Annotated in this window: 48 protein-coding genes (1 of these 48 only partly in view); 30 read left to right on the forward strand and 18 right to left on the reverse strand. The window is 38.6% G+C overall.

The window, feature by feature from the left end:
• Positions 1-77 precede the first annotated feature (77 nt).
• Positions 78-728 carry a DUF4760 domain-containing protein gene (locus EU510_RS14880; RefSeq protein ID WP_149594136.1) on the forward strand — a complete coding sequence of 217 codons (651 nt, stop codon included), beginning with the start codon at positions 78-80 and terminating at the stop codon, positions 726-728.
• A gap of 199 nt (positions 729-927) precedes the next feature.
• Here the strand turns inward: EU510_RS14880 and EU510_RS14885 are convergent, their stop codons facing one another.
• Genes EU510_RS14885 through EU510_RS14895 form a run of 3 tightly spaced genes read right to left on the reverse strand, consistent with a single transcriptional unit; the run spans position 928 to position 3257 of the window.
• Entirely contained in the window at positions 928-2115 is a 1188-nt protein-coding gene (locus EU510_RS14885; RefSeq protein ID WP_149594137.1) for a vWA domain-containing protein, read from the reverse strand.
• A 1-nt stretch (position 2116) separates the two neighbouring features.
• On the reverse strand, positions 2117-2965 hold the full coding sequence (locus tag EU510_RS14890; RefSeq protein ID WP_008135298.1) for an AAA family ATPase: 849 nt from the start codon (positions 2963-2965) through the stop codon (positions 2117-2119).
• Between the two features lie 52 nt (positions 2966-3017).
• Positions 3018-3257, reverse strand: a complete 240-nt coding sequence (locus tag EU510_RS14895) for a DUF1653 domain-containing protein (protein ID WP_007376065.1) — start codon at positions 3255-3257, stop codon at positions 3018-3020.
• A 60-nt stretch (positions 3258-3317) separates the two neighbouring features.
• On the opposite strand from EU510_RS14895, the gene EU510_RS14900 reads away from it, so the two are divergent.
• The 11 genes from EU510_RS14900 to rpoS all read left to right on the forward strand — a co-directional run bounded on the left by EU510_RS14900 (position 3318) and on the right by rpoS (position 10904).
• Positions 3318-3797: a DUF2947 domain-containing protein gene (locus EU510_RS14900; protein WP_149594138.1), complete on the forward strand. Its 480-nt coding sequence runs from the start codon at positions 3318-3320 to the stop codon at positions 3795-3797.
• A 75-nt stretch (positions 3798-3872) separates the two neighbouring features.
• Positions 3873-4508 carry a hypothetical protein gene (locus tag EU510_RS14905; RefSeq protein WP_149594139.1) on the forward strand — a complete coding sequence of 212 codons (636 nt, stop codon included), beginning with the start codon at positions 3873-3875 and terminating at the stop codon, positions 4506-4508.
• A gap of 37 nt (positions 4509-4545) precedes the next feature.
• Positions 4546-4833 carry a cell division protein FtsB gene (gene ftsB / locus EU510_RS14910; protein ID WP_002958963.1) on the forward strand — a complete coding sequence of 96 codons (288 nt, stop codon included), beginning with the start codon at positions 4546-4548 and terminating at the stop codon, positions 4831-4833.
• Complete coding sequence (ispD, locus tag EU510_RS14915) at positions 4823-5524, forward strand: 2-C-methyl-D-erythritol 4-phosphate cytidylyltransferase (RefSeq protein WP_149594140.1); 702 nt, start codon at positions 4823-4825, stop codon at positions 5522-5524. Before ftsB ends, ispD begins: the two co-directional genes overlap by 11 nt.
• Positions 5521-6018, forward strand: coding sequence for a 2-C-methyl-D-erythritol 2,4-cyclodiphosphate synthase (gene ispF / locus EU510_RS14920; RefSeq protein WP_149594141.1), 498 nt, complete (start codon positions 5521-5523; stop codon positions 6016-6018). Before ispD ends, ispF begins: the two co-directional genes overlap by 4 nt.
• A complete protein-coding gene (truD, locus tag EU510_RS14925; protein ID WP_149594142.1) occupies positions 6015-7067 on the forward strand; it encodes a tRNA pseudouridine(13) synthase TruD in 1053 nt (350 codons plus the stop codon). The genes ispF and truD overlap by 4 nt, the downstream gene beginning before the upstream one ends.
• Positions 7048-7812: a 5'/3'-nucleotidase SurE gene (surE, locus tag EU510_RS14930; protein WP_149594143.1), complete on the forward strand. Its 765-nt coding sequence runs from the start codon at positions 7048-7050 to the stop codon at positions 7810-7812. Before truD ends, surE begins: the two co-directional genes overlap by 20 nt.
• Positions 7802-8440, forward strand: a complete 639-nt coding sequence (locus EU510_RS14935) for a protein-L-isoaspartate(D-aspartate) O-methyltransferase (protein WP_149594144.1) — start codon at positions 7802-7804, stop codon at positions 8438-8440. The genes surE and EU510_RS14935 overlap by 11 nt, the downstream gene beginning before the upstream one ends.
• Before the next feature lie 9 nt (positions 8441-8449).
• The gene (locus EU510_RS14940) at positions 8450-9028 is read left to right on the forward strand and encodes a YqaA family protein (RefSeq protein WP_149594145.1); all 579 of its coding nucleotides are present in this window, start codon (positions 8450-8452) and stop codon (positions 9026-9028) included.
• A 41-nt stretch (positions 9029-9069) separates the two neighbouring features.
• Positions 9070-9894, forward strand: a complete 825-nt coding sequence (locus EU510_RS14945) for a peptidoglycan DD-metalloendopeptidase family protein (protein ID WP_149594146.1) — start codon at positions 9070-9072, stop codon at positions 9892-9894.
• 35 nt (positions 9895-9929) lie between these two features.
• The gene (rpoS, locus tag EU510_RS14950; RefSeq protein ID WP_149594147.1) at positions 9930-10904 is read left to right on the forward strand and encodes an RNA polymerase sigma factor RpoS; all 975 of its coding nucleotides are present in this window, start codon (positions 9930-9932) and stop codon (positions 10902-10904) included.
• Between the two features lie 91 nt (positions 10905-10995).
• Here rpoS and mutS read toward each other — a convergent pair whose 3' ends face one another.
• Positions 10996-13581 carry a DNA mismatch repair protein MutS gene (gene mutS, locus EU510_RS14955; protein ID WP_149594148.1) on the reverse strand — a complete coding sequence of 862 codons (2586 nt, stop codon included), beginning with the start codon at positions 13579-13581 and terminating at the stop codon, positions 10996-10998.
• Between the two features lie 21 nt (positions 13582-13602).
• Between mutS and EU510_RS14960 the strand changes: the two genes are divergently transcribed.
• Both EU510_RS14960 and recA read left to right on the forward strand, forming a co-directional pair.
• Positions 13603-14100 (forward strand): CinA family protein, encoded by a 498-nt coding sequence (locus tag EU510_RS14960; RefSeq protein ID WP_149594149.1) that lies wholly within the window; start codon positions 13603-13605, stop codon positions 14098-14100.
• A 58-nt stretch (positions 14101-14158) separates the two neighbouring features.
• The gene (recA, locus tag EU510_RS14965; RefSeq protein ID WP_149594150.1) at positions 14159-15202 is read left to right on the forward strand and encodes a recombinase RecA; all 1044 of its coding nucleotides are present in this window, start codon (positions 14159-14161) and stop codon (positions 15200-15202) included.
• A gap of 449 nt (positions 15203-15651) precedes the next feature.
• On the opposite strand, the gene EU510_RS14970 is transcribed toward recA, so the two are convergent.
• Together EU510_RS14970 and EU510_RS14975 are read right to left on the reverse strand one after the other, a co-directional pair.
• Positions 15652-17760, reverse strand: a complete 2109-nt coding sequence (locus EU510_RS14970; RefSeq protein WP_149594151.1) for a TonB-dependent siderophore receptor — start codon at positions 17758-17760, stop codon at positions 15652-15654.
• Between the two features lie 265 nt (positions 17761-18025).
• Entirely contained in the window at positions 18026-19192 is a 1167-nt protein-coding gene (locus EU510_RS14975; RefSeq protein WP_149594152.1) for a DcaP family trimeric outer membrane transporter, read from the reverse strand.
• 442 nt (positions 19193-19634) lie between these two features.
• Here EU510_RS14975 and acs point away from each other — a divergent pair, with 442 nt between their 5' ends.
• Both acs and EU510_RS14985 read left to right on the forward strand, forming a co-directional pair.
• The gene (gene acs / locus EU510_RS14980; RefSeq protein WP_149594153.1) at positions 19635-21575 is read left to right on the forward strand and encodes an acetate--CoA ligase; all 1941 of its coding nucleotides are present in this window, start codon (positions 19635-19637) and stop codon (positions 21573-21575) included.
• Between the two features lie 104 nt (positions 21576-21679).
• Positions 21680-22330, forward strand: a complete 651-nt coding sequence (locus EU510_RS14985) for a response regulator transcription factor (protein ID WP_002958948.1) — start codon at positions 21680-21682, stop codon at positions 22328-22330.
• 100 nt (positions 22331-22430) lie between these two features.
• Here EU510_RS14985 and purU read toward each other — a convergent pair whose 3' ends face one another.
• Both purU and EU510_RS14995 read right to left on the reverse strand, forming a co-directional pair.
• Positions 22431-23261: a formyltetrahydrofolate deformylase gene (gene purU / locus EU510_RS14990; protein WP_149594154.1), complete on the reverse strand. Its 831-nt coding sequence runs from the start codon at positions 23259-23261 to the stop codon at positions 22431-22433.
• A gap of 179 nt (positions 23262-23440) precedes the next feature.
• Positions 23441-25327 (reverse strand): hypothetical protein, encoded by a 1887-nt coding sequence (locus EU510_RS14995; protein ID WP_149594155.1) that lies wholly within the window; start codon positions 25325-25327, stop codon positions 23441-23443.
• A gap of 310 nt (positions 25328-25637) precedes the next feature.
• On the opposite strand from EU510_RS14995, the gene EU510_RS15000 reads away from it, so the two are divergent.
• The 3 genes from EU510_RS15000 (at position 25638) to EU510_RS15010 (ending at position 29163) form a co-directional block, all read left to right on the forward strand.
• Positions 25638-26615, forward strand: a complete 978-nt coding sequence (locus EU510_RS15000; protein ID WP_149594156.1) for a DNA topoisomerase IB — start codon at positions 25638-25640, stop codon at positions 26613-26615.
• Between the two features lie 209 nt (positions 26616-26824).
• Complete coding sequence (locus tag EU510_RS15005) at positions 26825-28150, forward strand: murein L,D-transpeptidase (protein WP_149594157.1); 1326 nt, start codon at positions 26825-26827, stop codon at positions 28148-28150.
• Positions 28151-28161: 11 nt separating this feature from the next.
• Positions 28162-29163: a D-Ala-D-Ala carboxypeptidase family metallohydrolase gene (locus tag EU510_RS15010; RefSeq protein ID WP_149594158.1), complete on the forward strand. Its 1002-nt coding sequence runs from the start codon at positions 28162-28164 to the stop codon at positions 29161-29163.
• Between the two features lie 110 nt (positions 29164-29273).
• On the opposite strand, the gene EU510_RS15015 is transcribed toward EU510_RS15010, so the two are convergent.
• The 8 genes from EU510_RS15015 to EU510_RS15050 form a co-directional block, all read right to left on the reverse strand.
• Positions 29274-29591: a hypothetical protein gene (locus EU510_RS15015; protein ID WP_149594159.1), complete on the reverse strand. Its 318-nt coding sequence runs from the start codon at positions 29589-29591 to the stop codon at positions 29274-29276.
• A gap of 87 nt (positions 29592-29678) precedes the next feature.
• Positions 29679-31043: an exopolysaccharide Pel transporter PelG gene (pelG, locus tag EU510_RS15020; RefSeq protein ID WP_149594160.1), complete on the reverse strand. Its 1365-nt coding sequence runs from the start codon at positions 31041-31043 to the stop codon at positions 29679-29681.
• Complete coding sequence (gene pelF / locus EU510_RS15025) at positions 31031-32548, reverse strand: GT4 family glycosyltransferase PelF (protein ID WP_149594161.1); 1518 nt, start codon at positions 32546-32548, stop codon at positions 31031-31033. The genes pelG and pelF overlap by 13 nt, the downstream gene beginning before the upstream one ends.
• Positions 32541-33524 carry a HEAT repeat domain-containing protein gene (locus tag EU510_RS15030; RefSeq protein WP_149594162.1) on the reverse strand — a complete coding sequence of 328 codons (984 nt, stop codon included), beginning with the start codon at positions 33522-33524 and terminating at the stop codon, positions 32541-32543. Before EU510_RS15030 ends, pelF begins: the two co-directional genes overlap by 8 nt.
• Entirely contained in the window at positions 33521-34819 is a 1299-nt protein-coding gene (locus EU510_RS15035) for a PelD GGDEF domain-containing protein (RefSeq protein WP_149594163.1), read from the reverse strand. Before EU510_RS15035 ends, EU510_RS15030 begins: the two co-directional genes overlap by 4 nt.
• Complete coding sequence (locus EU510_RS15040) at positions 34816-35331, reverse strand: protein PelC (RefSeq protein ID WP_149594164.1); 516 nt, start codon at positions 35329-35331, stop codon at positions 34816-34818. Before EU510_RS15040 ends, EU510_RS15035 begins: the two co-directional genes overlap by 4 nt.
• Before the next feature lie 14 nt (positions 35332-35345).
• Complete coding sequence (locus tag EU510_RS15045; RefSeq protein ID WP_149594165.1) at positions 35346-38627, reverse strand: tetratricopeptide repeat protein; 3282 nt, start codon at positions 38625-38627, stop codon at positions 35346-35348.
• Positions 38627-41335 (reverse strand): endo alpha-1,4 polygalactosaminidase, encoded by a 2709-nt coding sequence (locus EU510_RS15050; protein WP_149594166.1) that lies wholly within the window; start codon positions 41333-41335, stop codon positions 38627-38629. Before EU510_RS15050 ends, EU510_RS15045 begins: the two co-directional genes overlap by 1 nt.
• A gap of 487 nt (positions 41336-41822) precedes the next feature.
• Between EU510_RS15050 and EU510_RS15055 the strand changes: the two genes are divergently transcribed.
• From EU510_RS15055 to EU510_RS15075, 5 genes are all read left to right on the forward strand, one after another.
• Positions 41823-43490: a methyl-accepting chemotaxis protein gene (locus EU510_RS15055; RefSeq protein WP_149594167.1), complete on the forward strand. Its 1668-nt coding sequence runs from the start codon at positions 41823-41825 to the stop codon at positions 43488-43490.
• 106 nt (positions 43491-43596) lie between these two features.
• Positions 43597-44112 (forward strand): MarR family winged helix-turn-helix transcriptional regulator, encoded by a 516-nt coding sequence (locus EU510_RS15060; RefSeq protein WP_262501238.1) that lies wholly within the window; start codon positions 43597-43599, stop codon positions 44110-44112.
• Between the two features lie 133 nt (positions 44113-44245).
• Positions 44246-44995, forward strand: coding sequence for an RIO1 family regulatory kinase/ATPase (locus tag EU510_RS15065; protein ID WP_149594168.1), 750 nt, complete (start codon positions 44246-44248; stop codon positions 44993-44995).
• A gap of 312 nt (positions 44996-45307) precedes the next feature.
• A complete protein-coding gene (locus EU510_RS15070) occupies positions 45308-46660 on the forward strand; it encodes a magnesium transporter (RefSeq protein WP_149594169.1) in 1353 nt (450 codons plus the stop codon).
• 55 nt (positions 46661-46715) lie between these two features.
• Positions 46716-47777 carry a DUF21 domain-containing protein gene (locus tag EU510_RS15075; protein WP_149594170.1) on the forward strand — a complete coding sequence of 354 codons (1062 nt, stop codon included), beginning with the start codon at positions 46716-46718 and terminating at the stop codon, positions 47775-47777.
• Between the two features lie 31 nt (positions 47778-47808).
• Here EU510_RS15075 and EU510_RS15080 read toward each other — a convergent pair whose 3' ends face one another.
• Positions 47809-48414 (reverse strand): TIGR04211 family SH3 domain-containing protein, encoded by a 606-nt coding sequence (locus tag EU510_RS15080; protein WP_149594171.1) that lies wholly within the window; start codon positions 48412-48414, stop codon positions 47809-47811.
• Between the two features lie 307 nt (positions 48415-48721).
• On the opposite strand from EU510_RS15080, the gene EU510_RS15085 reads away from it, so the two are divergent.
• The 4 genes from EU510_RS15085 (at position 48722) to EU510_RS15100 (ending at position 54026) form a co-directional block, all read left to right on the forward strand.
• Positions 48722-50245, forward strand: coding sequence for a CYTH and CHAD domain-containing protein (locus EU510_RS15085; protein WP_149594172.1), 1524 nt, complete (start codon positions 48722-48724; stop codon positions 50243-50245).
• The gene (locus EU510_RS15090) at positions 50246-50911 is read left to right on the forward strand and encodes an START domain-containing protein (RefSeq protein ID WP_149594173.1); all 666 of its coding nucleotides are present in this window, start codon (positions 50246-50248) and stop codon (positions 50909-50911) included.
• Between the two features lie 87 nt (positions 50912-50998).
• The gene (locus EU510_RS15095; protein WP_149594174.1) at positions 50999-51808 is read left to right on the forward strand and encodes a phosphate/phosphite/phosphonate ABC transporter substrate-binding protein; all 810 of its coding nucleotides are present in this window, start codon (positions 50999-51001) and stop codon (positions 51806-51808) included.
• The gene (locus EU510_RS15100; RefSeq protein WP_149594175.1) at positions 51795-54026 is read left to right on the forward strand and encodes an ATP-binding protein; all 2232 of its coding nucleotides are present in this window, start codon (positions 51795-51797) and stop codon (positions 54024-54026) included. Before EU510_RS15095 ends, EU510_RS15100 begins: the two co-directional genes overlap by 14 nt.
• 39 nt (positions 54027-54065) lie before the next feature.
• On the opposite strand, the gene EU510_RS15105 is transcribed toward EU510_RS15100, so the two are convergent.
• Positions 54066-55583, reverse strand: coding sequence for a S10 family peptidase (locus EU510_RS15105; RefSeq protein WP_149594176.1), 1518 nt, complete (start codon positions 55581-55583; stop codon positions 54066-54068).
• A gap of 366 nt (positions 55584-55949) precedes the next feature.
• Between EU510_RS15105 and EU510_RS15110 the strand changes: the two genes are divergently transcribed.
• Together EU510_RS15110 and EU510_RS15115 are read left to right on the forward strand one after the other, a co-directional pair.
• A complete protein-coding gene (locus tag EU510_RS15110) occupies positions 55950-57173 on the forward strand; it encodes a response regulator (RefSeq protein ID WP_149594177.1) in 1224 nt (407 codons plus the stop codon).
• 234 nt (positions 57174-57407) lie between these two features.
• Positions 57408-57671, forward strand: the 5' portion of a protein-coding gene (locus EU510_RS15115; RefSeq protein WP_004587162.1) for a P-II family nitrogen regulator. It continues 75 nt past the right edge of the window; 264 of the gene's 339 nt are visible here — the first part of the coding sequence; its start codon is at positions 57408-57410; the stop codon falls past the right edge of the window.

The raw sequence follows: 57671 nt of genomic DNA on the forward strand, positions 1-57671 counted from the left end.
ATTGGCCAATATAGCCCGTCACTAGTTTTAAAGAAAAGAGCCTAAATGGCTCTTTTTTTGTTCTAAGGGATGAATAAGTGAGTAAGCGTGATTCAATGAAAAGTATTTTTATTCTTTGGTTTATAGTGGCTCCTGTTGCAGGAATTTACTTTATATCAAAGATGGACCCTAAACTGTTTCCAAGCGGAGCTGTTTTGCTCTCTGCTCTACTAGCCTTATCCGCAGCTTTAGCTGGAATGTTTTACCAACGCCAAACAGCTAAAGAAAAAAATACATTAGATTTTCAACAAAAACTCAAAGATGATAAAGATTATTTAGCTCATGTGGTTGTGTTAGGAGGAATAATACATAGCCTTGAAAGAAAACAAACACTCTTGGAACTTGCAAAGCCTGAAAACTCTAATGATCCTAGGGTTATGTCTATACGTTACGTTTTAAATACTTGGGAACAAGCGGCAAATGCTATTAAACATAAGTTGTATGATGAAGATTTTTTGTACTCTTCACACAAGTCTTCTGTTATCGATCTTAGTCTACACTTAAGACCATTTATTAGAGCACGGCAAAAGAAAAATATCTCTCTTTATTCTGACTTTAGTCTATTGGCATTAAAGTGGACCATCAAAAGAGATAGTTTTGAATCACAACAAACAAAAAAAGAACTAAAACGTATATTCAAACAACTTGATAAAGTTAAGTCTGGAAAAATAAACCCGACACAAAAATAAACCTGCTTTAGCGAGTTACTTAAGAAACTCGGGAAGTTGGTTTTTTCTAGTTCATTCATTATTTTTTGTCGAGTGGTGTGGCCATTTATCCGACCTACATAACAAGGTAGGTTGGTTAACCCGAAGCGCCACCCAACAAAGTTATATGTTCACGCTTAAAGCTGCGCGGTTGGCACTGAGCTGTCATTGATATTAACTATCAACTCAGCTCTTTTATTGCGCTACTTATCCCATCTAGACTCAACGGGTACATTCTGTTATCCATTAGCTGCTTTATAAAGCCAATCGATTGATAGTACGGCCAGTGTTCAACGGGTTGTGGGTTGAGCCAAGCGACTTTATCAAAGTGGTTTGTTATACGTTGCAACCATGCACTGCCGGGCTCTTCGTTGTGGTGTTCTACGGAGCCGCCAGGGTAGGCTATTTCGTATGGGCCCATAGTGGCATCGCCTACAAATATTACTTTGTAGTCGCTAGTGAACTTGTTTATGAGCGTCATGGTGTCTATTACGTTTGAGTGGCGGCGTGCGTTGTCTTGCCAAACGTGCTCGTATAAACAGTTATGAAAGTAGTAAAACTCTAGGTGTTTAAACTCGCTGTGGGCGGCGCTAAATAATTCTTCGCAGGTATGAATGTAGTCATCCATTGAGCCGCCAATATCAAACAGCATGAGTACTTTTACTGCATTGTGGCGCTCGGGCGCCATTTTTACATCAAGCATGCCGCCTTGTTTTGCAGTAGCGCGAATAGTCTCGTTTAAATCAAGCGTGTCGCTTGCGCCTGTGCGGGCAAACTTACGTAACTTTTTAAGGGCGAGTTTAACTGTTCGCGAACTAATTTCTCTGTCGGTGTCGAGGTTTTTGTATTCTCGTTTATCCCACACTTTTACCGCTTGGCGATTACGGTTGCCGTCTTGCCCTATACGCACGCCTTCGGGGTTATAGCCGTATGCACCAAAAGGTGATGTGCCGCCAGTGCCCACCCATTTATTGCCGCCTGCGTGGCGTTTTTGTTGCTCTTCTAAACGCTCTTTTAGGGTTTTCATAAGCTCGTCGAGTCCACCCATAGCTTTTAGCTGAGCTTTTTCTTCATCGCTTAGGTTTTTTTCAAACTCTTTACGTAGCCAATCTTCAGGTAAGTTGTGCTGTTGCTTTAAACTCTCGAGCAAATCAAGGTCGGCAATACCGCTAAAGTAGTCGCTAAAGGCTTTGTCGAATCGGTCAAAGTGCGTTTCGTCTTTTACCATTATGGTACGAGCTAAATGGTAAAAGGCGTCTACATCGGCAAATATAACGCCTTTTTTTAAGGCATGAATTAAATCGAGTAACTCGCGCAAGCTCACCGGTAAACGGTATTTACGTAGCGTGAAAAAAAACTGTACTAACATGTTAGCGACGGCTCATAAAGGCAAGTTTTTCGATTAGGCTTATATCTTGCTCATTTTTAAGTAATGCGCCAAACATTGGCATTAAACCGCCTTTTTTAGCTTTGTCGTGCAGTGTTTTAGCGTCTATGTCTTCAGCCATTAAAAGCTTTAACCAGTCGAGTAATTCGCTGGTGGAAGGTTTCTTTTTAAGGCCGCTTGCTTCGCGCAGGTTAAAAAACACTTCAAGTGCTTGGCGTACTAAATCCTGTTTAACGTTAGGGTAGTGCACGTCAATAATTTGCTGCATTTCATCGCTGCTAGGAAAATCAATATAGTGAAAAAAGCAGCGGCGTAAAAATGCGTCCGGCAATTCTTTTTCGTTATTTGATGTGATGATTACAATAGGGCGCTCTTTTGCGACAATGCGCTCGTTAGTCTCATAAACATGAAACTCCATTTTATCAAGCTCAAGTAGTAAGTCGTTTGGGAACTCTATATCGGCTTTGTCTATTTCATCAATTAAAAGCACTGGGCGTTTGCCGTTAAGCTCTGCATATGTAAATGCCTGCCAAAGCTTACCTTTAACTATGTAGTTACTAATGTTGTGTACGCGCTCGTCACCTAGTTGGCTGTCGCGCAGGCGCGAAACCGCGTCGTACTCGTATAAACCTTGCTGCGCTTTAGTAGTCGATTTTATATGCCACTGAATAAGTGTGGTATCTAGGCTTTTAGCCAACTCCTCAGCCAGCATAGTTTTACCTGTGCCTGGTTCGCCTTTAATTAAAAGTGGTTTTTCAAGCATAATGGCAGCATTTACAGCTTGTTTAAGCGCGCTACTCGCTATGTAATTGTCAGTTGAATTAAATTGCACGGTGTACCCTTGTCTGGTCTGAGCAGTAAGTTATTTTGTCATAATGCCATAGTTAAGCAGCAGGTCCAATATAAGCAAAACGCGGTATAGTTTTACCGTCTTTTTCTATTGTTTCGTTAAACATGCTTAATGGGCGCGCCCATATACCAAATTCACCATAAAGTGCTTGGTAAATCACAAGTTGTTCCTCGGTTTCGCTATGGGTGGCAACATGAATAACTTTATATTGCGGGCCTTTGTAGTGTTGGTATATGCCTGGTTTTAGGGAAAGTGGTTTTATTGCTGTAGTCATGTTTTGATCTCTTGTATAATTTGGCTTTGCACTTTTAATGTTAACTAATTTGCCAATACTATGAACTATATTTCTTTAGATGATTACAAAAAGGCGTGGGTTTTTCGCCACAAAGATTTACCTGTATCTGATGAAGACGCAGCAAAAATAAAGCCTATGAGCGACGAGCGCGCAGCAGTACTTTGGACAACCATGGTGAGCCGTGAGTTTGATCACCCTGATTTTTTTGAAGACACCGATTGGTGTGGCCAAGAAAAAAACTTTAGCCAAGAAGCAGATTGGCAAGATGCGTGGGAAAATGGTGATGCACTACCACCAGAAGCAATCTTAACGTTTTTAGATTGGGAAGCTAACACCACGGTTTATTTTTGTATGGCGCGCGATAATATTATCGAAACGACGTTTGATGTATTTAAACGCAATTGGCAAAACTTTATGTTTTTAGCTGATGGCAGTTTATTGATTGGTAAAAAGCGTAATACGGTTGTGCAATTTTTAGAATCAGGTAAAGCAAAATTAGGTGAAAAGCCAAGCGCTTAAAATAGTGCGCTGCGCTTAAAAAATATTCAATACTGTGTTATAAAACATTTACCTGGATATTTTTGAGTACAGCTATTGGTCGCTAAAAATCAGTCACTTGGTGCTCAGCAGCAAGTTGAAATTTGGCAAACTGATGCACAAAAAGTGTTGTATGCACAATTGTGTAATGCGTTTTATCAGCGTGAGGTTCAGCGATTAGTTGCAGAGCCTAATACCGATAAACTGCGCCGCCAGTTAAAAAGCCTACCTTATTATATTGAGCGAGCTGCAACGTTAGTTGCCAATGGTGACACGCCTTTTACGCTTGATGCACAAAATGGTACGTGGCTTGAAAAGCAAAAACCGACCCCACCCGATGTGAATGTTCAAGCTAATGAACTTTTTTATCAAACGTATGCCAAAGTGGGGCTTATTGTGCCCGTTATATTGCATGGCTACGATCAGGTGCGTCTTAGAATAGACAGTATCGATCAGTTAGGTGAAAATAAGCTGCATTGTAACGAGCTTGGTTGGTTTGATTTTTTAGGAAATGGGCTAGAGCAGCAAAATGCTCAGCTAATAAAGCCAAGTAAGGTGAGTTTAACCGCTGCATGTTGCGGGCATCAGTGGCAGTTTTCGAAGCGTTGTATGCCACGGGTTTTATCACTACGCGAAATGCTTTTAGCGGGTAGTATTAATTGGCGTAATTTAAAGCGCCCCTTAGCGTATTAAAGTTAAGGTATTTGGAATTTAAAATAAGGAGTGTTAAATGCGTATTTTTCAAGTTGGCTTACTGTGCTTAGCACTGTTTGTACAATACAGGTTATGGTTTGGTCATAATGGTTTACAAGACTACACACGACTAAAAGGTGCAGTAACGTCGCATCATCAAACCAACGAAAAACTCATTAAACGTAATAAAGTACTTAAAGCCGATATTGAAGACTTAAAGCTTGGCCAAGAAGGCATTGAAGAGCGTGCACGCAACGAATTGGGAATGATTAAACCGGACGAAACATTTATTCGTGTTTTACCGGGCAAACAATATGACAAATAAACAGACTATTGCAGCAATTGTACCTGCGGCGGGTGTTGGCAGTAGAATGCAGCACAATGCGCCTAAGCAATATATACAATTAGCCGGTAAAACCATTTTAGAACACACCTTAGCTAAACTTTCTCAATTACCTCAATTACGCACTATTGTTGTTGCCCTTAGCGACAGCGACCCCTATTTTGACGAACTCCCACTGCTTGATAATCGCATTGTGCGAGCCAGTGGCGGTAAAGAGCGAGCCGACTCGGTGCTTAACAGCTTGCTTTTTTTAGCGCCTAACCCACCAACATGGGTGTTGGTGCATGATGCCGCTCGTCCATTAGTTAATATTAGTGATATAGAGCGTCTGATTGACGAATGCATAAACGCTGATGAAGGCGGTATTTTAGCTAGTAAAGTAAAAGACACCATAAAACGTGGCCACACTCATGCCCTACAAACTGTGCCACGAGACGATTTATGGCAAGCCCTTACCCCGCAGTTTTTTAAATATGACGAGCTTAAAAATGCACTGCAAAATGCATTAGCAAGCGGGGCTACTATTACCGATGAAGCCAGTGCAATTGAGTGGGCGGGTAAACCGGTTAAGCTTGTAGCAGGTCGTAGCGATAATATTAAAATAACCACGCCAGAGGATTTAGACCTGGCTGGGTTTTTATTACATAAACAAAAAAACGAGAGTGGATTATGATACGAATTGGCCATGGTTTTGACGTACATAAATTTGGCGGCGAAGGCCCGTTAACTATTTGTGGTGAAAAAATTGATTACCCACAGGGCTTTTTAGCGCACTCAGATGGTGATGTTGCTATTCATGCATTATGCGATGCTATTTTAGGCTCACTTGCAATGGGTGATATTGGTAAGCACTTTCCAGATACGGCAAGCGAGTATGAAAATATCGATAGCCGTATTTTACTTCGCCATGTGGTGGGCTTAGCTAAAAAGCAAGGTTATGTACTTGGCAATGGCGATGTGACTATTGTTGCTCAGGCACCAAAAATGTTGCCTCATATTCAAGCTATGCGCGCTAATTTAGCCAGCGATTTAAATTGCGACCTTAGCCAAATTAACGTTAAAGCCACTACTACCGAAAAGCTAGGCTTTGAAGGGCGCAAAGAAGGTATTTCGAGCCATGCGGTGGTTATTATGAGTAAAGAGCTTGCGAGTACAAAAAACGCATGAGCGATTTAAATTATTTATACGGTGCACCGCTTTCTAAAGCTGATTTTAAAACCACAGCTGAAGACTTTATGGTTGATGAAGACCTAGGTATAGAATTTACCGGCAGTGGCGAACACGTGTGTTTGCAGGTGGTTAAAAAAGGCGAAAACACGCAATACGTTGCAAAGCTAATTGCACAGCGTGCGGGTGTTTCACCGCGCGACGTAAGCTATGCAGGCATGAAAGATCGCCACGGTGTGTGCTCACAGTGGTTTAGTGTAAAAGTACCAATAAAAAAGCCTATCGATTTTAGTGATTTGAATAGTGAGAGTATTTTTATTGTGTCGCAACAGCGCCACGACCGTAAGTTACGTACGGGCTGCCACAAAGGTAATAAATTTACTATTACGCTTCGTAACGTAACCAAGCCTCTTGATATTTTATGCCGTATTAACGCAGTACGCGCAGGTGTGCCTAATTACTTTGGTGAACAGCGCTTTGGTCATGGTGGTCATAACTTAGTTATGGCTGAAAAAATGTTTGCCGGTGAGCGTATTCGCGATAAAAAGTTGCGCGGTATTATTATTTCAGCAGCACGGTCGCATGTATTTAATCAGTTAGTGAGCTTACGTGTAAAAGAGCATGGTTTAGCTAAAACAATGCACCGTGAAGTATTTATGCTCAGCGGCAGTAATGCATTTTTTGAAGATGCAATTAATGACGAAAACATAGAGCGATTAGCCACTGGCGATATTATGATGTCGGCACCTATGGTGGGTAAAAGTGAAAAAGGCTTAACCGAGCAAGAAAAAATTTGGCTCGAACCTTTCCAAACATGGTGTGATGGTTTAGGTGAGTTAGGCCTTAAAAATGAGCGCCGAATGCTGCGCTTAATTCCACAAAACTTAACCGTTGAAACACTTGATGAAACCACACTAAAACTAAGCTTTGGTTTGCCAAAAGGGTGTTTTGCAACCGCATTATTACGTGAGCTGGTGGATTACACTGATGCTAGCCCTCGAGAGCGCAAAGAAAAGGATAATGGCATAAATGAAGATACTGTTAAGTAACGATGATGGCGTAAATGCCAAAGGCATTGCGGTTTTATATCAGGCGCTTATACAAATTGCAGATGTAACCCTTGTTGCACCTGATCGCAACTGTAGTGGCGCAAGTAATTCTTTAACACTTATGAACCCACTACGAGCGACTACACTCGAAAATGGTTTTATGTCAGTTAATGGCACACCTACTGATTGTGTACATTTAGGTGTAAATCAGTTAGCTGATGAAAAGCCAGATCTAGTTGTTGCAGGTATTAATCATGGTGCCAATTTAGGCGATGACACGCTTTATTCCGGTACTGTTGCGGCTGCAACTGAAGGTCGCCATTTAGGTCTGCCTGCAATTGCGGTATCGCTTTGCTCACATAATGGCGATCATTTTGAAACAGCCGCCGCGGTTACCGTAAATATTATTAAAGGCTTGGCTTCGCACCCGCTGCCAAAAGATCAAATAATAAATATTAATGTGCCAGATATTCCATTAAGTGAATTAAAAGGGGTGCAAGTAACACGCCTAGGCACTCGCCATAAAGCCGAAACTATGACTAAACAAACCGATCCTTGGGGTCGTGATATTTATTGGTATGGATCGCTAGGGACTGAAAGCGATGCAGGAGAGGGGACCGATTTTCACGCTATTAACAATGGCTATGCATCGGTGACGCCACTGAGTGTTGATATGACAGCTAAAGATAGCTTAAAAGCAGTAGGAGAGTGGTTAGCCGATTTGGAGATTAATCGTGCTCGCTAATTATACCCGCAGTGCAAAAGCGCTATCTGACTTACTAAAGCGTGAAGGCGTTGAAGATACACAAGTACTCAGTGCTATAGCTGATATTCCGCGCCATATTTTTATAGATGATGTGCTAAAACACAAAGCCTATGAAAATACAGCGCTACCTATTGGACAAGGACAAACAATTTCTCAGCCTTATATAGTAGCGCGTATGACAGAGCTACTTCGCTTAGCTGGTGTGCGCAATAAAGTGCTAGAAATAGGTACCGGCTCTGGATATCAAACTGCAGTATTGGCCAAAACGTTTACGAAGGTTTACTCGGTAGAGCGTATTAAAACACTTCAGTGGCAGGCAAAAAGACGTTTGCAGCAACTCGATTTATATAATGTAACCATGAAGCATGGCGATGGTTGGCAAGGCTGGCAATCACAAGCGCCGTTTGATGGTATTATAGTGACTGCTGCGGCTTCTAAAGTTCCGCAAGATTTACTTGCTCAGTTGGCCGATGGTGGCGTGTTATTAGCGCCAATTGGTGAGAGTGTTCAAAAATTAGTAATGGTTATCCGCAAAGGCGATAATTATAAAGAGCATGTTATTGCTCCTGTTAGATTTGTGCCGCTAGTACCTGGCGATATTGAATAGGAATTCATTTTGAAGTTGTTTACCAAGTTATACGATATGGCCCTAGTGTGGGCAAAACACCGTCATGCGGAACGTTATTTAGCTGCAATGAGCTTTGCAGAGTCTGTTTTTTTTCCAATACCACCCGATGTCATGCTTGCACCTATGTCGCTTGCGCAACCTAAAAAAGCATGGCGCTTTGCGAGCTTTGCCACAATAGCGTCGGTTTGTGGTGGCATAATTGGCTACTTACTCGGTTTTTGGTTATTTGAACCCGTTGTTGAGCCATTAATTGCGCAAATGCATTGGCAAGAAAAGTTTGATATCGCACTCAATTGGTTTAAAGATTACGGTGTTTGGGTTGTGTTTTTAGCTGGTTTTTCGCCGATACCATATAAAGTATTTACGATTGGCGCAGGGGTTTTGCAAATGGCATTTTTGCCATTTTTAATAGCATCAGCCATTGGACGCGGTGCGCGATTCTTTTTAGTTTCAGCCTTAATGAAGTGGGGCGGAGCTCAAATGGAGCGAAAATTACGTCAGTATATTGAAATACTTGGTTGGGGATTAGTGATATTAATTGCGCTAGCTTACTTTTTATTACGTTAAGCGTTAAAAATATCAATTTTCTAATTTAGGGGAAAAATACAATGAATAAACAGTGTTTACTGTATGTAGCTATATTTATTAGTATTTTTCTCTTTGGTTGCTCTTCTCGCCATGTTCCTGCACCTGTTAGTAGCTTAAATAATAATGTTAATGATTTAGGTCATACTATTAACATTAATGGGACTAGCTATAAAGTACAAAAAGGAGATACGCTTTATTCTATTGCCTTTAGTGCTGGGCAAGACTTTAGATTACTTGCAAAAAACAATTCAATTCCATCACCTTACACTATTTTTCCTGGGCAAAATATCTCTTTAATCCCTAAGCCTAAAAAAATTAAAAGGGATGAAAAATATACGAACCCGAGTAAAAAGTCCACAAAAAAAACACAAAAAAATAACATAATATTAAAGAAAGAGCTTGATCCCCCAAAACAACGAGAGTATGTTCAGAAACAAGCCAGTAACAAAGTTAGTAATACTAAACGTTTGTCGAGCAGTAAAGTTAAGTGGTCTTGGCCTGCAAAGGGCAAAATTACCAAACGCTTTTCTAATAAGGAAAACGGTTATAAAGGTTTACAGATTACTAATCGCAAAGGGGCTTCAGTCTTAGCCGCGGCACAAGGAACTGTGGTGTACGCGGGTAACGCTCTTCGAGGGTACGGTAGTTTAATCATATTGAAACATAATGATGATTACCTAAGTGCTTACGCACATAACTCGAAATTACTTGTTAAAGAAAAGCAGAAGGTTAAGGCAGGACAAAAAATAGCAGAAATTGGTAATTCAGAGTCTCCGGTCACCGCGCTTCGTTTTGAAATTCGCTACCGAGGGCAAGCTGTCAATCCTGCTAAATACCTACCCTAATTTTTAGGTATTGATAATTGCTCGGGAGAAGGCTTATGGCTAGCGCAGCAAAACTTGACACACACACTACGACTGACGAAAAATTCGATGACATCGCTGCTGATGAAAGCACAACTCTACTAGATAAAGTAGAAGATGATGAAATTTTTGCTAAAGAAGAAGTCACTAAAAATCTTGATGCAACCCAACTTTATTTAGGCGAAATTGGTTTTTCTCCTTTGCTTAGTGCAGAAGAAGAAGTGTTTTTTTCTCGTAAATCACTTAGAGGTTGTGAAGCCTCACGTAAACGTATGATTGAAAGTAACCTACGTTTAGTTGTTAAAATAGCACGTCGTTACAATAATCGTGGCCTTGCTTTACTCGATTTAATTGAAGAGGGTAACTTAGGTTTAATTCGCGCAGTTGAAAAATTTGACCCTGAACGCGGCTTTAGATTTTCGACTTACGCTACATGGTGGATACGTCAAACAATTGAACGTGCCATTATGAATCAAACTCGCACCATTCGCTTACCTATTCATGTAGTTAAAGAACTTAATGTTTATTTACGTACAGCTCGAGAATTAACTCAAAAACTTGACCATGAGCCAACAGCTGACGAAATTGCAGCTTGCCTAGATAGACCCGTTGAAGACGTAACTAAGATGCTACGTTTAAACGAAAGAATTGCATCAGTAGACATGCCGATTGGTGGTGAAAATGACAGTGTTTTACTTGATATCATTCCTGATGAAAAAAGTGCAGGACCTGAAGGCGAAGTACAAAATAATGATATTAATAAGCACATTGTAGATTGGTTAGGTGAATTAAACCCTAAACAGCGCGAAGTGTTAGCACGTCGATTTGGATTACTTGGCTACGAGCCATCGACACTTGAAGATGTAGGCCGTGAAATAGGCTTAACACGGGAACGTGTAAGACAAATTCAGGTAGAAGCATTACGTCGTCTAAAAGACATTTTACAACAAGAAGGTTTAAGTACAGATAGCTTGTTTAATCAGTTTTCGTAACTGGTAAAATAACTTAAAAGACTATGTGTGTTAAAAAGCCGAAGAATTTATTCTTCGGCTTTTTTTATGCTTGTACATTAGATGATATAAATTACAACAATGCTTTTAGTTTATATAACAAATCGTGCGCTTGGCGTGGCGATAAATTATCAGGGTCAATTGCACTTAACTGCTCATCAACTTCAGAAGGGGCACTTTGTACAATTTCGTTATTAAAAGTAAAGGCTTGTTGCTCTGTATTTGGTGCAGTAACGCTTTGATGATTTTCAAGTAACTTAAGTTTTTGCTTTGCTTGTGCAATCACAGCTTTTGGCACACCCGCAAGGGCAGCTACTTGTAAGCCAAAGCTTTTACTTGCAGCGCCATCAAGTACGGTGTGCATAAAGGCGATTGTATCGTTATGCTCTATTGCATCAAGATGGACGTTTACAAGGCCCGTTGTTTGCTCAGCAAGTTCTGTTAACTCAAAGTAATGCGTAGCAAATAATGTTTTAGCTGATATTTTGGACGCTAAATGATCGGCTGTCGCATATGCAAGCGATAAACCATCGTAGGTACTTGTACCGCGGCCAATTTCATCCATTAATACTAAAGACTGCGCAGTGGCATTATTTAAAATAGTGGCGGTTTCGGTCATTTCTACCATGAAGGTTGAGCGACCTGATGCTAAATCGTCGCTTGCACCAATACGTGTAAATATACGGTCGATATTACCAATTTTAGCGCTGTCTGCGGGCACGTAACTACCAATATGCGCCATGAGAACAATAAGTGCTGTTTGGCGCATATAGGTTGATTTACCGCCCATGTTTGGACCAGTAATAATGAGCATTTTACGTTGGCTGTTTAACTCTACAGGGTTGGCAATAAACGGTTCTTTCATTACTTGCTCAACAACAGGGTGACGACCTTGTTTAATGCTTATATTGTCGTTATCGCACAATTCTGGTTTTGCATAATTGAGTGCAAATGCACGTTCGGCCAGATTATTTAATACGTCTAAATCAGCCAGCGCTGCTGCCATCATTTGTAATTGCTCAATATGCGGAGCAATAAATCTAAATAGCTCTTCATATAATTGCTTTTCAAGCGCGAGAGCTTTTGATTGGCTACCGAGTACTTTATCCTCGTGTTCCTTAAGCTCTGGAATAATGTAACGTTCATTATTTTTAAGCGTTTGGCGACGAATGTAGTCGGCTGGAACCAAGTGCGCATTAGCTCTACTTACTTCAATAAAAAAGCCGTGTACTCGGTTATAGCCAATTTTTAATGTACTAATGCCTGTACGTTCACGCTCGCGTTGTTCAAGCTGCTCAAGTACATCGGTTGCACCTTTGCTTAAGTTACGCCATTCATCAAGTTCACTGTTGTAACCAGGGGCAATAACGCCACCGTCACGAATTAGTACCGGTGGGTTATCGATAACTGCACGTTCTAATAACTCTTGTAAATCAGGGAGCTCAGGCGAGTGCTTGATAATACCCGCTATACGAGGATTGTTAGCGTCAGCTAACAAAGTATGCAGTGGTGCAAGTGCTTGTAATGCACTGCGCAGGCGAGTTAAATCGCGCGGGCGAGCTGTGCATAAAGCTAGGCGTGCAATAACACGCTCTACATCACCAATCTCTTTTAATGATTCGTGTAATTCACCGCAAAGTTGTACGTCTAAAATTGCACTAATTGCATTTAAGCGTGAATTTAGCTCGTCTTTATTACGAATTGGTGTATGAATACGGCGCTTAAGTAAGCGAGATCCCATTGGCGTTGCTGTTTTATCAAGTACTTGAGCAAGTGTATTTTCAAACCCGCCCGATAAATTAACGGTAAGCTCTAAATTTTTACGTGTTGCGGCATCTAAAATAACTGCATGCTCGTTGTGTTCAAGTGTAATTGCACGAATATGCGGCAGTGCAATACGTTGTGTATCTTTTACGTATTGCATTAAACAACCTGCAGCAACAAGTGCGCTGTGGGCTTTATCTACGCCAAACCCCACTAAATCTTTAGTACCAAACTGCTCGCATAATAAGTGCTGAGCCGTATCTAAGTCGAATTCCCACTCTGGGCGACGACGAGCGCCTTTTATATGCTCAATTAAATGAACGTTCTCAAAGCTTTCGCTATACAAAAGTTCTGCTGGCGATAGGCGTTGAATAGTTGAGCTAAAGGCTTCGTCGGTATTTACTTCAACAATGTTAAAGCGACCCGAGTTAATATCAAGGTATGCAATGCCATATAGGCCTTTTTTACTTTGCCAAACGCTAGTAAGTAAGTTGTCTTGTCGTTCTTGTAAAAGCGCTTCGTCAGAAATTGTACCGGGTGTAACTATACGAACAACTTTTCGATCGACAGGGCCTTTACTGGTTGCGGGGTCACCCACTTGTTCACAAATAGCAACTGACTCGCCCATTTGTACCAAACGAGCTAAGTAGTTTTCTACCGCATGATAAGGTACGCCCGCCATAGGGATAGGGTCGCCGCCAGCTTTACCGCGATGAGTTTGCGAAATATCGAGCAGTTGAGCTGCGCGTTTTGCGTCATCAAAAAAGAGTTCGTAAAAATCGCCCATACGATAAAACAATAAAATATCGCGATGCTCTGATTTTATTTTTAGATACTGCTGCATCATAGGGGTTTGTTGTTTTATAGTGTGTGGTGCATAAAGATCAAACGACATGTATTTACCCAAAGGCTGAATATGGAATTACATCAAGAGATTAAAACACTTGCTGCGCAATTAGGCGCTATTTTAACGGATAAATGCTTATGGATCACTACTGCTGAGTCATGTACTGGTGGCGGAGTGAGTTATGCGCTTACCGATACCCCTGGAAGCTCAGCTTATATTGACCGTGCATTTGTCACTTACAGTAACCAAGCAAAGCAAGATTTACTAAATGTGAGTGCAGGCACATTAGCGCAATATGGTGCAGTGAGCGAGCAAACTGTACGTGAAATGGCAATCGGTGCTATTAAGGCAACAAATTCAAATATATCTATAGCTGTATCTGGCATTGCGGGCCCCGGAGGTGCTACTGATGGCAAACCTGTAGGACTCGTGTGGTTTGGCATACAAATTAATGACAAAGTACTGACCTTTAAACAAATATTTACTGGTGATAGAGCTCAAGTTAGGCTGCAAGCTATTGTATTTGCATTGAAAAGTGTAATAGATGAGATAAAATTAAAAAATTAGCTTGATACTGTGATTTCATACAGTATACTTGTCTGCATTAGCTGGATTGGAGAACAAAATGAACGATAACAAACAAAAAGCGTTAGACGCAGCACTATCACAAATTGAACGTCAATTTGGTAAAGGCTCAATCATGAAATTGGGTGATAACAAAGCGTTAAATATTGAATCTGTATCTACAGGCTCATTAGGTATTGATATTGCTTTAGGCATAGGCGGCCTACCTATGGGACGTATTGTTGAAGTATACGGCCCTGAATCGTCTGGTAAAACAACGCTTACTTTACAAGTTATCGCTGCTGCACAAAAAGAAGGCAAAACATGTGCCTTTATCGATGCTGAGCATGCTCTAGATCCAGTGTACGCACAAAAATTAGGCGTAAACATTGACGATCTTTTTGTTTCTCAACCAGACACCGGTGAGCAAGCGCTAGAAATTTGTGACATGTTAGTACGCTCAAGTGCTGTAGACGTAGTTATTATTGACTCGGTTGCTGCGCTTACACCAAAAGCTGAAATTGAAGGCGACATGGGCGACTCGCACATGGGCTTACAAGCACGTTTAATGTCACAAGCATTACGTAAGCTTACGGGTAATATTAAACGCTCTAACACGTTATGTATTTTCATTAACCAAATTCGTATGAAAATAGGTGTAATGTTTGGTAACCCAGAAACAACAACGGGGGGTAACGCACTTAAGTTTTACGCGTCAGTTCGTATAGATATTCGTCGTATTGGTTCTGTAAAAGAAGGCGACGAAGTTGTTGGTAATGAAACCCGCGTAAAAATTGTTAAAAACAAAGTTGCGCCGCCGTTTAAACAAGCTGAATTTATTATCATGTATGGTGAAGGTATTTCTAAGCAAGGTGAGCTAATTGACTTAGGTGTTAAGCACAAAATTGTTGAAAAAGCAGGTGCTTGGTATAGCTACTGTGGTAACAAAGTTGGCCAAGGTAAATCTAACTCAATTAAGTTTTTGAAAGAAAACCCAGAAATTGCAGATGAGATTGAAGGTAAATTACGCGACATGCTTTTACTAAAAGCAACTATTGAACCAGAAGACGGTGAAGATAAGTTAGGCGACGAAGCAGACCTTTAAACTGCATCAAAATGAGTTATTAAGCTTGGTTTGACCCGAGCTTTAAAGAGCGCTAATCAGCAATGGTTAGTGCTTTTTTGTTGTTCAAAACTTAAAGCGGATAAAAATAAAACGACACGCTAAAAGTGTGTCGTTTTTTAATTTAACCTATAAAAATATACGATTACATAGCACATGAGCTATTGCACTGCAATAGTAATTACTACACTAATACCAACCTGCATAAATCTTTGATCAATTTAACGAATTAAATAGCACTATAACGTCGTTAAAAATTTTTTATTTAGAACAACTAGATACAAAAATTTTTGCCTAGTTCTAGCGTAATTTTCTTAACGTTAAATAGACCCCATATATAAGCAGATTGGTATAAGAAGAGCAAAGCAATCATACGCTATACATTTTAATCGGGAGAAGAGCTAAGAATGCGCCCTAATTAAAATAGAACTTTAAAAGCGATAAGTTAAGCTAACTTTACCGCTAATAGGAGAGCCATAAAAACCAACATTGGCTAAGCTAGTAATATGTTTTTCATCTGTGATGTTATCAATGTTAGCTTGAATTGATAAGTCTTCGCTAGCATTCCATCGAGCAAATGCATTCATAAGTAAATAAGAATCCTGCTTAACGTTACTGGCTAAATTCGCGGTTTTCGATTGCCATTTACCCGCTAAACCAACCTGAAACTCAGGTAGTTGGGGGAGCGTATAATCCAATGAAAAATTAACAACATTTTCAGGTTCCCATTCGTGAGAGCTATCGCCTGCGTCATCATTAATATCTAGGTATGTATAAGCAAATACAGCGTTAAGATTATCAGTTATATGTCCGGTTAATTCTAATTCAAAGCCCTGAGTATCTTGATCTGCTCCTTTATAGTAAGTAAACCCAGATGCATTTAGACCAGCATAAGTTGCAATATTATCTTGTTTGGCACTAAATACTGCAAAGGTTGCAAGTAGGCGATCATCAAGCCATTGAGTTTTAACACCTACTTCGTAATTAACACCTTTACTTGGATCTAAAAAGTTACCGTCGTAATCGTATTGCTCTTGTGGTTGATAAATATCGGAGTAGCTTACATATACATTGATATCATCATTAATTGCATACGTTGTTGCAAGGTAAGGGCTTACCTCACTTTCATCATTATCTATATCAACGCCTTGACTAAAACCTGTGCGCTCATAATCGATAGCGTTAAAGCCTGCAATAACAAATAGGTCACTTGTTAGATTTAATTTAGTTGAACCAAAAAAACGCTTCAAAGTAACATCAATATCAGCATATTTAGTTTGCTCGCCCCAAATTGGTTCAGCGATCGCATCTAAAGCATATGGAAAAGCAGGAGCTAAACCATAAGCTTCTGTCGTTGCATCATCGTAAGAGTTAGTAAAAGAGTAGGATGTGCTTTGTGAAATACTTCCACCAAGCATTAACTCATGCTCTTGACCAAACAAGCTGTATTCACCCTTAGCCGTTATATCAAACAAATCAGCTGAGAACTCTGTATCATATCGTCCAGGAAGACTGGCTAAACCTAAATTAGTTTCACTATCAAACATTCCATAAGGGTCATAAAGATAAAGTAATTTGCTTTGATCTTCTGAGTCTTGGTAATTATAAGTTGTTTTAATTTCCCAATTATTATCGAATACATAAGTATATTCAATAAAAGCTGTGGTATTAAGCGTATCCCATTTAGTCCACTCTTGAGTAGTACTAGTACCTACATCCCACTCTGCTTGTGTACCATCGGCATATGAAAGTGGTAATCCTCCCCACATGGTTCCATCTGTATTGGCATCTTGATGTGAAGCACCAAATGAAAGTGTTGAATTACCAGTAAGTTGTCCATCAACTACAGCAGAGAAGTAAGTACGATCGTTTTCTAAACCATCAAGGTATGAATCAGAGCCTTCTGCAGCACCAACAACACGTGCAGCCCAGCTACCAGAATCTGTTAATAAAAATGAATAATCAGCTTGTAAGCGCTTTAAACCATAAGTACCTACAGAAATGCTTACTTCACCTTCATTCTCATTTGTCGGACGCTTTCGAACATAGTTAATTGTACCCGCAGCATTACCAACGCCTGTTAATTGCCCATTAGCACCACGAATAACTTCTATTTTTTCATAACCATAACTTTCCATTGCACCTGTAACAAGGCCCCAGTTATTAGGCAGTCCAACTCCATCAACTTGTGTGCTTTTAATATCAAAACCACGTGATGTATATCGTGTACGGTTAGTTTCACCTTGTTCTACAGTAATACCCGTTGCCATTTTCATTGCGTCATTAATACTGTTTGCTGCAAAGTTTTGAAGTTGCTCTGCGCCTATTACACTAATAGATTGTGGTGTTTCGTTAAGTTCCATAGTTAAACCAGTAGCACCTTGGCTAACTCGGTCTTGACGTACACCAACTATTAATATTTCTTCCATTGTTTCGTTGTTATTTTCAACTGTATTTTTGGTTGATGTTTCTTGTGCTTGAGCTGAAAAGCCCATGGCTAAAACTAATGAAGAAAGTGCAAAAGTGCGATTGAGTTTCATGTTTTCCCTTAATTAATATTTAATATTATTTGTGTTTATTTAAATAATTGGGACATTCTACTATTTAGAATCAACAAACTCAAACAAAAACTATTATCATTTGTAAACGCGTTAACGCTGCTTTAGGGGAAATTACTTAGTCTGTAAATAATATTATGATTAGGATAAACGATACGGCTTATAAAAATATGGTTGTTTTTTTAACTTAAATTGAATTATAAAAAAAGCGGCCTAGGCCGCTTTATAAATTAATTAGGTTTTACTATTAAAAAGAGTACTTAACAGAAAACTGTAAGCGGTCTAAATCTCCATCAACGCCGCTTTCAGTTTCACGCTCAGCATGCTTTAGCTCAGCACCAAAAGTTAGGCGTTTAACCGGTGAGTATAGAATATTTGCGCTGTAGCTTTGGCTCGATTCTGTCGGATCGCCAGAAATAGCTAATAAATCAGTGTTGTTATCAGCGCTAAAGAATGAGTATAAGAACGTTGAGCGCCATTTGCTTGTCCATTTGTGCTGGTAAGCAACAAAACCAGAAGTTGAATCAATCGCATCTAGTTCATCGCCATTAAGTACTGCGCCATGTGCAACGTTTAAGCCTACGTAACGGCCTAAGCCTTTACCTTGAGTAAGCATAAATTTAAGGTTGTCTTCTCCAAGGTTTATTTTACCTGAAGCACTTACACCAAATGATGTTTCATCAGCATCAACACCGCCGACCTTGTAAGTAAGTTGACGTGCCAGCGCTGCAACAACAACATTACCCCAATCTGCTTTGTGAGTATAACGAGCTGTAAAATCAGGTAATGATGCATCATCAGTGACTACCATACCGCTAGTCGTAGAAATTGTACTTTCTGGGTTTTCTAATGAGAAAGACCATGCGCCAGTTGTATATTTAATTTGCGATTGACGCACAAACACAGTGCCCTCAGCTGGACCTACAAAATCAAGTGTTTCAGCAAGTGCGCCTACATTTTGGAAGTTAGACCATGTTTGACCAAATAACCAACCATCGTAAGTAACAAACGCGTGGCGAATACGTGGTGCATAAGAGTTTGACACTCGCTCATTACCACCAGTTGCAGAGGCTAAAAAGTCAATTTCAATTTTAGTTTTTACGGTCTTGCCGTTATCCATTAACGTTGAAGTACCAAAGTTAAAGCGTGACTCACGAGCATGCATATCAAATACAGCATCTGAGCTGTTATCATCGCCCACTGTTAGCGTACTTGGTACGTAAAAGTCACGACCTACGTTTGAGCCTGCAGGCGCACCCGCTGAATAATCACTCCACATAGAGTCGAGTTTAATGTATCCACCGTAAGTAAATTCCGTATCACCAATTTTTGCGGCAGTCGCTGCATAAGCAGTGCTTGATAATGCACATAATACAGCGCTTGCTGCTAATGTTTTTAATGGGGTAAATTTCATTGTGGTGTCCTTTATAGGCTACTTGTTGTTTGTTGCTTTTTTTTTCATGTAAGGCTGTATTACTTGCTACGAGTATTACTTACGAATAAAAAAGGGTGTTAGTTTCGCTTTTCAATACACATATTGTTTTCATTCGTTAAATAAAGCTTTAGCACGTAATACCGCAAATATCTTTATTAAAGTACACAAACACTTTTGAATATGTGCAATATTTACTCAATTACCTATTGGTCTATAAGACTAAGGTTTTAGAGTTGATTAGTTTGCATTTACTTACATTTAACGCGTTGTATTATTTATGTAAAAAAATTGAAAGCAGGTGGATTATAAACTACAAATGAGTAAATTGGAGTAGAGTACAACTAAGGTCTAATACTTAATAAAGTACTGCTGAGTAATCCTTGATAAAAGCTTAAGGCAAGTAATTTAAATGGAGACGAAGATGTCACAAAGTATCTATTCAGTTCCTGCGCATATTAAAGATGCGACTCTCATTGATAAAAATAAATATAATACGCTTTATAAGCAATCTGTTGATGACCCTGAAAGTTTTTGGGGTGAGCATGGCAAACGCCTCGATTGGTCTACTCCTTACACTAAAGTTAAAAATACCTCTTTTGATAAAGGCCACATCAGCATTAAATGGTATGAAGATGGCTATTTAAATGCGTCTTACAACTGTATTGACCGCCACTTAAAAACGAAAGCAGACAAAGTTGCGCTTATTTGGGAAGGTGATGATCCTTCTCAAAGTGAGAACATTACTTATCAGAAACTTCATGATGAAGTGGCTAAATTTGCCAATGGTTTAAAAAAACTGGGTGTACAAAAAGGTGACCGCGTAGCTATTTATATGCCAATGACTCCACAAGCGGTGTATGCAATGCAAGCTTGTGCACGTATTGGTGCTATTCATTCTGTTGTATTTGGCGGTTTTTCACCATCGGCTATTGCTGATCGTATTAGAGATTCTGGCGCTAAGGTTGTTATTACTTCTGATGAAGGACGCAGAGCAGGAAATTGTGTTCCATTAAAAGCAAATGTAGATGAAGCGGTATCGCAAGAAACTGTAACCACAATTGAGCACGTTATTGTACATCAATTAACGGGCGGTGAAGTTGATTGGAATGACCATGATATTTGGTGGCACGAGCTAGTTGCTGACTTACCAGCAAAGTGTGAACCTGAGCCTATGAACGCTGAAGATCCTTTATTTATACTGTATACATCAGGTTCTACGGGTCAGCCTAAAGGTGTTGTACATACCACAGGTGGCTACTTAGTTTACTCATCAATGACACATGAGTACGTATTTGATTTAAAAGAAGACGATGTGTATTGGTGTAGTGCCGATGTAGGTTGGATCACAGGACACAGTTATATTGCGTACGGGCCATTAGTAAACGGATGTACTCAAGTTTTATTTGAAGGTGTACCCACTTATCCAACTGCAGGGCGTATGGGCGAAGTAGTTGATAAACACGGTGTGACTATTTTATATACCGCCCCTACAGCAATTAGAGCACTAATGGCTAAAGGTGATGAGCCTACAGCTTCGTCACATCGCGATAGCTTACGTATTTTAGGTTCAGTAGGTGAGCCAATAAATCCAGAAGCGTGGACGTGGTATTACGAGAGTATTGGTAAATCTAATTGCCCGATTGTTGATACGTGGTGGCAAACAGAAACCGGTGGCATTATGATCACACCACTTCCGGGTGCTACTGATACAAAACCAGGCTCTGCAACACATCCATTTTTTGGTATTGCGCCTGCATTATTTGATGCTGAAGGTAATACACTCGAAGGTGCCGTAGATGGTAATTTAGTTATTTTAGATAGTTGGCCATCGCAAGCGAGAACTGTTTATGGCGACCATGAACGTTTTGAACAAACTTATTTTAGCGCCTACCCAGGAGTTTACTTTACAGGTGATGGTTGTCGTCGTGATGAAGATGGTTATTACTGGATCACAGGTCGAGTAGACGACGTACTTAATGTTTCGGGACATCGATTAGGCACCGCTGAGATAGAAAGCGCGCTAGTTGCGCACGAAGCAGTAGCAGAAGCGGCAGTAGTGGGTTACCCGCATGATATTAAAGGCCAAGGTATTTATGTTTACATTACGCCTAACGAAGGTATAACAGTAAGCGATGAGTTAACTAAAGAGGTACGTAATTGGGTTCGTAAAGAGCTCAGCCCAATCGCTTCTCCAGATATGATTCAATGGTCCCCGGGTTTGCCAAAAACACGTTCAGGCAAGATTATGCGTCGTATTTTACGTAAAATCGCTGCAAATGAGCACCAACAACTCGGTGATACATCAACGCTTGCCGATCCTTCAGTTGTCGATGAACTAATCGAGAACAGATTAAATCGTTAAATGTGCGTTAAAAACTTGATTACAAGTTGATTCTAAACGTAGTATATCGGCTGTCAGTAAAGGTTTTAAACCTAACTGGCAGCCGAATTTATTAGGAGTGAACCATGAGTCAGTTTTTAATAGCGGACGATCATCCGTTATTTCGTGAAGCACTAAAGGGCGCACTGAGCGCAAAATTTGAGGGTTTAGAGGTTTTTGAATCATCCGATTTTGACAGCACACTGCAAGTGTTAAGCGAGCAAGAGGATCTTGATATATTACTGCTAGACCTTCACATGCCAGGTAATGGTGATTTATACGGTCTTATTCGTATTAGAGAAGAATACCCAAGCTTACCTATTGCCGTTGTTTCAGGTAGTGAAGACGTGAATATCGTTTCTAAAGTAATGGGTTATGGCGCTATGGGTTTTATTCCTAAATCATCATCGTCTGATGATATTGCCAGTGCGATTAACCAAATACTTGAAGGCGATACATGGCTACCAAAAGAGCTAAAAAACAAAGTAGCTGAAATTGAAGGTGAAGATAGAGAAATAGCAGCGCAAGTTGCCTCATTAACGCCCCAACAATACCGAGTGCTGCAATATTTGCACGAAGGTTTACTTAATAAGCAAATTGCTTATGAACTACACATATCAGAAGCGACAGTAAAAGCACACATTACAGCCATATTTAGAAAACTCGGCGTGTACAATCGTACTCAAGCCGTTTTAATTGCCGCAAAATTAAAACTAGAACCGATAGAGCAGGCATAATTTATATTTTAAAAGTTACTTGCTTATCTATGAGCAAAAAAATGCCAGCAACAATGCTGGCATTTTTTATATGTAGAATAATTAAGCAGTTGGAATAATGCTAAGAAAACACCACGGTTTTATTACCATTAATAAATAGCTTATGTTCTGAGGCAAGTTGGAGCGCTTTGCTAAATACAGTTTTCTCTACGTCTTTACCCATTTTTGCCATCATTTCTGCAGTATTAGCGTGCGTTACGCTTGTTACGTCTTGAAGAATGATAGGCCCTTCATCCAGCTCATTGTTTACAAAGTGAGCCGTTGCGCCAATAATTTTTACACCGCGCTCAAAAGCCTGGTGATAAGGCTTTGCGCCAATAAAGGCAGGCAAAAATGAATGATGAATATTAATGATTTTATTTTCAAAACGGCCAACAAACTCAGGGCTTAAAATACGCATGTATTTAGCTAAGCCAATAATATCTGGGTTGTAAGAGGCAATAACATCACCTACTTGTTTATCGTGCTCTGCGCGAGTTAAGCCTACATGCGATACAAAATGAAAAGGTACATCAAAACCTTTTGCTAAGGGCTCTAAATCAGGGTAGTTAGCTATTACAGCTAATACTTCAATATTTAATGCTTGCTCAAATTGCTTAAGCAACACAGTGCCTAAACAGTGTGCCTCTTTAGTGGCGAGTAAAACTACTTTTGTTTTAGCGCCATTATGTAAAGTAAGCTGAGCGCCTTTTGGTAATAGTGCTTCTAACTTATCTAAAAAGTCGCTTTGAGGTTCACCAGTTAGTTCTGTACGCATAAAAAAGCGTTTTGCATCTTTATCTACAAATTCGTTATTACGTGTAATGTTTAAATTGTGTTCATGACACAGGCCTGTAATTTTGGCTATTAAGCCTACATCATCGGCACATTGGGTGGTTAGTATATAACTCATTTTCCTCATTCTACCCTGTGGTTTATACGTTATTATTTGGGTTTTAGCGTATAAAGCAAGGGCTTTGTGCACTAATACAGTATTAATCATGTTGTTGAGTATAAAAGAGGTAATAAAGTTAATTGAGGCATAAAAAAATGCCACCTTATTTACAAGGTGGCATTATTTGTAACGTTTACTTAGGCTTTAGGTTCAGGGGATAAGTTTTCTTCTTGTCTTAAATACCCGGCTGCTTCTTCGTCATCTTTAGCTATCGCTTGCTGTGTAGGTATAGCACGCGTTTGCTGGTTTAATTGATGTATTTGCGATGCATTACCTAAATCACGCTCGCTGGTGATTGAGGCGATAGATTCACGGTCTTTCAAAAATGCGATAACGTCTTTTTTGATTGCTTGTAATTGGCCTTCGTCTTTATGCATTTCCATAATATGGCGAGGGTGCTCAAGGTTTTTCATACCCGTTGCTGCAAACGTAGTAGAAATAACACGAGATACAATAATCCAAGGAGTTATGCTACTGCGCACTAACGTATTTTCTGAGCGCGTACTATCATGAATACCCGTACCAGTTGATATTTTAGACTCAGTAAATGTGCCTTCACATTTAAAATATACCAATAGTGATTCAAACTGCATTTCAGCAAAAAATAAATGAGCTGTGTTTGTTAGCAATTGCGCAAATGCTTTAATGAGTATACCAATTAGTAATAAGTGAAAGCTTGTCATTAATAGCTCACTAAATTGAACAACATGTTGGTTATTAAATGCTTGTTCAAAGCTATTAATATTTGCCGCATCAATGTAATGGTAAATATTAATAAACGAATACGCTAAAAATACAGTAAACGCCAACGCAACCATATAAAGTAAGTTACCGCTCACTAAAGAAATTAGTCTTGCTAACGAGAAGTTTTTACCTAAATCCATTGAGTGCAATTTAGGTTGAATTTCTTGAATCATTTCACCTTTAAAACCGCCTTTTCCTTCAATTTGTTCTTGAAGCTTAGGGTCTAATTCTCTATAAACTCTATTCGGCACTTCTTTATAACGACGATTAGCCATTACTAAGTTATCAAGATTTATAAAGATTTCGTCTGGATGAACGGATTCTTGCCAGTTTTCACGTAGCTCTGATACTTCAGCTGAAGGTGTCACTGAATTTAAGCGTGCTTTAATCATAATAAAAGCAAGCGCGCAGCTTAGAGTCGCGAATATAATAATTGCTATTAAGTACATTCCAGCATGAAGGCTCGGCAATTGTTCAAGCCAGCTATCTATTTCTTGTTTACTAATGCGTTGCTCTTTCATTAACCATGACATAGACAGGCCAATAGCGATTGGTAGAATAAAAGATAAAGAAATAATTTTAGCGAGTGTACCAGTGCCAAGTGCTTCAATGTTTTTTTCAGCATTTCTAGAAATAGGTTTACCCGTAGAGCGCCACGAAAAAAGCACGTAAAACATTAATATTGCGCTATATACAGGAAATGCTAATTCGCCAGCTTCACCGGTAAAACCAGATAAAGACACAAATGCCACAAGGCCATAAGCAATAAGGGCAACAAGTGTACTTACCCATGAGCCAAATAAGCGCTGGGCAACATTACGAATCGGATAAGGTAGAAATAATAACTTAGGAATTAAGCTGTGAAGTAAACGTGATAAAAAACCATTAGGTTCTTTGAACGTACTATTTTTACGACCAACCAGCATTTCTTCGAGTGATTGTGCGCTGTAGGCTACTTCTTTTTTCTCTTCTTGGGCAGTTGATGCTTCTGATTTACTGTAGTTATAAGCAAGTGATGTAGGGTGATTTCGACCTACAAAATATTTAAGCGTTGCATAAATACCAGAAGATAATGAGCGAATGCCGAATGCTAAAATAAGCATGCCAAACACCATTAAAATCCATCCAGCTGTTGTATCTTCTTTCACTGAGCCCGCAGCAATAACCAGTAAACTAATACCCGCTATAGACTCAATGAGTCCTCTTAATGCTGTTACTTTACCTTCCAGTTTGAAGGGGTTTTTTAGTCCAAGATCAATCGATCCGTAATCAAAAGCCATTGAATTCTCCATTTAAATAGCACCCCACTTGCGGGGGACAAAGTGTAATTAATCTGAACTTAGGATAATAAATCTATCTCAAGTAGTTATTTTTAGCGCTGAGTCCATCAAGTTTAATCGTAATAGACTCGCTGCTGGCGCGTAAGTTCTACCTACTTTTACAAAAACCTAAATAGAATTATTAATATATTAAGTCGTTATAGTTGTTGTTAGTTTTTATTATATATCAATAATCCTGTTCAGTTTGAGGTTATTTTAAAGTGATACATTTTATATTTAGACGCATGCTTTAAATATAATTGGAGGGTAAATGAAGCTAATTTATGTAGATGATAATTTGCCAGGGATCACTCGTAAACTTAAACATAAAGGTTGGCTTTACTTTGATCCAATCGGTAAGCAAATAAAAGAGCAAAATGTGATTGATCGTTTAAATGGATTGGCATTTCCGCCGGCCTATAAAAACGCCTGGTTTTGCCCAGAAGAAAACGGGCATATTTTAGCGACAGGGTTTGATAGTAAAGGGCGAAAACAATACCGCTATCATCCTGAATTTAGAGCGCAACAAGAGGCTAAAAAATATCAAGCATGTGGAGTGTTTGGTAATAAACTTCCTTTATTAAGAGCACGTTTAGAAACAGATTTACAAGGCGATGAGCTTAATATTGAACGTACTTTAGCGGCAGTTGTAAGGCTTATGGATTTAGGTGCGCTGAGGGTAGGTAATGAACGTAATGTAAAGCAGAATAAAAGTTTTGGTGCTACAACATTACGCACACGCCATGCAAAACTCACGGGTAAAAATATTCAGCTAAAGTATCGGGCTAAATCAGGCAAGGAGCGTGAAGTAAATATAACCGATAGAGTGCTTAGCCATGTAATAAAGGACCTACAAGATTTACCCGGCCAGCATTTATTCCAGTATATAAACGAAGGTGAGCGCACAAATGTTACATCAGGTGAAATAAATCAATACATTCAGCAAATAATGGGTGAGGAGTTTAGTGCAAAACACTTTAGAACTTGGCGAGCAAGCGTTATTGCATTCAAACAATTAGCTAAAGCTAAAGGGGCGCTTACTTTAAAAAGCATGCTTGATAGTGTCTCCGAGCAACTCGGTAATACTCCAGCTATAGCACGCAAATCTTATGTGCATCCCGATTTAATTACGCTGTGTAAAGAAGATGAAGATACTCAAACTACGTGGAGAGAGTCCCTTTCATTACCACGAAAAACGAAGTACTTGAGTCGTTATGAGCGCGGCTTTTTAGCTTTTTTAAACGATTAATTGCCATGGCAACTTTACACACTTGGGCATATTAATTACATATTCACTAATCTAATTTATTTACGTATAAAATACGAGTTTTTAAAAATCATTAAATTTCAAAGGGTTAATCTGAAAATTTAATTTGGCATTACCGTTGCACCTCCAGTGTACTACTTAGTGGTAAGTACATAAGCATTTATCAACGATATTTAGCGAGGAGGTACACAGTGAAGAGGTCATTTTCAAATCAAGCGCTTTCTAAAGCAAAGGGTTTTACATTAAAAACTGCATTGTTTATTGGCATGAGCGGCTTATGCTCAGCACCCACTTTTGCTGCGAATGAGCTTGAGAGTGTAGTACTCGCTAACTCTTCACTAACTACTTACAACTCACAAAAGTACATGCAAGCTGATGACAGCTATTACTTTGACCAATATTCAGCCCAGTTAATTGAGCGCACTGAAAAAGCGATTAATTGGTATCAAGAAATAGTTAACAACGGTGGTTTTACACACTTATATAACGACGAATTGCTTGAACTGGGCAGTAATAATAAGCAGGTGAGCTTACTTGCACAGCGTTTATATCAAGAGCGTGACTTAAAAAGTAATGTATGTGACGAAGCTATATGCACGTTTGATAAAGATATAGAGCAAGCTGTTAAGCAATTTCAAAGCCGCCACGGTTTAAAAGTTGATGGCCGAGTAGGTAAGCGCACCTTTGCAACGCTTAACATTCCCGCAAAAGAAAAACTCGATAAATTAAAACTTAACTTTTATAGAATAACTAACTTTGCTGGCGCAAGTGATGAGCAATATGTGTATGTAAATATTCCTGAGTACAGCTTACGATTTATAAAAACTGGCGATGTAAAATTAAAAAATAACGTAATTGTAGGTAAACCAAATTGGGAAACACCTGCATTCAGCGACGAAATAGAAAAGTTTGTAGTTAACCCTGAGTGGCGTATACCCACTTCAATTGCCACCAAAGAAATTGCTCCAAAGGTAGCCGAGGATCCTGACTATCTTGTAAAAAATAATATTGAAATTAGAAAAAACAGTTACCTAGATTCGCAAACTGTTAATCCTAACAATATTGATTGGGGTTCTATTAAGCCGTACCAATTTGATCACTTTTTAGTAAAACGTGCTGGTGAAGAAAATCCTCTAGGAGAAGTTAAGTATTTATTCCCTAACGCTGAAGCAATTTATGTTCACGATACACCAGCTAAGCAGCGCTTTAGCCAATCAAATCGTGCTTTATCGCATGGCTGTATAAGGATAGAAGAACCCTTTTCGTTAGCGCGTGAGATCATTAAGCACGAAGGAGAGGCACAAACACTCAGTCATATTGATAGCGCACGTGACCAAAATAGTACTCAAACGTTTCATTTAGATGAGCCTCTTCCTATTCATTTAGTCTATTGGACTGCATGGGTTGATGAAAACAAACTGGTTAACTTTAGAGATGATATTTATAAACGTGATAAAAAAGCACTTTTAAACAATAGTAAACAGTCGGTAATTGCTGCTTTGTTAAAAAATAAATAATGAGAGGGGTTATGCAATTTATTCATTATATTTCTATCGCCATATTCACACTTATATTTAGCAACAGTGTATTTGCTGAAGCGCCTGTAAAGGCTGCGCATCAAGTGGTTGATATAAAAAATAAAGCTAACTTTGAAGATGCAGAATTTAGTCTAAAAATTAACGATATAGTTATGCCGTACTCAGTGTTTTCGGTATTCGTAATGCCCCAAGAGCAGGTTGAGTTTGAAGTGCTATTTGCGCAATCAAAAAATTCCTACACGCTAATTAATACCCAAGGGAACTCGAAGCTTACAGACACCAACCGCTGGCAATGGCAAGCTCCCAAAGAGCCTGGTTTAACAACGGTAATTATTGAGTCGCCCGATAAAAAACAGCGTATGAAAATCAACGTTTTTGTAAAAGTACCCGCAAGCTACGTTGAAGGAGGAAAGCTCAAGTATTACCACATTGGCCACTACCCTAAATCTTCACAAATTAAAGACACTTCACACTACATAGTGCCCGATGGCTTTGTTAAGGTGACGCCTGAAAATGAAAACGTAAAAATTTCACCTCACTTTTCACTAAAAGAGTTTGTTAGTAAGCAGCGAAGTAAGCACCCAAAGTATTTATTTTTACAAAATAAGTTGCTACTTAAACTAGAAAAAATACGTAAAGAACTCATTTTAGAAGGTATACCTGTTAGTAACATGGTGGTTATGAGCGGTTATAGAACTCCGTACTACAACAAATCAATTGGCAATGTAAAACTTAGCCGACATGTCTTTGGTGATGCTGCCGATATTTTTATAGATAACGATGGCAACTACCGTATGGATGATATTAATAATGACGGTAAGCATTCAATTGGTGATGCTAAAGCGATGGCCGATATAGTGGAGTCGTTAGCTAGACGTGAATCATTTAAAGGTTTACTAGGTGGTTTGGGTATTTATGGGCCTAAGTCGCACAGAGGCGCATTTATACATGTTGATACGCGTGGTTTTAAAGCGCGTTGGGTGAGTAAATAGTTATATTAATAAATATATTAGCGCAAATATCACCTAGCATATTTAAAAAGTGCTGGTAAAACTCATATTACCAACACTCTTTGAGACAAGCTTATCAAAAGCTAATAGCATTAAGATAACAAGGCCCATGTCATTAAGATGCTAAATGCGTACGATTCGCTAAAGTTAATTTGGCGGACATTAAAAATATCTGAAAATAAACGATTCCAAATTTCGTTAAATAACTTTGATAAAACTAACGTACTAGCGATCCATATCGCTAAAAGTAATGTCGTTTTTACAATCAAAGAGTCAATATACATATCTATAAGGGCATTTGATTCGTGTGTACTTCCTACTTCAAAATTAGTCAATGCAAAAACAAAGCTTATAGCCCATAAGGCTATTGTGGCTAAGATATTAAAACGTGTTGTAATTCCTTTTTCCATTTAAATACTTCCTTTGATAATAAGTTTTTATTACATAGATGTTGTAGTTAATTTAGTCTGTATAGTTCCCATTAAATGCACTACATGCTATTGCAGCATAAACGTTTCGTATTCTAAATCTTCAAACTGTTTTGAAAGCCAAAACAATCCCACTACTGAGGTAATAATAGTTGCTAATGCAAAGCCGTAACCATAAAACTGCGGCCCAAAAGTGATTGATAGCAAAGTTAAAACAACGTTTATTACCAAAAATAGCCCCGCTAAAAACAGGACGGTTGAGCGTTTATCTAAATAAAACAAAATATTTAAAATAGACAAAAATATAACTTGTACACCCACACCAACTACATCAATAAATAAAAGCGTTTTATAGTTTGGATCAATACCAATAAAGGTAAGTATTTGCTCGCCCCATAATAATAAGCAGGCAACGGTAATACCTTGAATTTTAAATATATCGTATAAACCGGCACGTGCAGTTTGGATCATGTTGTCTTTCAATATATAGATCTCCTCAAGAGGTGAGCCTTTACGAATAGCGGTGTAAAAACGGTCGTACTCTTCTACAAAGTCGGTTTCCATTTTTACTAAAAATACTGCCATACCGGGAATAATAGACAAATAGGCTAAAAATATAGGTAAGTCGTAAATTGGGCTAGCTCTTAACGTGCCAATAATTTGAATTGATGTGCTTGGCGAATACCAAAAAATGATTTTATCAGCCCATACACCAATGTTATAAAACAGACCACAAAAGAATAGGCTGTAATACACTTTTTTATTGCTTAAAAAGTCAAAGCTTATAAGTTTTTCACCGGGATAACGGCGAATAATCATAAACAAAAAGCTAAAAAAGAGCAGAGCTTCGCCTGCAAAAAACGCAAAAAATAAGCCATCTAACTGCCAGTCTCTTAATAAGTATGCAAGTAATACCATAAAGGCGTAACCACTTAGCATGGTTATTAAAATTAACCGGTACTCTTTCATACCCGATAGAAAAATAGCGCCAAGCCACTGATTACATAAGCTTACAAAGGCACCTAAAATTATAATCTTAGTAACAACGGGTATAGGGATCATAGGCCAAACCGCTAAGCCGACTAATAGCGCGGCTATTGTTGTTACAAGTTGTGCCCCGAGTAGGTTAGGGAGTACTTTTGCCTCTTCTTTTTGAAAAAGTAAATCGGCAATAAATCGAGTTAATAATAACTGCAAACCCCCCGTTAAAATAAGTGAAGCGGCCATCATGTAGGTAACGAGTGTTAAAAACTGAATGATAAGTACTTTAGGTAATACAATGCCTAAACTTAAAATACCAATGAGCATGAGCGCTACAATAGAAAGCAACCAAGGGCCCGAGCCTATTAAGCCCGCGTAGCCGTATGCTTCAAAAACTGAGAGCAGGGTATTTTTTTTGAGAATTTTTCGTATCTCAAAACCTATTCCGGCCATGCCATTGTATCCTTATAAAGTTTATCGTAACGGGCAAACATGTGGCTCTCGTCATAAAATTTTTGTACGCGGTCTAGGCCGCTTTGTTGATACTCAAGCCAAGTTTGCTCATTTGTTAGCATGTTTGATATTTGCTTTGCTGTTTCGCTCGGAGAAGCTATTGAGACAACTTCACCGGCTTTACCTAACGCCTTATCTTCATCAGTTCCGCCTTCTATTATTTCACGGCAAGAGCCCACATCACTAGCAAGTACAGGAACACCTGCTGCCATGGCTTCTAAAAGCACTAAAGGTTGCGCTTCCGAAATAGAGGTTAAAGCTACAATCCCGAGTTTTGGTAAGATTTTGGTAATATCTTGCATACCTAAAAATTTAACATTATTTTGTAAATCAAGGCTGGCTACAAGTAATTCACATTCATTGTAATATTGTGGATCTTCTTCAAAGGGGCCAATGATCCAGCCTTCTACTTCTGGCAATACCGACTGCGCTTCTTTAATCGCACGTATGAAGGTTTTAATATCTTTTATAGGCACTACGCGTCCAATTAATCCAACAATAGGTGGGATGTGTTTTGGGCGCTGCTCAAGCGCTTCAATAAAACGTACTGTTTTAATGCCGTTAGGAACTACGAATGCTTTTTCTGGTGCGGCACCATCTTTTATTTGGCGTTGCCTATTACCGTCGTATAGCGAAATGATTTTATCGGCTTCTTGATATGTTGTTCGGCCAATTTGCTCAAAAAAGCTGATCCACATTCGGCGAATAAAGCCCATCTCGGTATTTAAGTTTTTACCTAGGGTTTGTTCAGACTCTTTGATCCAACTGGCTTGAATAAGATCTATTTTTCTCTCTTTGGTGTAAATACCATGCTCGGTCAACAAAAAGGGAGTATTACTTATTACACTGGCACCAGATCCTAAAATACCCGCATACCCGGTAGATATTGAGTGAATAAGTTTAACTTTAGGGAGCCCTCGTGCAATTTCGGCTATTTTAAATAACGGTTTATATAAATTGCGGTATGACCAAAAGAAGTCAATAAAAGAGGATTCATCACAAAAAGTTGAATAGTAATTAGTGAGTACTTGCCATGAAGATTCACTATATAAAAAGTCGGCTTCGTTAATGCCATCTTTTTTAGCTAAAGTTTCAAATGCAAACTTTAATAATTCAGTCGGAATTGGCTCGTTACAATCTCTAAAATAATTTTGCAGTTGCTGCCAAAAATCAAAGAGTTCTTTTTTATATTTAACCCCGTGCTTAGCTTTTATTTCAGAAGTGTCATTTTGTACTAAATAATGAACATGCAGCTTGGTAACGTTTTCAGGCAAAGTATATTGAATTTCACCATAATGCTCAGGCGCTCCACCTATAAAAACAAGCTCAAAGTTATAATGAGGTAACCCTTCAATTATTTGATGAACCCAGCTAGATACACCGCCACGCACATAAGGGTAAGTACCTTCTAAAAGCAGTAAAATGTCTGCATTTTTGTTACTCATGCCAATACTCCTGTAAATGACGTAATTCACTGCCCTTAGGTTGTTCTGGGAGTTCTTTTAAGTAGCGTTTACAGTCGTCAAACTTATTCATACAAAAGGCAACTTCGGCTTTATAAGGGAGAACATGACGCCTTGCCATGCCCGACTCAGTTGCTTTGAGTAAATACTCATGGGCTATTTCGTATTTGTTTAAGGCTAAAGATATACGCCCTAAAAATATAAAGGTTGCAGGTGTTTTTACGTGCTCAACACTTTGCTGTGCAAGTGCTTCTGCTTTTTCTAAAACGTATTTTCGAAGCGCACCTTGGGCTAAACCTAAGTAGCTAAGTTCCCAATAAAGTTCGGCTAGTTGTTTTTGTAAATTACTTAACTTTGGTTGCTTAGTCGTAATGGCTATTTCTTGCTGGTACAAACTGATTTTTTCGTTGAGTTTGGCTTCTTTACCATCAAGGGTTGAGTAGGCGAGTAGGCGAATATCATCCTCTAAATCTTTAAGTGCTAGCTTTAAAATAGGAATAGATTGTGAGTCACTCATGTGACGAGCTGCCATTACTGCACTTAAACGTTTATTTGGTTCACTCGCGTGCTTTAAAATAGCTTTTAGCCCGCCCATAGAATAGGTCGGGTTTGCTGATATTGCTTTAGCCTCAAAAGGAAGCTCAGGTATTTTATGCTCTTCAATTTCTATGTCATCGTTTTTGAGAGGTTTACACAGAGCAAATGTAAGCGCTACTACAACGCCAATAATTCCAAGTACAGGTAATGTAAATAATAATAAAAACATGAGCAAAAAAGAGCTATAAGGAGTGGTTTTGTATTTTTTAGGTATAAAAACATAGCTAACAATAGCAAAAAAGATGCTAGCAAAAGCGTGTAATAATATAGCTAAAAACCAGTTAGGTGTTTCCAGTACTTCTATTAGTGCAAAGTACTGACAGATACACCCTAATATAGCTGCTACAATAATTATAATCATGAAAGTGAAACCAATCTCTTTATGTCATCTGAGCTTATAGGCAGAGCGAGTTGCTGTTCAATAACTATATCGATTTCAGCTAAGGTGTTACCTGTACGCTCTTTGCACCAAGTGTTCACTCGGGCAATAAATCCTGCTTTTTCAAGTTCATCAGCCAATGGCATTAATAGCAGTAATATTTGATTTTTATCATCATATAAGTAAATGTCTAAACCACGACGAGCTTCACTTAAATAACTCATAAGTTGAGTTGATTTATCAGTAATATTGTTGGCTTTGATTTTCAGTAACTGCGATGGAATGTTGTATCGTTTGGCTTCTTTATTCGCGCGTTTAATTTGACGAATAAAGTACGGAGATTCCTCATAGGTCATTACTGGATTTGTTATTTCATGGCGCAGCAGGTCGCCAATATGTCCTGCCATTACAGCAAGTAATGTAAGAGTCGTATTTTTGAGCGCAAAAAATTGTATTCTTTCAACCAAAATAACGCCGTAAATAGTATTATTTACGTCGATAAGGGGAATTGCTATATGGTATTTGCTTGTACCCGATGCCGCTTTTTCGTCTTTTACCGATACTAATTCTTTTTCTTCAATCATCGCTAATATAAGAGGATCATCTACAGTTACTTGACTCATGTTGCCGATAGAGGCAAGTGGTGGTTCTAAAACGGTATCGTTTTCAACTTTATATAAACCCGCCCTTTCAAGTGAGCCATACTCAACAAATAAATCGATTATTTTTTGCGCTGCACTATCAAGTCTTCTTTCTTTTAGTCGCCCGATAGTGGTTCTTACTGCTTGTAGTGATTCGCGCAAACTTAAAGTATGGCCCGCTAGCATTTGCTCAATTCTATCGTGAGATGAATTAATTAAATGATATTGACGAGTAAAGGTTTCAAGGCGGTCGGTTACGTATTCGAGCTGAATACTTTGCTGTTGATTAGTACGCTCCCACACATCTCTAAATTCGCCAGTGATCATAATTACAATAATGTAGCCAATCATGGCGTTAATATTAAAGTCGCTTTGCGATGATAAAATATTTGCTTGAAGTAAAAAAAGTTGGCCAACAAGCAAACATAAAATACTAATAAAGCCTTTTGAAAAGCCATAACGTAGAGAAACTAAAAGTGGGCCAAGTACAGGCCACGAGAAACCTCCCTCAGTCCAAAATGGGTCCTCTGCGTTAAATAATACAGGCAGCCCTAAAGCAAGCGCGGTAAATATAAATACCTCAGCCCATATTTGTAGCTCAGGAACGTCTCTTGGTCTAAGGAAATGTGTTTTCACTCACTAACCTCTATATAAGAAATTAAATCGGCAATCACATCTTGTGCTGTTGCTGCAATGCTATCGCGACCCCAACCACTTTTAGCAATAGTTCCCGTCCAAATTGGCGTTGTTTGCCCGTTAACTGTGAGTGATAAGGTCAGTGCTACAACAGGCTCACCATCAAGACCTGCTTTATAGCGCCACTCTTCAATGCTACCTGTTAGTACATAGTCAGCTTGTTGAGTGCTTAACCATTGCATAGCATTGTTTAAACGGTATTGATCGTCCAGTGGTGGAAGCTCTTTAGTGTTTTCGCGAGGAGCGCGTATAAGAGTTGGCAAGTTATTTTGCTGCCAAATACTGGCTAAAATATCTTCAGCACGTTCACCAGCAAGCGGTGTTTGAGCATGATTAACTAGTGGCATAAGTGCCACTGTTTTTGAAGGGCTAAGCTCTACATCATCAGCAACTCTGCTGGTGGTACAAGCAGATAATAGTAATACCAAACACGGTATAATTAAACGAAACATACTCTCTCCTAACATTAAAAATGTACGTAATAACCTAATTGTAATTGTGTATCTGAGTTACCCACTTTATTACTACTTTGGTAACCCAGCTGTAATTTAAATAAATCATCGCCTAGTACAGACCAACCAGCACCACTTGAAACAGATACATCTACTGTATCGTTAAGTGTTTGATAGCCAGTACTTATATCAAATAGCCACGAAGGATTTGCACCTAAATAAGGCGGCTCTAACGAACCTGTTGAAGCAAAAGACGTGCCTAGTGCAAAGCGTCTAAATGGTTGAAGATCAACTATTAGAGGCCTTGTTTCTGTGTTTATTAACGCATTTACACGCTCAAAGTCTTGCCATTGCGCACTAAAGTAAGCGTTCCAAATTGGGCGGTCTTTTAAAATGCTGTACTGATAACGCGCGTTATATTCTTGGCCATTAATGAGTGAGCTACCATCGTTTCTTCGAGAAAATGACATTGCCGCAGCTGAAAGCTGCACATTTTGTCTATTATCAATGTTGTAGTTAACATAGGCCGTGGCTTTATCTAGCTGAGCATAGCTAAGTAGCGCTTCTGATTGGCGGTTTTCAACATTATATTCAAGTTTTAAACCTACCTGAGTACGAGAATCCCATTGATAACGAGAATCAAGACTAAGACCTTGGCGGCTGACTAAGCTGCCTTGGTGGGAGTCAATTTTTGCATCAAAATACCAACGACCAAATGTCATTTTATCTTCTATGGCAAACAGTAACCCGTTGTTATCAAGGTTTTGCTGATTGCTCAAACTTAATTTCCATTGCCCATTAGCATAAGGGAAATAAACATTCACATCATACTGACTGCTATTTAAACCAGCCTCTGGCGATAGGTTAATTTCAAGCGCTCTAAAGTAGGATGAGCGTGCATTTCTAAGTAAACTCAATTGTGATTCGTCAAGCTCACCAGTCAGCTCTTCATACCAGCGCTGCATTGTTGCGTATGGCTGCTTTAAATAGAGTAAGGCGTTGAGCTCATCTAATTTGCTTAGTGAACCTTCGGCTATAAGTTGTTTTGCTTTATTAAACTCGCCATTCGTCATATAAAGTTGTAGTTTTTGCCATGGCTCTAATTTTTGTGCAGCCCTGCGCGCTAACCACCAGTTTGTTTGAGGTTCACCAATAGTGTCGGGCGCAAGTTCTTCCATTGTGTTTAATTGCATTAAATGAGGAACCGCCATCGCGCCCGCCCAGCGAAACATTAAGCCTCTGTATGCATATTTATCTTTAGGTAAGTGTTGCAGTAAATAGTGATTAAGTTCAGCAGCATTTGCATAATAACCAAGTTGTTTCATTACATCGGCTAAGTTAACCAGTGTTGTTAAATCACTTGGCTCTGCAATGGCCAATTTACGCAAATAAAAGTAGGCACTGTTATATGACTTTTCATAAATAGATAAGCTAGCTAAGAGCTGCGTCCACGCATAGGAAGTATCGCTTTGAGAATAGCGCGTTAAAATGCGGCCAATCATTACAGTGTCGTGCATTTGCAGCGCTAACCAACCTTGTGCAAGTACAACATCAGGGTCATATTCACTTAATTTAGCAGCGCGGTTTAGGGTTGTATAAGCTGAATTTAAATCACTTTGATTTTGATACCAATTTGAAAGAATTAACCAAGCAGGGTAGAGGGCTTTATTATAGCGTTGCTTATCAAGTTCAGCGTGAATGCGTGCAACTGATTTAGCGTCATTTACTTGTGTGCTTAATAATGCAATTTGAATCAGTTGACGATCAGTCTGCGATTCACTTTTCCATAAATAATCAAGAAGCTCTTGAGGCCGGCCTTCAAAGCGTAATTGTTGGTAATGTAGCATGTCGCCTACGCTTAAAGGACTTATTTTTTGTAGTTGTTCTAATGCAAACAATTCGTGGGCTTTGTCGTTAACTCGCATAGCCATGTCTACATTGGCGCTCCAAAACTCATCATCAGAACTTTGTTGCTTGCTTTTTAGTACTTGCATAGCACTTGTGAAGTCGTCTTCTAGCCAAAAAGCACGTGCTATCCAAAGTAAGTCCTCTTCACTTTTAGGTCCTTTATATGTAGGCCATAAAGCTCTTAATGCTTTTAAATTACCGGTGTCGTGAAGTACTTTCGCTTTCCAATATTGCGATAAGGCACTCCTACCATTTATTTGTTCAAAACGCTCAATATTATTTAACTCTTGCTTTGTATTACCTATAAATTCATTGGTTTTCATCCAATTAGTAAAACCACTACCTTTCAGCTTTCTATTTTGGGCTTTATATTCGTATATGTCATTGGCATCTTGGTATAAATACAATGCAGTTGCATCGTTAATACTATTAGTAAGCATTGCAGGAGTTACAGCTCTGTTTGACATTAGCCATGTAAACTCTTTGAGCGCTTCTTTAGGCTTATTTTGCCAGCGCTTTACTTTCCAGTTAAGTAAACGTAGTTCTTTGTCATTTGGAGTTTGTAGTAATAACTTGGCGAGTAATTGCTCAGCCCCTTTTGCATTGCCATTGGCTAAACGTAGGTGCATTGCTTTTGTTAAGTAGTCGGTGTTATTTGGCTCGGTCTTTAATAACTTCTCAATTGCTTGAGCCGCGTCCTCTGTGTTGCCAGCTAAGTTAGCTAAATAAAGTGTACGCTCAATGTTGGCTTTATCACCATAGGTTTCCCACCATGCGTAAGCTTGTATCGGATTATTCGCCCCAAGTGCAGTTTCAATTGCTTTGACTGCAATGTCAGCATTTATGTTTGCTTTATAAATATCGAGTGCTTTATTTGGTTCGCCTGCGCTTAACCAGTAATCGGCTGCAATGAGTGGCTGCTTGTTTTTTTGATAATACTGAGCAACTTTTGCGTTTAGCCCAACTGCTTTGGCAATAGCCAGTATTTGTTCGTTCCAGTTTTTATGGACACTTATTTTTAAAGATAACTCTTCAAAGCGATCGTCAACTTTAGCACCGCTTGCTAGCCATAATGAGTAAAGTAGCTTTATTTCAAGAGTTGCTTTACGCTCACCTCTAGGTAGTTTTTCAAGCTCGTTAGTCGCTTGCGAATACTCGCTAAGCTCTATATGTAGCTCAACTAATTTTGCGCGTAGCTTTTCGTTGTTTGGCTCTGTGTTAAGCGCTGCATTAAGGTACGATTTTTCAAAAGTATAATCTTGTGAAAGTGCATCATCTTCAAAAAATAAGGTATGGGGGAATAATGCATATAGTGCAAAACAACTTACAGCTAATATAGCTAATATTGTTTTTATAGAAATTAACTGAGGGCGCTTTTTAGCATTCATTATCGAGCAGCTCCATTACAGTTAAGGTATCCATAAAATTGACCTTTTGGTAGATTAAAGTGCGTTACATTAGAGCGTGTTACCCCTTTAAACTGCTTACCTAAATTAGATACGAATTCGCAAGATTGTGCATTAATTAAATCAAGTGAAGCAGGTACCCACGCTTTAAAGCTGACAGGGCCATTAACTTGCCAGTTATCAATAACTACATTCGCTGATGCTAAATAAGGTTTTTTACTATTTTGGCTGTGATCAAAACTTAGGCGAGCTATGTTACTAATAATATGTATGTAGTCACCTTTTTCAGTAACGCCTGATACACCCTCACTTTGAGCAATGTTTGGCATATCAAAATCAGTAGGAATTCGTAAAGTGCGAATATATTTCGAGCTAAATAACCATTCATTATTACTGTTTTTTGCTAGCGCAGAAAAGTAAAAGTCTTTTGCTACTTTTGCGTAATGGCTCAAATGTACCGGTGTATTTGGTCTTGCTAAAACATAATCTATATTATGTTTGAGGGCATCTAAACCAGCAAGAACCTCACCAGAGTAAAAGTGATAATAAATAGTGTAAGGTTTTAGCCTATATGGTTTTTCTGTTATTTCAAACGTTTCGGTTAAGCGTCTAAAGCCGTAATAAGGACCATGCCATAGGTTTGTATATACGTTTTCATTTAATATGGGGGCGTAAATTTGATACAGCAAATCTCGCTCTGGTCTGCCTATTGGTGATACATGTGTAAGGCTTGGGTTATCGGCATTTACATCAGTATTACCGCCATTAACGTTTAATACGCCTGCATCACGGGCAAGCTCAAGCGCTTTAGGACCGGGAGTTGCATCGCCTGACCACAAAATCATTACTGTTTTTTTATTTTTAGGTGTGAGCTTTTCATCAATGTACTTTATCGAATCGGTGATTTCTTTTTTTAGGCTGATTGTGTTGTAGCCAGGTACATCAAGGTGAAAACCGTAATCAGTGTCATCTTCATTTATTTTTTTTCGCCCAGATAGCGCTGTCCAAAAATAGGGATGACTATAAGTATGCGAAGCAATTTCTACATAAGGTAAATTAAAAATACTACGCGCAATATCTTCAAGTTTGGCGCTTTGTTTAGCGTGAATACCGCCTTCTTCAATGTCAGCTTGGATCACTGATGACGTTAAAGGCAGCTTATAGCGTTTAATTATCTCATCGCGAATTACTTCTGCTGAATAGGGTTTGCCTTCGTAATGGGCAACACTTGTAAATCCATCCCCATCAATATGCAGTGTAAGCATTCGCCTGCCACTTTCAGTGGTTGTATCTGGCACTAATATAGGCGGTAGGCCCATTGCTTGAGTAAGCAATGTACGCGGGTCAATAACCCATTTGCTGCCTTCCATCGGAAATGTGTCAATTAACCAAGGAGCGGCCACGACAGCACCATATTTAGTTTTAGCCGCTTGTACAATACTTACATTATTAGCAGACTTTATTGTTATCAGAGCGGTGGCTTCAGTAACTAACTTAATCATGTATGGTTTAACAATTGGAGGCGGTGTTGTGGACTCCCCTTTAAGCCAAGGTACAAAGATATCTTGTTTGTATGGGCCTTGAGGTAGTATGTTTAACGATTCAATACCTAAGCTTAATAGTAATTTACTTGATTGTGGTAACTCGCCTAAAATGAGTTCTGGTACAAGACCTAAATTAGCTTCAAGCCAATTAGTAAGTGTTGGTGTGTAAAACGCATCGCTTGTGGTCCACGAGATAATACCTGCATGTAAGCTAGGATCAACCAAAGGTAAGTCGCGCTTTGCCATATCTATGTAGTCAGGTATATATCCCAAATACTCAATCATGGTTGCTAGTTTTAAATGTACGGTTGTGTAAATGAGTGGTTTTACATTACTGTTGTACGGAATTAGAATACGCCTTGGTACTGGTGATATGGTTGATGTACCCCATGTTTGCAAGTGCCCATCCGTTACCCAAGGTGTAAAGCCAGCTTGTTTTATTTTTTGTGCCATCGCAAGACGGTTATCAGGCTTTGCATAATCAATTACTTGTACTTTAAAACCTAAGTTTTGTGCTGTTTTTAGTTGTGCACTTAGCCAAGCTTGATCGTTCTTGGTGGTTAGTTTGTAGCTATCATTAGTCGGGTTATAATGGCTATATAAACCTTCCGCAACTAAGTCATTGGCTAATTCGGACAGTTTAGGTAATAACTCAAAGCCGCGGTTAAGAATAAGATGCTTATTAAACTTACCAGAGAGATTTTTTATAATTGCAACTAAGCCATCTTGCTGATCTGATTTACTGTGCTTGTCATCTAAAAGTTGATAGCTGTCTAGCGTATCTAAAAATAAACCACTGAAACCACGCGCTTTTAAAGTAGCTGCGCGATCTTGCATTTGTTGTTGCCAATGCGTAGATGTTAAATCGGCAATGTGACTATTCCAGTTAGGGTTAACTGAAAGTGAAGACTCACTTTTATTAAACGATTCACCTACACTTAAATAAGCATAAACAGCTATGTTACGCTGTTTGAACCAATTAAGTTCGTGCTCAGTCACAAGGTCAGGCTGGACGACAACACGAGAGTAAAAAGTCATTTCGGCTAATGGCATCGGCGCTGAGTAGTAAAAAGCGATACTATTGTTTACAGGCGTTGAGAATGCATGAGTAGACACTAAAAGTGCAAGGTATAAAATATATTTCATTAATAATTCATTTTCATTAGATTATAGCTGTAACTCAAAGTGACGTATTCCGATTTAATGCTAGTTATTTGGTGTTAGTAATATAGGGTTGTTATATGTTAATAAAACGTTTATGTGTATATTCATTATTTATATGAACCTAAAATCTATACTAACATGGGTAATGCGCAAACTCATTACATAGGGATTAATTAGCCGCTTTAATACGCCATCAAATTAAGTTTAGATCAATCCTGTCATTAGAATTTTAAATCTATTATGAGAGGGTGGGAAATTATACATTAATTAATACGAAGGTCTCAGTGTTTTTAGTGTCAAAATACCTACCTTGCAACTATAATATCTGCCAATTGAACAATGGTATGAGTTTACTCCCACCAACCTTGTTTTTATTTACTTTGCTTTAAATCCAACAAAACAATGTAAACATTCGAAATTTAATTTTGGCTATTGTCCTATATATGCATTTATACACTCTGGAGAAACAATGAGTAATTTAAGCTTGAAAAACAAACTGTTGTTATTAGCTATTTTGCCCCTAATGCTACTTTTGATTAGCTTAATGCTGAGCTCTTATTATTTAGAGAATAAAAATCAGCAACAAAATTTTGAATCATTTCAAACTAAGCTGATAAGTGACAAGCAAACGTTATTAAGTACCGAAATTGAAATTGCTAGCAAAATTGTTCGCTATCAATTAGAAAATGGCTCTGAGCAGGATGCTAAAAACGCTTTAAGAGACTTAACGTTTGGCCAAGGTGGTTATTTTTTTATATATGATACAAATGGCGTTAGTGTTTTTCATGCATTATTAGGTGATGCTATTGAAGGGCAAAATAAAATAGGGATGACTGACCCTAACGGTAAAAAAATTATAGTGGGTTTACTGGAGCAAGCAAAAAAAGGCAGCGGGGCTTTTAACTATCATTTTCAAAAACCAAATACCACAGGTCTAGTTGAGAAAATGGGCTACGCAGCAATGATCCCCGGCACAAACTGGATGATTGGCACTGGTGCATATATGGATGATATAGACGCCGAATTAGTTAAATACCAAACGACAATGCAAGAACACATGAATGATAAAGTAATGACCTTATTATTAATTGCTTTATTTTGGGTTGTTTTAACAATTATATGTGCGTTAATTGCCGCAAATACAATGGTAAAACCAATACAGCGTATGGCGCAAAGCCTTGACGATATTGCCAAAGGTGAGGGCGATTTAACTAAACGTTTAGACATTGATACTAACGATGAAATAGGCCAACTTGGCGAAGCATTTAATATGTTTGTAAGTAAGTTACATGGCATTATTGCTAATGTGGTTGATGTAACACACGATGTAAAAACAGCTTCTGGTGATATAAATACACAAACACGATTAATTGAAGACAAACTACTTAATCATAATCACGAAACAGACTTAGTCGCGACAGCAATTACCGAAATGTCAGCTACTTCTCATGAGGTGGCTCAAAATACAAACCAAGTGGCAGAGTCAACCCAAGCGGCAACGCAAGAAGTTGCTAAAGCGCAAGAGTGTGTTGATATTTCACTCAGTGAAGTGTCAAACTTAATGGGAGAAATTAACCTAGCTGCTGAACAAGTTGATTCACTCAGTGATCAATCTAAAAAGATTAATAGCGTACTAAGTGTAATTGGTGGAATTGCTGAGCAAACAAATTTACTTGCACTTAATGCTGCAATAGAAGCTGCGCGAGCAGGTGAGCAAGGCAGAGGGTTTGCTGTTGTTGCTGATGAAGTAAGAAGCCTAGCAAGTCGTACTCAAGTTAGCACACTAGAGATTAGCGAAATGTTGAGTGAGCTACATAATTTAGTATCAGATGCAGTTGCTGCAATGCAAGCGAGTCAAAATAGTTGTAATCGCTCTGTTGATTCGTCTCGTGCTATTTCAGAAAGTTTAGGCGCGGTAACAAGCTCAGTTAGATCAATTAACGACATGAGTACGCAAATCGCAACAGCAGCGCTGGAGCAAAGTAGCGTTACAGAAGAAATAAACCGTAATGTGTTTGCCATTCAAGAAATAGTTAATGAGTTGACTATTTCAAGCAAAACCACCTCTACAGTAGGTCAGCATTTGGCTGCGCGTGGTGAAAACTTAGGCCAGCTTGTTGGTCAGTTTAAAATTTAACAAAGCTTGAAGCTCTACACTAAAAGCCGCTAATAGCGGCTTTATTTTTGTGGGCGATTTTTTGTAAAAATTATTGAATTTTTCGTATGCGTTAAGGTCTATCAGCATGCAAATATACCTATACAGTGAAATAACCATGCAAAACATGCCATCAATTAAACGTTGTACTCGAGAAGAGTTAGCGCCAGAACAAGATTTGGGGCGTTTAGTCTCTTTTTTACGTTCGAGATTAGCCATTCATGTTGATGCCAAGTTACTCCCTATGGACTTAACTTCAGCGCAATATATTGTGGTTGTACTACTTGCGAGAGAGTCGGTTAATACGCTTGCAGGACTCTGCGAGTATATGGTTTATGACCGTGGCGCTATGAGCCGCTTACTAAACAGACTTGAAGAAAAAGGACTCATTATTAAAACGCAATGTGAGTTTGATAAGCGCTCAACTATTTTGTGTTTAAGTGAAAAAGGTAAAGCGCTTTGTCCTGAAATTATGCCTGTAGTGAACGAAGTCTATGCGCAAGCATTAAATGGTTTTTCAGAGCCAGAAAAAAACCAAATAATCGACTTACTATTCAAAGCTATAAATAATCTTGATTTACTGCCAGACTCGCCTCAAAAGTAGATTATCAATAAAATAGCGATACTGTTTCAATAGAAAGTTAGCGTGCTAATTAGTTGATCTGATTGTGCGCAGAATCTAACTTTGATAATATAGTTGCCTAGGCAATTAAAGTTATCATCTTGTTAGGTTTGTTATGATTGAAAATAATTTGTTAGTACAATTACAGCAGCAATATCCAGAACATACTTTTATGCAACAACACTTAAGTGTTGTCCATAAGGGACGTTTTGCTAACGCGATTGTGTATCGATATAAAGATAATGAATTTGATTTAATTGTTAAAGATTTTAGCCAAAGTCCGTGGTTTATCCGCAAAACATTTGCACGTATGTCGGTAAATCAAGAGTATAAAGGGTTGAGCCGCTTAGCTGAGCTTGATGCAGTTGCTAACCGCTTTTGTAGATTGTCGCCTATAGCGGTTGCTTATAACTATATTGAAGGCACGCCACTGCGCGCTTTAATTCATGAAGACAAAACACTACCTGTTAACTTTTTTAGTGAGCTTGAGCGTCAAGTAGCAAAAATGCATCGCAAAGGCATCGTGCATTTAGACTTGCGTAATATGGGTAATATTTTATGCGGCGCAGACGGTAAACCTTATTTTATAGATTTTCAGTCCACTATTAGCTTTTCTCGTTTTCCACGTTGGTTGCAACGCTTTATGCGAGGGTCTGACATGTCAGGTGTATATAAAGCATGGAATAAATTGGGTGAGCAACCTCTGCCACAAAAAAAGCAAGACTATTTAGAGCGCTTTAATCACGTGCGTAAACGCTGGATTTTTAAAGGTTACCCAATACAACGTGGCTATGCGTGGGGCGCTGCACTTATTACTCAATTTGTAGATTCTGACTTGGTACGAAATATTACTGATAGACTTTAATTTCAAGCATAAACCGTAATTTAAAAACACCTAATTCATTGTGTGATTTTGCCCATATTAGCCTAGCTAATATGGGATTTTTTTATTTTAAGTAATCCCTTTGGTTTGCTTACTTGTTGTTTAATCGCTCAAAAACAATTCCTTTTACTGTTTTTTTAATTTTTTAAAATAAATATTAGTACTGCATTTAGTTTGCCCATACAATGCGCAAAAATAGCCTGCGCATGCTTAATAAGTTCACGTTTTTCTGTAATTTTTTATTGTTCAAGTAGACTATAAATAATGTGCGCTTTTAAATTTTAAGGTTTTAAAATGATTGAGTATCCGGTAGACCAACTCCCACAGCTCATAAATGATTTATTGCAATGCGATACAACAGAACGCAAAAATAAATTATTAGCAGATGCGCAGTTAACGCTTTCAACAGAGCACCTGTCATTACTTTTTGAGGCGATACCAAAAGAACAACGACTTGAAATTTGGCAGTTACTTGATGAAGACACGCAACACGAAATTTTTGTTAATTTAAGTGAAGACAGCTGTTTATGGTTATTGCAAACACTTGATGACGTTGATGCATTTAAGCTTCTTGACGAAGTAAATGTAGAAGAACTGCTAGAACTTGAAGAAGTTATACCAGAGCGATTTGTTGAGTATGCAAAAAAGCAACTAGATGAAGCGCAAACCAAACAATATGATTTAGCGCAGCAATACCCGCCAGAACAAATTGGTCACTGGTTAGGTTTTGATTTTTTAAAAGTATCAGAAAAGCTAACAGCTGGTGGTGCTAAAAGATTGCTGCATAAAGGTTTACCGCAATATAGTGAAGTTATTTATTTAGTAAGCCGCAAGGGTAGTTTAATAGGTGAGGTTGCGGTAAATGATTTAATAAAAGCCAGCGACACCGATAACTTAATGACATTGGCAAATCATGACTTTTCATTGCTCCATGCTGATGATGATTTATATGAAGCGGCAGAAGTGGTGATCCACAGTGAAAAAATGGCACTGCCAGTGGTTAATGCTGATAACAAATTACTTGGGCGATTAACCATTGCATCAGCGTACGAATTACGACAAGAAATTGCTGATGAAGCAGCCGCTAAAGCAGGTGGTTTACGTGAAGACGAAGACCTGTTCGCCAGTGTGCGAAAAAGTGCTAAAAACCGTGGCATATGGTTAGGTATTAATTTAGCTACTGCCTTTTTGGCGTCGTGGTTTATCGGTTTATTTGGCGCAACGATAGAACAAGTTGTAGCACTAGCTGTATTAATGCCAGTGGTCGCTTCTATGGGCGGTATTGCAGGTAGTCAAACATTAACCGTTATTGTGCGAGGTTTGGCGCTTGGACAGGTTACAGATTCAAACCGTAGCGCTTTGCTTAAAAAAGAGCTACGTGTTGGCGCTGTTAACGGCTTGGTATGGGCGTTTGTAATTGGGTTACTTACCTTTTTATGGTTTAACGACTTAATGCTTAGCATTACGATTACGGTAGCCATATTATTGAATTTAGTGGCCGCGTCACTAGCAGGTGTTGTTATTCCGTCTATTTTAGACAAAATGAAAATTGATCCTGCGTTATCTGGTTCGGTAATTTTAACTACCGTTACCGATATTGTTGGGTTTGTTACCTTTTTAGGTTTAGGCAGTTTATTGCTTTTATAAGCCTTATGCTAATTCGTTTAATTAAGTGAATTGGTATTACTAACAGGAAAATACAATGACCTTTGAAGTCATGATTTGGTGCGCAATTGCTTTGTGTATTTCACAATCGGCAATATTTTCGGGCTTAAACTTAGCGTTTTTTTCACTAAGTAGGCTTCAGCTTGAAATGGAAAGTGCAAAAGGCAACGAAGCAGCTATAAAAGTGATGGCACTTCGAAACGACTCTAACTTTTTACTATCGACTATTTTGTGGGGCAACGTAGGTATTAACGTACTACTTACACTACTTTCTGATTCGGTATTAATGGGCGCAAGTTCGTTTTTATTCTCAACTATCGCAATTACTATTATTGGTGAAATAACACCGCAGGCTTATTTTTCGCGTAATGCGTTAAAAATGGCGAGCTTACTTTCGCCGTTAATTAAGTTTTATCAGATTCTGTTTTATGTAGTTGCTAAGCCGACTGCTCTAATTCTCGATGCATGGTTGGGTAAAGAGGGGATTACGTACTTTGCTGAAAGTGAGCTCAGAGGTATTATTCGCAAACACATAGAAGCAGAAGAAGCTGATGTTCAACACGTTGAGGGAATAGGCGCGCTTAACTTTTTTAGTTTGGATGAAATAAGCGTAACCAAGGAGGGTGAGGTAATTGATCCAGACTCTATTATTGCTTTGCCTACTAAGCTTGATTTGCCTATTTTCCCAGACTTTACATTAACGACTGATAATGAGTTTTTACGAAAACTACATAAGTCAGGTTATAACTGGGTGATCATTACCAATGAAGACGGTTGGCCTTTATTAGTGGTAGATGCTGATGGCTTTTTAAGATCAGCGTTATTTGAGCCAGATACGTTTGACCCTTATCATTATTGTCACAGACCTATAATTGTTGCTGACGAAGCGATGCGTTTGAGTGAAGTGATTTTAAAAATACGGGCTAATCATTCTTTAGATAAATCGTTTGATGGGGCCATTGATCACGATGTAGTATTAGTGTGGAGCGACGTGAAACGCATTATTACCGGCGCTGATATATTTGGTCGGTTACTCAAAGGTATGAGTGCACCAAAACTCGAACTGCATGAAAATACAGAGAATAAAAAGCCGCTATAAAGCGGCTTTTTGTATTTAGTTGGATGGAGCTTTACGCCCAACCTTCGTAGCGCTTACGACGTGACAGCACTATTGTTAATATAATACCTAAAAACAGGCCTAAAAACGCAATAGCACCACCGTAAGTAAGTAGCTGGCGTTTCTCTTTTGAGCTAGCAGCTTCTTTTTGAGTGCGCTCTTGCTCTAGCGTTGTTTTAAGCTTAGTGATTTGAGCAGATAACTGCAGATTTTGATCTGTTAAAGTTTGGTTTTGTTCTTGTAGCTGTGGAAGTTCTATTTGAGCTTGACGTAGCTTTTCTTGCATAGTGCTCATTTCGCTACTTAGTGTTTTGTACTGTTGGTGTAAGCCAGCTGTTTTAGTAATAAACTTAGTTTCTATCCAGCCTTCGCGGTCTTTATCATCTTTAATTTTTATAAAGCCGTTTTCTTCATTTGATAACAAGGTTAACTTTGTTCCAGCATCTACAGAGCCGAGTAGTCGATAATTTTTACTCGCCCCAGAGCGCATAAAAGTGTATAGATTATCGATAATATAAGCGGTGTTTGCATCCGTTGAATTTGCAGGTTGTGCTTCTTGTGCATAACTCATGAATGTGGTGGCTGTTAAAAGTAGCCCTAATAAACAATGTTTTAGCATTTATCTACCTTGTTGATCTAACTGCGTCCGTTATGAACGTGATTTTTATTTCACATAAGTAGCTAGATAGTATGGATTAAATAGATCAATAGCAAGACTGATATTGTAACCCAGTACGGTAACGCAGGAGTAGTTATCGAGTCCACTAGGTTACAAACCTCACGCCGCGTTTAAATTGCTCCTAGATAGAACGAATTTTAATCCGCAAAGGTCATCAGGCCCTAAAATAAGGTTAAAAAATTTGCATTGTTAAGGCGCTTTGTTTATTTTGAGCACTTATTTATTTTAAAGGTAATCCGCAAACCGAATGGATACTGAGATAGAACTGAAATTTTTGGTATCAGATGCCGTTATTCCACTGATCCCCTCGTTAATTACTCAATTTGCAAAAACGGTGAAGAATAAACCGTCTCGCAGCTTACAAAATGCATACTACGATACGCCCAGCAGAGAGCTTAGAGCGCTTGATATAGGCTTTAGAACGCGTTGTTCTGACAGCGAATGCGAGCAAACTATAAAGCTTGCAGGTGAAGTGGTAGGTGGTTTACACCAACGTCCAGAGTACAATTTACCAATTGAATCAAGCCGCCCTAATTTAATGGCGTTTGATGCTGATATTTGGCCTCATGGCATGCAAATAAGCGCCATCTCAAAAAACCTGTATCCAATATTTAGTACTAACTTTATTCGTCGTACTTGGTTAATTGAAACCGAAAGTGGCGCTAAAATTGAAGTCGTACTCGATAAAGGTGAAATTGCGGCTTCGGGTAAAATTGAAATTATTAGCGAGCTAGAAATTGAGCTTGTTGAGGGTAGTCGTAATGAGCTGTTTGCATTTGCAGATATACTAGTTAGTCAAAACTGCATTCGCTTAGGTTTGTATTCTAAGGCCGCACGTGGTTATCGACTTGCTGATGAAAAGCCTTTAATGCCAAGCAAATCTATTGGTTTTGTACAATTACCAAAGTCGACTACTCAAGAGCGTGCTTTAGTTGAAGCCATGAACTTTGGCATTCGCTTTGTACAAAAGCACGAGCAATGCTATTTCGATAAGCCAAGTTTAAAAACACTTAAACGCGTAACTGACGGCATCAGTTTAATCCGCCATACTTTTTGGTTATACGACGATATAGTATCTAAAGAAAGTACAGAGCATTTACGTACCGAACTTAAATGGTTATTAAGTGAATTAGCGTGGGTAGAAAACGCGATTCAATTAAAAACGTACACGTCTAAACGCCATGCTTTTTATAAAAAAATTAATGCGGCTCCAGCACTTGCTCAAGTCATTGGAGACTTAAAAGAGTTACAGCCAAGCATTGACGATATAAATGCACTGTTTCACAGCGCACGTTATAATCGTTTGTTACTGTCGTTAACTACGTGGTTAATAGATAAACAGTGGCGTAAATATTGGGGGCAAACAGAGCTTCAAGCAGCTGAGCAAAATGTGTCATCTATTGCCAATAGGCTTTTTAATAAAGACTGGAAAAACCTGCACGAATTACTTCCAAAAGAGCAAACTCTCGATGTTGCGTCGTATTTAAACCTGCGCACTCAACTTGAAAATAGTTTACTGAGTGGTAACTGTTTAGGATCGTTATTTGATAAAGAAGAACGCCTAGAGTTTAGACTACCATGGCTTGATATTTCTCATGGTATTTATGAGTTAAGCACGCTTGAGTATTTAAAGCAGTTATGTGCAGGGCAAGAAGATGAGCAGCTTGCTAAAATCCAATCATGGCTAGAGCAAAAGTCTGAATATTTGGTGAGTGCCATGGAGCAAAGCCGTTTGGCTTCATTGGACATAGAACCTTACTGGCAAAAATAAATGATGCACTTTTGTAATAAAATTCAGTTGCAAAAGTGTTTATTCGTTATTCTTTTATTAGTTAGTTTTAACACTTACGCTGAGCCAACATGGCATTTGTATAAAAACAAAAATGGCGTAAGTGTGTATTATCAAAGCCACAGTGATAATACCTTTGAAGTAAAAGCACAGATGAGCGTGAAAGATGTATCCACCAATGAGTTTTTAGAGTTACTTAGCGATACCGATGCTGCACCCCAATGGCTCGAAAATGTATCTCAGGTAAAGGTTATTAAGCACATAAGCCCATCAGAAAATTTAGTGTACAGTTATTTTAATTCTCCTTGGCCTGTTAGAGATAGAGATAGCATTACTCATTCTTGCTATTCACAGTTAACTGTAAATAAGAGCCAATTGCTTATTAATGCTCGCCCTAATGAGCTGCCCCAAAATGATGGTGTTATAAGAATTACTACTTTAAATGCACGCTGGCTACTCAGTGAGAACAAAGGCCGCCTTGATATTGAATACCAAGTATATGCTTTGCCTGATGGGGCAATACCTACTTGGCTAAGTAATAAGGTCGGATTGAAAAGTACTTACAACACATTTATGAATTTGCACCATATGCTTACACATAAAAAATACACTCCAAAACTACCTTTAATCAAAGCAGGTCAATGCTAAATATCGAATATATAATAATTTAATGGTGTGTTGAGTAGTCTTTAACTACGCTTAAGTAATAATGACACGCTATTATTTGGAGAATTGATGAAGTATTTAGTGGCTATCTTATGTTTGATACACAGCTCATTCTTATTAGCTCAAGAATATACCTTTGGTGTAGTGCCGCAATACGAGCCGCAAAAGCTAAATACTATTTGGCAACCTTTGTTAAAGCAAGTAAGTAAGCAAACAGGAGTAACAATAAAGCTAATTACAGTTGAGTCTATTCCTGTATTTGAAAAAGCCTTTGCTAACGGTGAGTACGACTTTGCATACATGAACCCATGGCATAGTGTTGTAGCGTACGAAAAACAGGGATATTTACCACTAATAAAAGATGCAGGGCGAAAGCTGCAGGGGATTTTGGTAGTAAATAAAGACAGTGGTATTGATAATTTAAGCCAACTAGAGGGCGCTGAAATAGCATTCCCTGCGCCTAACGCATTAGGTGCGTCATTATTAATGAGAGCTGATTTAGCATTGTTATACGGGCTAACAATAAAGCCTGTATATGTCCAAACTCATCCATCGGTATATTTAAATGTAGCACTGCACTCAACAATGGCGGGGGGTGGTGTAATGGGCACATTTAAACAACAACCAGAAAGCTTACAAAACAAACTAAAAATTCTCTATAAAACGCGTGAAATTAGTCGCCACCCAATTGTCGCCCACCCAAAGGTTGATGCTGCAATACAGTTAAAAGTACAGCAAGCTATTTTAGATATAGGGCAAAGCTCAGAGCATAAACATTTACTTGCAGGTATCCCAATTATTAACCCTAGTATTGCAAATTTAGCTGAATATCAGCAGCTAACACAATGGGGGCTGCGTTCATTTTATGTTGAAAATTAGAGGGTTCCGTAGCTTAAGGGCGCAAAGCTTTATTGTTGTATTGATATGTGGCTTGCTTATGGCCTGTCTTTTTATGTTCTATGCACTGCCAGAGCAAGCCAGGTGGGTAAACGATGACTTGTCGAAGGCTGCTCAACGCTCTTTAGCGCAGTTATCGACTTCTATAACGACTCCGTTATTAACTAGGCAGTATGCAGAATTGTATGAAGAAATAGACAGCCAGTTACAAACTCGGCCTAATTGGAAAAATATTAAAGTTGTTGATATTGATTCAAAAAACCAGCTCTACCCACTTGATAATTGGGCTGGAGCAAATGAAAACGGCGATATGTTGTTATCTCAGCAAGTGATTTTTTTAGATAAGCCGTTGGCTAATATTAGTTTGGTAGTTAACTTTACTAATGAAATAAAGGAATCTTCAAAACTTCATTACACCTTAATATATATACAATTTATTATTTTAGTTATCGTTTTTATGGGTTTAGCTTGGCTGGTGGATTACAGGGTTACATCGCCTTTGAGGACGCTAAAACAGGGGTTTTCACGCTTAGCAAAAGGCGACTTTGATTGCCATATAGATAAACAGCAACAAAACGAAGTGGGCAGTGTAATAAGTGCATTTAATAATATGGTTGATGAGGTTGCTCATAACCATCAAAAATTGAATGTATTACGTATTCAAGCAGAGTCGGCAAGTAAAGCTAAATCAGACTTTATGGCCAGTATGAGCCACGAATTAAGAACCCCATTAAATGCAATTTTGGGCTTAGCCCAGCTGTATGGATATGATGAAAGTGCAAACAAGGTACAAAAAGAAAACGCGAAAAGCATTTATCAAGCCGGGGAACATCTATTATTACTTATAGACGATGTACTTGATTTAACGGCTATTGAGTCGGGTAATATGCAGTTTAGTTTTTCTTATGTGCCCATTAAAAGCGTATTAGAGGAGTCTGTAGAGCTCGTAACAGAGCTTATTAAAGGGCAATCAATAACGCTGAAATCACAAGGGCTTGAGTCCTTAGAAGGGCTAAGGGTTTATATTGACCAGCGCCGCTTTAAACAAGTAATGCTTAACTTGCTTTCAAATGCGATAAAATACAACAAACCAAACGGCAGTATTAATATTAATTGCCGGGTATTAAGTAATAAACAGTGCGAAATAGATGTAATAGATACAGGGTGTGGATTTGCTCCAGATGATATTTCTCGTTTATTTAAACCCTTTGACCGTTTAGGAGCTGAAACCAGTAAGGTAAATGGTACAGGTATTGGTTTAGTAATAACTAAGCAACTGGTAGAGCGGATGCAGGGCTCTTTAAATGCACAAAGTGAGCAGCACAAAGGCTCTTGTTTTACACTAAACTTTAACAGCTTTGATGAAGCTGGCTTGCCAGCACAAGTGCAAGCTCCTCACATAGCACAGCAAAGTTTAGATACAGTCACTCTTCCTACGCTTGAGGTTTTAGTGGCAGAGGATCAGGTTACAAATCAGCAAGTGTTAAAACAGCAATTAACCATGCTTGGAGTATGTTCTACTTTTGTAAGTAATGGGGAACAAGCTTGGGAAACTCTGCAAAATAAATACTTTGATATTTTACTAACCGATATTCAAATGCCTTTACTTGATGGGTTAGGGTTAGCTAAAAAAATACGCGAAAACACCCGTTTTGATAAACTTATCATAATTGCAATTACTGCCAACATTACCAAAAACAATATAGATAATTGTTATAGTTGCGGAATGAACGGCTTTTTAACCAAACCCATTGAGCTTGTTAAATTAAAGTCGTTATTAATGGAGCACTCGCAAACAATAGTTAATACATGCTCAGAAAAGCCAGATGCTGAAAGTATAACTTCAGATAGTTTTGACCAACTCGATATTACGCTGCTAAAAGCAATGCTTGGTGATGACCCAGCAGTCCACTGCATGGTATTTAATGCGTTTTTACAAACAGCAGGGGAGCAAATTAAATTGGCTAATGCGTATGCCAAAAGCAAAAACTATGTTGATTTAGCTTTTCAGGCACATGCATTAAAGTCGTCGTCAAAATCGGTAGGGGCTATTAAACTGGCTGATATAAGTCAGCAGATTGAAACGCATGCAGAAAATGAATCTATTGATAACAATGAAATGCAAAGTCTAGAGACCTGCTTTAACGATGTTGTTACTCAGCTTAAAAGTTACTGCTTAAGATATGAAAAACGCACATAAAAAATGGCTCATAAAGAGCCATTTTTATTTATCAATGCTTTAATATTTAGCCGCTTGTCCTTCTTTAGGTAAAGCGTGCTGTATAAAGTCACGTAAATCGTTGTTAGAGCTTTCTAAGTCAGCATGGCGAAGGTACATCATGTGTCCACTTCTGTAGCCTTTAAAGCTCAAACGATCTTTCATCTTACCGCTTGGATCTAATTGCCATAACGTATATTTAGCGTCAAAGTAATTGGTTGCGCCATCAAAGTATCCTGATTGAATCATCACGTTTAGGTAAGGATTTTGCGCCATTGCTAAACGCAGGTTTTCGCCCGTATTGTTACCGGTTCTATCCCACGGATGAACATTACCAAATAAATTATATTTTACGTCTGTTTTATAGTTTAGCTCTTCACGCAAATAATGATTAATTGCAGGGGTAAAAGAGTGTAACCAAGAGGTAAGTTCAGCCCAGTAGTCAGGAGATTCACCCGCGTCGCGTTTATCCATTCCTAAATAACGAGAATCTAAGCGACCCACAGTTTGACCACGTTCACGTAGTAGCTCTTTCCAGAAAAATTGAGTTGGAACATCTAAGTTATTTTGCTCAACAAATTTTTCTGATAAGCCTGCGTAGTGCGCCATCTTTGTAATTATGCGACGTTTTTCATCAGCGTTAATAAAACCACCTTTAGCAAGCGCTGGAATTAACTCATTTACAGTAAACTCTTCAACTTCAGGTAATAACTCATCAAGATCTTTAGCTTGTAAGTCGGCTTTAAGTGCTTTGTGATACCAAGCAGTCGCTGCAAAGTAAGGTAGGCGGTTAGCGGCCTTAATCGGACCGTCGCGCTTAATACCAATATCGGTAGGTGATACGAGAACAACACCGTTTATGTACATCCACTGACTGTTTTGAAGCTCATGAGCAAGACCCGATACACGTGTTGTACCGTAGCTTTCACCAATTAAAAATTTAGGCGAGCGCCAGCGCTCTGTTCTATTTACAAAGGTATTTAGCCACTCAGCAAGGTATTTAATATCGGCATTAACACCAAAAAATAACTCTTTTTGTTTTGCTTTAGAAGGAAGTTCGCCTTTTTCGTTTTCAAGTACGCGAGAATAGCCAGTATTTACCGGGTTTACGTAAACAATATCGGCAATATCAAGTATAGAATATGGATTGTCTTTTACGCCATAAGGTTGAATTGGATAGCCTTCGTCATCAATTTTTAATACGCGAGGGCCAGTATAAGCAAGATGCATCCATACAGAAGCCGAACCTGGCCCGCCATTAAATGAAATAAGTAATGGGCGAGTTGTTCTGTCGTCAACTTTGTCGCGTGTGTAGTAGGTGTATTGTAGTGTAGCAACCGCGTCGCCTTTATCATCCCATACAGGTTGTGTGCCTGTAGCTACGGTATAACTAAAACGCTGGCCATTAATTTTAGCCTTATGTTGAGTAACTACTTTGCTGTCTACATCAATACGACGTTGGTTATCGGCAAGCGTGCTTGTACTAATTATTAATGCGATAACGGTTATCGGTAAACTGATAATACGACTAAGCTTCATTAGGTGTCCTTATTATTTTTGATACACCATTAAAGACATTAATGAGTTAAATAACAAAAGTATTGAGACTAGTTGCCGATAATACTAGTTAAGTAAAATATAAATGCGCTTAAAGACGCGCATTTATCACTTTTATAGTTATTTTGAATTTAGTTTCTTTATTTAGTTAATTATAAAATTCAGGTATATTGCGGCCCTACTTGTATTGATTTTATATACAAGCTATCACTAATAAAATCTAATGGATTACGCTTTCAAGCACATCAGTGCACTCTACATCGGATGTTTATAGACAAACGCTATTACCGCAATAGCGTTGTATTTATTGTTTTGTTACTAAATTAATTAAAGGTAAAGAGAAGCTTTATGCAAAGAGTATTAGTGGTTGAAGACAGTAAAGTAGTGCAGCAGGTACTTCGCCACTTAACTGCACAATACCTTGATGTAGCAATTGATTTTGCCTGGTCTTTAGCTGAATGCGCAACCTATGTAGAAAAGCACGATTATACGCTTGCGTTAGTCGATCTAACTCTACCCGATGCTCCGCACGGTGAAGTTGCAAAATATACTTTATCTAAAAAAATTCCTACGGTTGTTTTAACTTCAAAAATAGATGAATACAAGCGCCAACAAATGCTTGAATTAGGTGTTGTTGATTATGTTATTAAAGATAACCGTGATTCTTACCACTACGCTGTAAAACTCGTTGCGCAATTACTAAGAAACCAAGGCTGTAAGGCATTAATAGCTGATGATTCCATGTTGAGTCGCTCGTTAATGAAACAAATGCTTGAAAAGCAATTGTTCGATGTAACAGATGCCCACGACGGCCAACAAGCACTCGAAATATTAAAAACTAATCCTGATATAAAGCTACTAATGACTGATTACGCTATGCCCTCTATGGATGGCTTTGAGCTGGTTAAAGCGGTGCGTAATTTTAGAGGCCGAGACGATTTAGCAATTATTGGTTTATCGGGCGCTGGAAAACATGGGCTATCTGCACGATTTATTAAATATGGCGCTAATGACTTTTTAACAAAGCCATTTATGAATGAGGAGTTTCATTGTCGAGTACTTCAAACAATGGAGCAGCTGTCGTTAATCTCAGATATTAAGGAAAGTGCACATAGGGATCATTTAACAGGGCTTCATAACCGACGCTATTTTTATCAATATGCAGAAAAGCTTCTTAAAAGTAAAAATCAGAAAAACACTCTAGCGTTACTTGATATCGATTTTTTTAAAAATATTAATGATACGTTCGGTCATGAAGGCGGCGATCAGGCTTTAAAACAGGTTGGCTCATTAATACGATCTACATTCTCAAAGTTTACGGTTGCACGGGTTGGCGGAGAGGAGTTTGCCATAATATTACCAGAGATAGAGCTTGAACGTGGTCGAGAATACTTTGAAGCATTTAGAAAAAAGCTGGCTAGTTACGATTTTTCTATAAGCGATAAATCAATTAAAATTACCACGAGTATAGGCTTAGCAGACTTTCAAGACACTAGCTTAACGCAGGCAATGCGTGTTGCTGACAAAGCATTATACGAAGCTAAAAACCAAGGTAGAAACTGCGTGGTATAGCTTTGTTATATAAAGCTAAGCATGCAATTAATATAAAGCTAAGCATGCAATTAACATATTGCACGCACCAATGTAGATAACTTGTTAAATTAACGCACCTGATTGGTGCGTTTTTTTTGTTTTTTAGTTTCTGTTTTGCACTAACTTATTGTTTTAAAAAATATAAAAATAGTGGCACAAAGGTTGGATTGTTTAACCCAACAGGATAACAATAAAGAGTCCGAGGGGGCCGCTATGAAAATGATTAGTGCAATCATAAAACCATTTAAATTAGACGACGTGCGTGAAGCACTCGCTGATTTAGGAATTGAGGGGATGACAGTAGTTGATGTTAAAGGTTTTGGACGTCAACGAGGTCATACTGAGTTATATCGTGGTGCAGAATACCAAGTAGATTTTATTCCTAAGATCAAACTTGAAATTGCAACGCGTACTGAAAATTGTCAACGCGTTGTTGAAGCAATCACTAAAATTGCATCAACTGGTAAAATTGGTGAT

Source organism: Pseudoalteromonas sp. FUC4 (genome assembly GCF_008370255.1).
Classification (GTDB): Bacteria; Pseudomonadota; Gammaproteobacteria; order Enterobacterales; family Alteromonadaceae; genus Pseudoalteromonas.

What these genes read in the sequence shown, in the direction of transcription:
- EU510_RS14885 (WP_149594137.1), bottom strand. Translation starts at nt 2,115, where the DNA reads ATGTTAGTACAGTTTTTTTTCACGCTACGTAAATACCGTTTACCGGTG.
- EU510_RS14895 (WP_007376065.1), bottom strand. Translation starts at nt 3,257, where the DNA reads ATGACTACAGCAATAAAACCACTTTCCCTAAAACCAGGCATATACCAA.
- EU510_RS14900 (WP_149594138.1), top strand. Translation starts at nt 3,318, where the DNA reads ATGAACTATATTTCTTTAGATGATTACAAAAAGGCGTGGGTTTTTCGC.
- ftsB (WP_002958963.1), top strand. Translation starts at nt 4,546, where the DNA reads ATGCGTATTTTTCAAGTTGGCTTACTGTGCTTAGCACTGTTTGTACAA.
- ispD (WP_149594140.1), top strand. Translation starts at nt 4,823, where the DNA reads ATGACAAATAAACAGACTATTGCAGCAATTGTACCTGCGGCGGGTGTT.
- ispF (WP_149594141.1), top strand. Translation starts at nt 5,521, where the DNA reads ATGATACGAATTGGCCATGGTTTTGACGTACATAAATTTGGCGGCGAA.
- truD (WP_149594142.1), top strand. Translation starts at nt 6,015, where the DNA reads ATGAGCGATTTAAATTATTTATACGGTGCACCGCTTTCTAAAGCTGAT.
- surE (WP_149594143.1), top strand. Translation starts at nt 7,048, where the DNA reads ATGAAGATACTGTTAAGTAACGATGATGGCGTAAATGCCAAAGGCATT.
- EU510_RS14945 (WP_149594146.1), top strand. Translation starts at nt 9,070, where the DNA reads ATGAATAAACAGTGTTTACTGTATGTAGCTATATTTATTAGTATTTTT.
- rpoS (WP_149594147.1), top strand. Translation starts at nt 9,930, where the DNA reads ATGGCTAGCGCAGCAAAACTTGACACACACACTACGACTGACGAAAAA.
- mutS (WP_149594148.1), bottom strand. Translation starts at nt 13,581, where the DNA reads ATGTCGTTTGATCTTTATGCACCACACACTATAAAACAACAAACCCCT.
- EU510_RS14960 (WP_149594149.1), top strand. Translation starts at nt 13,603, where the DNA reads ATGGAATTACATCAAGAGATTAAAACACTTGCTGCGCAATTAGGCGCT.
- recA (WP_149594150.1), top strand. Translation starts at nt 14,159, where the DNA reads ATGAACGATAACAAACAAAAAGCGTTAGACGCAGCACTATCACAAATT.
- EU510_RS14970 (WP_149594151.1), bottom strand. Translation starts at nt 17,760, where the DNA reads ATGAAACTCAATCGCACTTTTGCACTTTCTTCATTAGTTTTAGCCATG.
- EU510_RS14975 (WP_149594152.1), bottom strand. Translation starts at nt 19,192, where the DNA reads ATGAAATTTACCCCATTAAAAACATTAGCAGCAAGCGCTGTATTATGT.
- acs (WP_149594153.1), top strand. Translation starts at nt 19,635, where the DNA reads ATGTCACAAAGTATCTATTCAGTTCCTGCGCATATTAAAGATGCGACT.
- EU510_RS14985 (WP_002958948.1), top strand. Translation starts at nt 21,680, where the DNA reads ATGAGTCAGTTTTTAATAGCGGACGATCATCCGTTATTTCGTGAAGCA.
- purU (WP_149594154.1), bottom strand. Translation starts at nt 23,261, where the DNA reads ATGAGTTATATACTAACCACCCAATGTGCCGATGATGTAGGCTTAATA.
- EU510_RS14995 (WP_149594155.1), bottom strand. Translation starts at nt 25,327, where the DNA reads ATGGCTTTTGATTACGGATCGATTGATCTTGGACTAAAAAACCCCTTC.
- EU510_RS15000 (WP_149594156.1), top strand. Translation starts at nt 25,638, where the DNA reads ATGAAGCTAATTTATGTAGATGATAATTTGCCAGGGATCACTCGTAAA.
- EU510_RS15010 (WP_149594158.1), top strand. Translation starts at nt 28,162, where the DNA reads ATGCAATTTATTCATTATATTTCTATCGCCATATTCACACTTATATTT.
- EU510_RS15015 (WP_149594159.1), bottom strand. Translation starts at nt 29,591, where the DNA reads ATGGAAAAAGGAATTACAACACGTTTTAATATCTTAGCCACAATAGCC.
- pelG (WP_149594160.1), bottom strand. Translation starts at nt 31,043, where the DNA reads ATGGCCGGAATAGGTTTTGAGATACGAAAAATTCTCAAAAAAAATACC.
- pelF (WP_149594161.1), bottom strand. Translation starts at nt 32,548, where the DNA reads ATGAGTAACAAAAATGCAGACATTTTACTGCTTTTAGAAGGTACTTAC.
- EU510_RS15030 (WP_149594162.1), bottom strand. Translation starts at nt 33,524, where the DNA reads ATGATTATAATTATTGTAGCAGCTATATTAGGGTGTATCTGTCAGTAC.
- EU510_RS15040 (WP_149594164.1), bottom strand. Translation starts at nt 35,331, where the DNA reads ATGTTTCGTTTAATTATACCGTGTTTGGTATTACTATTATCTGCTTGT.
- EU510_RS15045 (WP_149594165.1), bottom strand. Translation starts at nt 38,627, where the DNA reads ATGAATGCTAAAAAGCGCCCTCAGTTAATTTCTATAAAAACAATATTA.
- EU510_RS15050 (WP_149594166.1), bottom strand. Translation starts at nt 41,335, where the DNA reads ATGAAATATATTTTATACCTTGCACTTTTAGTGTCTACTCATGCATTC.
- EU510_RS15055 (WP_149594167.1), top strand. Translation starts at nt 41,823, where the DNA reads ATGAGTAATTTAAGCTTGAAAAACAAACTGTTGTTATTAGCTATTTTG.
- EU510_RS15060 (WP_262501238.1), top strand. Translation starts at nt 43,597, where the DNA reads ATGCAAATATACCTATACAGTGAAATAACCATGCAAAACATGCCATCA.
- EU510_RS15065 (WP_149594168.1), top strand. Translation starts at nt 44,246, where the DNA reads ATGATTGAAAATAATTTGTTAGTACAATTACAGCAGCAATATCCAGAA.
- EU510_RS15070 (WP_149594169.1), top strand. Translation starts at nt 45,308, where the DNA reads ATGATTGAGTATCCGGTAGACCAACTCCCACAGCTCATAAATGATTTA.
- EU510_RS15075 (WP_149594170.1), top strand. Translation starts at nt 46,716, where the DNA reads ATGACCTTTGAAGTCATGATTTGGTGCGCAATTGCTTTGTGTATTTCA.
- EU510_RS15080 (WP_149594171.1), bottom strand. Translation starts at nt 48,414, where the DNA reads ATGCTAAAACATTGTTTATTAGGGCTACTTTTAACAGCCACCACATTC.
- EU510_RS15085 (WP_149594172.1), top strand. Translation starts at nt 48,722, where the DNA reads ATGGATACTGAGATAGAACTGAAATTTTTGGTATCAGATGCCGTTATT.
- EU510_RS15090 (WP_149594173.1), top strand. Translation starts at nt 50,246, where the DNA reads ATGATGCACTTTTGTAATAAAATTCAGTTGCAAAAGTGTTTATTCGTT.
- EU510_RS15095 (WP_149594174.1), top strand. Translation starts at nt 50,999, where the DNA reads ATGAAGTATTTAGTGGCTATCTTATGTTTGATACACAGCTCATTCTTA.
- EU510_RS15100 (WP_149594175.1), top strand. Translation starts at nt 51,795, where the DNA reads ATGTTGAAAATTAGAGGGTTCCGTAGCTTAAGGGCGCAAAGCTTTATT.
- EU510_RS15105 (WP_149594176.1), bottom strand. Translation starts at nt 55,583, where the DNA reads ATGAAGCTTAGTCGTATTATCAGTTTACCGATAACCGTTATCGCATTA.
- EU510_RS15110 (WP_149594177.1), top strand. Translation starts at nt 55,950, where the DNA reads ATGCAAAGAGTATTAGTGGTTGAAGACAGTAAAGTAGTGCAGCAGGTA.